The organism is Sodalis sp. dw_96 (assembly GCF_018449575.1).
GTDB lineage: Bacteria > Pseudomonadota > Gammaproteobacteria > Enterobacterales > Enterobacteriaceae > Acerihabitans.
In genome coordinates this window covers 57,672-115,342 of record NZ_JAAVUT010000011.1, presented here as the reverse complement: position 1 = coordinate 115,342, position 57,671 = coordinate 57,672, and the positions used below count along the sequence as shown (strand labels likewise).

The window sequence follows — 57,671 nt, the reverse complement described above, 5'->3', positions numbered from 1 at the left end:
TGCTGATCCTGGCGGCGCTGGCGGCTGTGTATATCGTGCTGGGCATACTGTATGAGAACACGGTACATCCCATCACTATCCTGTCCACCCTGCCGTCGGCCGGCATCGGCGCGACGCTGGCGCTGTTGATTTTTGGCACGCCGTTCTCGGTTATCGCCCTGATCGGCATCATTTTGCTGATTGGCATCGTGAAAAAGAATGCCATCATGATGATTGACGTCGCCATCCAGTTGCAGCGCGACCAGGGTTATACCCCGCGGGAAGCCATTCACGCGGCGGCGGTGGTGCGTTTGCGGCCGATCATGATGACCACCGCCGCCGCCGTGCTGGGAGCGGTACCGCTGGCTATCGGCATCGGCCAGGGCGCATCATTGCGACAACCCCTGGGCATTACCGTAATGGGCGGCCTGATTTTCAGCCAGGTCTTTACGTTATATACAACACCGGTGATTTATCTCTATCTCGACCGTTTGCGCGCCAGACTCGCCAAGTGGTCGGCCGGCCTGCCGTGGAATAAAACGAACGCGAGCCTATGAATATGAAAATGTCCCACTCCGCCCTGGTGATTTCCCTTGCGCTGTTGCTCGGTGGCTGTATGGTCGGCCCTGACTACCATCGCACGCAGGTTCCGGTACCGGCCCGATTTAAACCGCTGCCCGGCTGGACTTTGGCGGCGCCCTCCGCCGAAGCCCCCAAAGGCGACTGGTGGACGGTGTTTAACGACCCGCTGATTAATCGTCTGGAACCGTCGGTGTCGGTGTCTAACCAGACCGTGCGCCAGGACTATGCCAACTATCAGGCGGCGCTGGCCGACGTGGAAACCGCCCGCAGCAGTCTGTTTCCCACTATCGGCGTCACCAACTCCACGACGCGGCAGCGTACCGCCGGCGGTAGCAGTCTTGGCGGCGCCGGCGCCGTGACCAATTCGGGATCGCTTGAAGGCAGCGCCAGCTGGTCAATCGATCTGTGGGGCAAGGTTCGCCGCACCGTTGAGGAAAACAAGGCGACGGCCCAGGCCAGCGAAGCCACCCTGGCTAACGCCACCCTTTCCGAGCAAACGGCGCTGGCCGCCGCCATCATTGAACTGCGCACCAGCGACGCCAATATCGCGCTGCTGCAAAAAACCGTGGATGCCTATCAAGAATACCTGCGGGTATTGACCAATCAGGGCCAGTACGGCACCGCGAAGCCTTCCGATGTCATCACCGCGAAAACCCAGCTGGAGAACGCCCAGTCCAGCCTTATCGCCCTCGGCGTGGCGCGCGCCCAATACGCCCACGCCATTGCGGTGCTGGTGGGCAAGAATCCGGAAGACCTGACTATTGAACCGAGCACGGGGATGCCGGCGCTGCCCGTCATTCCGGTGGGGGTACCTTCGACGCTGCTGCAGCGGCGGCCGGACATCGCCGTGGCCGAACGGGAGATGGCGGCGCAAAACGCGGCGGTGGGCGTCGCCGAGGCGGCCTATTATCCCACCCTGTCCCTGTCGGCGTCGGATGGTTTTTCCCAAGCGCCGCTAAACGGTCTGCTGCACGCCGCAAACCACATCTGGTCCCTGGGGGCTGATGTGGATGATACCCTGTTCGATTTCGGCGCCCGCGAAGGCCAGGTAGCCGCCGCCAAGGCCGCTTACGACGGTGCGGTGGCCAACTATCGCGGTACCGTGCTGACGGCGTTCCAGAACGTGGAAGACGACTTATCCAATTTGCATATTCTCGCGCAGCAGGCCGGGGTGCTGGATAGCGCCGTCAGCGACGCCACCCGCGGCGCCCAAATCGCCTTTAACGAATATCAAGTGGGTACGGCGGATTACACCACCGCCGCCAGCGCCCAGGTGACGCAGCTGAGCGCCCAGCAAAACGCGCTGAGCGTGCAGGAGCAGCGCCTGCTGGATTCGGTATCGCTGATAGGAGATATGGGCGGCGGCTGGTCGGCGGATGCGCTTAACGATACGGCGCATACGCTGGCGAAACGCTGAGGCCTTCTACGGCTGAGCATGTTGACTAAGAGCCTGGTCGGGACAGGCTGCCAGATCGTAAACACGCCGTGAATCCTTCCATGGAGGCTCGATCCGCGCCATCCTTGGCGCGGACGGTTTACTCCTCTGGAAGCCTATCCCGCCTTAGTGACTCCGAGTACGATTGTCAGCAGTCTGAGCCCCTTAAGGCTGCACCTGGTCCATGGCCTGCCTGATGCGTTTTTCCGATATGGGGTACGGCGTGCCCAGCTGCTGGGCGAAATAGCTGACCCGCAGCTCCTCGATCATCCAGCGAATCTCTTTGACGTCTTCATCCTCGCGGCGCAGGGGCGGCAGCTTTTCCAGCCACTGCCGCCAGGTTTGCTGGATGTGTTCAATCTTCAGCATCTGTGCCCGATCCCGATGAACGTCAACGGTGAGTTTTTCCAGACGGCGCTCAATGGCGCGCAGATAACGCAAGGTATCCCCAAGTCGTTTCCAGCCGTTGCCGGTGACAAAACCGCGATAAATCAAGCCGCTCATCTGGCTTTTGACATCCGATAACGCCAGGGCCAGGGCGATATCCACCCGCCCCTTCAGCCGCTGGTTAATGGCGAACACCGCCGACAGTATCTGCTCCACCTGACTGGCGATAATCACCACTTCGGCGTTGAGACTGGCCCGTACGTGCTCCTCCAACGCGGCGTATTCCCGCTCGCCCCATACCACGCCGCCCTGCTCGGCCATCAGCTTATCGATGCCGCAGGTAATGCAATCGTCGATAAGATCCAGCACTTTACCGTAGGGATTAAAATAAAGTCCCAGTTTGGCTTTGTTGGGCAATTTTTCATGGAGATATTTAATCGGCGACGGGATATTGATCAGCAGCAGCCGCCGGACACCCAGCCACATGGCGCGGTGCTGGTCATGCTCGGTTTCGAACAGGCGGATGGCGACGCTCTGTTTCTCATCCACCAGCGCCGGGTAGGCTTTCAGGGAATAACCGCCCCGTTTTTGCTCGTAACGCTTAGGGAGATCACCAAAACTCCATACATGCAGATCCCGCTGCTCCAGGCCGTCGTCCGCCACCGCCGACAGGGTCTGCTGCACATTCGCTTTTAATTGCAATTTCAGTGCGTCCAAATCCTTGCCTTCCGCCAGGGTCTTTTGCCGGTCGTCGAGGACGCGGAAGGTCATTTTCAGATGGTCCGGCACCTGATCCCACTGCCAGGCGTCCCGTTCAACCGTTACTCCGCTCATGCGGCGCAGCTCGCGCTCCAGCGCGTCCAGCAGGCCGCCTTCCCCAGGCGTCACCCGCTGTAGGAAGGCATCGGCGTAATTCGGCGCCGGCACAAAGTTACGGCGTAACGTTTTCGGCAAGGATTTGATCAGGGCCATCACCAGCTCACGGCGCACGCCGGGGATCTGCCAGTCAAATCCCTGTACCGAGACCTGATTCAGCAGCGGCAGCGGAATATGCACCGTCACACCGTCGGCGTCGGCCCCCGGTTCAAACTGGTAGCTCAAGCGCAGTTTCAGATTACCCTGCCGCCAGACATTGGGATAATCCAGCGCGCTGATATCATCCGCGCCCTCTTTAATAAGCATGTGCTTTTCAAAATTGAGCCGATCGGGATCCTCACGGGACGCCTCTTTCCACCAACTGTCGAAATGCTGAGCCGATATCACCTCTTGGCCGATACGACCATCGTAGAACGCAAACAGCGTTTCATCGTCCACCAGAATATCCCGGCGCCGGGACTTATGTTCCAATTCTTCCACTTCACCCAGCAGTTTGCGGTTGGCGTGAAAGAACGGATGCCGGGTGAGCCAGTCCCCTTCCACCAGCGCGTGGCGTATAAACAGTTCGCGGCACAAGGCCGGATCGATCTGGCTGTACGTGACTTTGCGACCGGTGACGATGGGCAGGCCCAGCAGGGTCACCTTCTCCACCGCCATCACCGCACCGGCGGCTTTTTCCCAGTGCGGCTCGCTGTAGCTGCGCTTCACCAGATGCTGGGCCAGGGGCTCTATCCATTCCGGATCGATGCGGGCGGCAATGCGGCCCCACAGCCGGCTGGTTTCCACCAGCTCCGCCACCATGGTCCATTTGGGCGGTTTTTTAAACAGGCCTGAACCGGGATAAATGGCGAAGCGGGCATTGCGCGCGCCGGTGTATTCATGCTTATCCACGTCTTTCTGGCCGATGTGGGATAACAGGCCGGTCAACAGGGCGCAGTGCAGACCGCGATAGTCCGCCGGCTGGGTATTCACCGGCAGGCCGAGGGTTTTTACCGTCTGCCGCAGCTGGGTATAGACGTCCTGCCACTCCCTGACCCGCAAATAGCTGAGAAAATCCGTACGGCAAAGCCGGCGGAACTGGCTGGAGGGCAGCAGTTTTTGCTGCTCCTGCACATAATCCCATAAATTCACAAACGCCATGAAATCCGACTCTTTATCGGCGAAGCGCCGATGTTTTTCATCGGACGCCTGCTTTTTATCCATGGGACGCTCGCGGGGATCCTGGATTGACAGCGCGGCGGCAATCACCATGACCTCACGGACGCAGCCGTTGTTTCTGGCTTCCAGCACCATCCGCGCCAGACGCGGGTCCAGCGGCAACTGCGCCAATTGCAGCCCGAGGGGGCTAAGGCGATAGCCCCGGGTGGTTTCCGTCCCCAGTGCCCCAAGCTCTTCCAGCAACCGCACGCCGTCCTGGATCTGGCGCTTATCCGGGGCTTCCACGAAAGGAAACGCCGCGATATCCCCAAGGCCGAGGGAGGTCATTTGCAGAATAACCGACGCCAGGTTGGTGCGCAGAATCTCCGGATCGGTAAATTCCGGACGGGAAAGAAAATCCTCTTCGGCGTACAGCCGGATGCAGATACCGGCGGATACCCGCCCGCATCGGCCTTTGCGCTGATTGGCGGAGGCTTGGGAAATGGGTTCGATGGGCAGCCGCTGGACTTTGGTTCGAAAGCTGTAGCGGCTGATGCGCGCGGTGCCGGGATCAATGACGTATTTAATGCCCGGCACGGTCAGGGAGGTTTCCGCCACATTGGTGGCCAGCACGATACGGCGGCCGCTGTGGGATTGGAATACCCGGTTCTGCTCGCTGTTGGACAAGCGGGCATACAGCGGCAGCACTTCAGTGTGGGGCAAATCCAGCTTGTTCAGACCGTCGGCGGTATCGCGGATTTCACGCTCGCCGCTCATGAAAATCAGGATATCCCCCGGCGACTCCCGGCCCAGTTCGGCCACCGCGTCAAAGATGGCCTGGGACTGATCGCTGTCGCCCTCTCCCGCGCTGTCCGCCACCGGCCGGTATCGCACTTCCACCGGATACGTGCGTCCGGAGACTTCGATAATCGGCGCATGGTTGAAGTGACGGGAAAAACGCTCGGGATCGATGGTGGCCGAGGTGATAATGATTTTCAGATCGGGCCGTTTCGGCAACAGCTGATAAAGATAACCGAGGATGAAATCGATATTCAGGCTACGCTCATGAGCTTCATCGATAATCAGCGTGTCGTACTGGAGCAGCAGCCGGTCTTGCTGTATTTCCGCCAGCAGTATGCCGTCGGTCATGAGCTTCACCAGGGTGTTTTCGCCCACGCGATCGTTAAAGCGCACCTTGTAGCCCACCGCGTCTCCCAGCGGCGTCGCCAGTTCCTGGGCGATGCGGTCGGCGACGGTGCGCGCCGCCAGCCGCCGCGGCTGGGTATGGCCGATCAGGCCGGTGATGCCGCGCCCCAGCTCCAGGCAGATTTTCGGAATCTGGGTGGTTTTACCGGAGCCGGTTTCACCGGCGATAATCACTACCTGATTGTCGCGAATGGCCTGCAGGATATCGGCGCGCTTCTGGCTTACCGGTAGATCCTCGGCGTAGGAGATGTCCGGACGGGCCGCACGCCGGTTGGCCGCGCGCTGTGCGGAGAGCCGGATATCGGCGGCTATGCGTTCGGCAATGGCGGCTTGCGCCTCGGGGCTCTCTTTCATTGCGCCCTGCAAACGGCGGCGCAACCCGGTTTTATCGCGGAGCATGACCGACTCCAACGAAGCGGACAGCGCCGCCAGCGGTGACTTCACGTTATCTTTCCTTTACCTTGCCTGCCATCGGACCCATATTGATGTGTCGGGCCGAATGCTTTCATTTCGCCAGCTTATCATATCTGTCGCCAGGACTTTAATTGCCTCGGCCGGTTTGTTCAGTTAATTCGAACAAACAACTCGAAATATTGCGCTATCACTGACCGAATTTTGTGAATAGAGTGTTACTCATTGCCTAGAGGGTCAATTCCCATTGAAGAATAAGGAATGAGAGATGAGTAAGGTATTAATTATTAAATCAAGTATTTTGGCTACGTTTTCGCAATCCAATCAATTAGCCGATTTTTTCATCGAACAGTGGAAGCAAAACCACAGCGGCGATGAGATTACCGTGCGTGACCTTGCTGCACAACCAATACCTGTGCTGGACGGTGAATTGGTGGGCGCCCTGCGGCCGGCGGATGCCACGCTGACCCCGCGCCAGCAGGATGCCCTTACCCTGTCCGATGAGTTGATTAACGAACTGCAGGCCCATGATGTGATTGTCATTGCCGTGCCGATGTACAATTTTAATATTTCCACCCAGTTGAAGAATTATTTCGACCTGATTGCCCGTGCCGGCGTGACCTTTCGTTACAGCGAACAGGGTCCGGAAGGCCTGGTCAAGAATAAACGCGCGTTTATCCTCACCACCCGCGGCGGCATCCATAAAGATACCCCAAGCGATCTGGTGACCGCGTATCTGCGTCTATTCCTTGGATTTATCGGTATCACCGATATACAGTTCGCCTTTGCCGAAGGCATCGCCTACGGTCCGGAAGTTGCCGGCAAGGCACAGGACGACGCCAAGGCACAGATCAAACAGTTTGCCGCCTGAGTCGACCCTCCCTTTACCCCTTACTGCCATGAAGCCATATTGCGCATCTTCGGATGCGCTTTTTTTATTTGGCCGGCGGACAGTTTTTGGCGCCCGGACAGACCACCGGCTGCAGCAGGGTGACGCTTTGCTTGTCCGCCGTGATATTGATGTCATGTTCGATTCTGACATTCATATTGATGGTAATGGGCTCTTTGGGCATCGCCAGTTCGATACGCGGGACGCATGCGCTCACCGATAGCGCGGCCATTATGCCCATAAGCCTGAAGCCCGATGTCATTGCGTTCCCCTTTTAGTCACCGCAGGCTTTATTGCCTACTGAGCTTGCTGACAACGTGCCCGGTCAGGACAGGCTGCCAGATCGTAAACACGCCGTGAATCCATCCATGGAGGCTCGATCCGCGCCATCCCTGGCGCGGACGGTTTACTCTTTTGGCAGCCTGTCCTGCCTTATTGACTCCGAGTACGTTTGTCAACAGTCTGTACGGGCTGTATAGCCTGCTTTTCCAGCGCCTGTTCAACCTGCGTTCCGAAGCGCAGGCTTCGCCACAGCTGAAACAGATTCTCCTCCTGGCGGTAATTCAGCCGGACCTCTCGCTGCGCGTTGATTTGCGAATTGGTGCCGGTGATATGCGCCAGTAACTCGAGATTGCCCGACCGGTCGAGTTCCACGTCGGCGCGGGTGCGGGTAATTTCCATATAGCGCAGCCAGTCGATGGCCGCACGGGTAGCCAGATTGCCGGCGCCGACCTGGTCGGCGAACTGTTTATCCAAGCGCAGGGTCATATCATTGTCGTTGGCCAGCCAGCCGTGGCGGATATAGCCGGCCGGATCGTCGAAATTCAGCGGCAGTTCGCCACTGACCCGGCCAGAGACGGCAAATTGCCGGGTGTTAAGCACGGTGACCAGTTCGCTCATTTCAATGGATTTCAGGCTGAGCACCGCCGCTTGCCGCTGCGGCAGGCGTAGCGGCGACAGGCGAATGCTGCCCCCGAGGGTCTCCACCGCCGCCTGGGTCAGCGTCAGCGGCCGCTTTTCGTCGTAAGGATAATAGCCCTGCAATCCGAGCGCCAGGTGGTTAAGAATGACCGGCGTCACCACCTTGTCGATATTCAGGGTGACCGGCTGTTTCACCCCCAGCAGCCAGCGCTGGTCCTGCAAACGGTAGGAGAGGCCGAGAGCGATGCCCTGTAACCGGTTTTCCTGCATCCAGATATCGCCGTCGCTGACCACGGCATGGCCCCCCGCCAGAAAGCCTTGCCCCGGCGCGGCGGAAAAAGCGCTTTGCCCGTGAAATTCACCGTCACGCAGGGTCATTTTTAAATCCGGCGCCAGCAGGGTTTGAAACACCCGCAGCGGCTGCCGCGGCCACCAGGCCTGGCCGCGTAAGCGCTCGCCGTCCCAGCGCCCGTTCAAACTTACCGGACCGATGGCGCCGGACCGCAGCGTACCCCGCCATAAAAAATCCTGTGGGTCACGCCCCGACAGTTGCAGATTGAGGTGCGGTTGCGGCAGGTATCCGCCCCGTTTGATATCGATGCGCCGGGCGGCCAGGCTGACCGCGCCGCTAAAGGACGGCTGCGACGCCTTGCGCCGCCAGCGGAACGGGCTTATCAGCTTCAGGCGGGGGACATCCGCATGCACCAGTCCGTATTCCAACCCATCGAAGCCGCTGTTCATTTCGCTCAGTTCAATCATATCCCCCAGCCAACTGCCCCGTCCGTTGATATCCCAGCGGGCGCGAAACGGCGAGAGATAACCGTCGCCCCAATAGCGCCAGCGCCACTGCCCCTGGTCAGGCAAAAAGTCAGTGGCCCGTCCGTCAAGATGCAGGGCCAATCGGCCCAGATGCGCGGCATCCGCCAGCAGGATAGCCTGCAATCGGCCGCTCAGCCCGCGGGAGGAGAGCTGCATACCCGCCAGCGGTAAACGGGCGCTGGTAATATTCAGCACATTGAGCAGCGGCCCCGACACCCTGAGCAGCGCGCCGGGGGACATCACCAGGACAGGATCGCCGAGGGGACCGCGTAATTGGCCCGGAATCGACGCGTCCAGGGATAAATCTCCCTGATTGGCCAGACCGGTCAGGCGAAAGTCCAGCGCATTATCCGTCAGGCTGATTTTGCCCGGTCCCAGGTTCAGCACCGCGTTGGCTTTTCCCCGCAGTCCCTCGGTGAGAACATTCAGCCGGGCGATGATTTCCAGGTCGTCCGGCCCGGATTGCCCCTTTTTCAGGCTAAAACTGATATGGCCCGCCAGGGGTTGGTCGGCATAGGGCCAACGCCACTCCCCCTCCTTTATGACTATGGTATCGTCGTCCACCAGCCAGGGTAAACGCACCAGTTGTATTCCTGTTTGCCCATCCTTGATAATCAGCTCGCCGCTCCGCTGTTGCCAGTCAAGCCGGGCGCTCAACGGCGTACCCTCGGGGGAAACCCCGCTGGCCGTCAATTCCCCCTGCTCCGGCGGCAACAGTATGCGCGGAGATAAACCCAGGCTGCCCTGCAGCCGCACCCACTGTTTGCCCGCGGGGTCATACAGGGTTACCCCGTTTACCGTCAATTGCCGGTCCTCAAGGTGCAGATCCGCCGCCAGTGCGTCGCCGAGGTAGCGTAATTCGGTGTCGTTTCGCCGGTGAGCCAGCTGCAATTCACCGCCATAGGCTTGCCAGGGCGCCACCGACAGCCGTTGGATATGCAGCGAGAATAGCGGTAAGCCACCCAGCGCGTCCTGCCAGGTCAAAGGCGTCTCGCTTTCGGCGGACGATGCACAGGCGGAATCCGCCGTGATCTGCCGGGCCTCGAGACGCCAGACACCGCCGGCACGGCCAACGGACATGCCGCTGCCCTTTATCCAGCGGCAGTCCCCCCGATTCAACGTTATATCCGGCAACGCCACCCGGCCCTGCCGCCAAACGGGACGTCCGTCGAGGATCAATCGGGCATCGGCGGGCAAATAGCGCTGCGCCAGCGCCGGCAGCCAGGAGGGGGAAAAATACCAGGCAACGGACGCCAGCAATAGAACAACCACCAGCAGCGACAGCAGAAAAAGGCCAGATTTTAAAAATAAAGCCCCCCTGCGTCCCAAAGTGCCCGATACTGTGGTCATGCCATTCCTTTATTGTCTTGATGTCTGCAAGATATCATACTTGCGTTAGAATTTTTGCTTGCGAGAACAGTGTATGAAAATCGCCGTCTACAGTACTAAAAATTACGATCTGAAATATTTATCTAAAGTGAATGAAGAGTATGGTTACGAACTGGAATTTTATGAATTCCAGTTAACCCCCCGTACCGCCAAAACCGCCGAAGGATGCGATGCGGTATGCATTTTTGTCAATGACGACGGCGGCCATGACGTGCTGGAAATTTTGGCCGACCACGGCGTGAAGACGGTGGCGTTGCGCTGCGCCGGTTTTGATAACGTGGATTTGGAGACGGCGAAAAAGCTGGGTATCGCGGTGGTGCGCGTGCCGGCGTACTCGCCGGAAGCGGTGGCGGAACACGCCATCGGCTTGATGATGTGTTTAAACCGGCGTATTCATCGCGCCTATCAACGTACCCGCGACGCCAATTTCTCGCTGGAAGGACTGATAGGCTTTAATATGCATAACCGCACCGCCGGCGTAATCGGCACCGGTAAAATCGGCGTGGCCGCCATGCGGATCCTGAAAGGCTTCGGGATGCGGCTGCTGGCTTACGATCCCTACCCGAGCGCGCAGGCGCTGGAGCTGGGGGCTGAATACGTGGATCTGCCGACGCTGTTCGCCCAGTCAGACGTCATTACCCTGCACTGCCCGCTGACGCCGGAAAATCACCATCTGCTGGACCGTGAAGCCTTTGCCAAAATGAAAGACGGCGTGATGATCATCAATACCAGCCGCGGCGGGCTGATTGATTCCCAGGCGGCCATAGAGTCGCTGAAGTTGCAAAAGATCGGCGCGCTGGGGATGGACGTGTATGAGAATGAGCGGGATCTGTTCTTTGAGGATAATTCCAACGACGTGATTCAGGATGACGTTTTCCGCCGCCTGTCGGCCTGCCATAACGTGCTGTTCACCGGCCATCAGGCTTTTTTGACCGAAGAAGCGCTCACCAGCATCGGTGAAATTACCTTGCAAAACCTCAAGCAAATCAGCAGCGGGGAGCACTGCCCGAATCAGCTGAACGGCTGAGGGGCTAAAGGCGGCGGCGTAGTGTGATGTGAGATAGCCCGCTGGTTTGGCGGGTTATCGCTTGTTGACAAAGTGCCCGGTCGGGACAGGATGCCAGATCGTAAACACGCCGTGTTTAGCGGGCTATCACTATTGTCCGGTCTTGAATGAGGCGGCTGACCTTTTTCGCGGATCCCCGCAACTTTCATTAAAGTTTGCGACTACAGCGCATTGTGGGCCAGGCTTTCCATGGGTTTGCGCTTGCCGTTGGCCAACTGGCACATTTCCACCGAACTGCCGTCCAGCTGCTGCGCCGTGGTGGGACTGCCGCCGGCGTTGACACAACTGGCCTCAATCACCGTGAGCGCCCGCTGCTCGGGAGGCAAATGCGCCGACGTCCCCTGCTGCTCAGGTTCCTGATCGGAATGACTGCTGCAGGCGACCAAAAACAGCGCCGAGGTCGCCAATAACCACAGACTCACCTTCATCAACGTGCTCCGAAAATACGGTTTAGGAACAATCTTAAGAAAGTCAGTGTAGTCGCACGGAATGTAGGCGTCGAGACCCAATTGCGTTTTTAGATTATAAAATCATCAGACCGGCCCGGTTTCACCCTGTCCGCCCTGCTTTATTTGTCCGCCAGGCTAATTATCTCATCATAGGCAAGTACCGCATCCAAAGATGTTATCCGGTAATTCCCCGGTTTAGTGCCTGACGTTTTATCTTCAGTATTGCCGGACGTCACAAACGCCTCATCATCGGCGGAGCCATCATATTTCTCATCATCAGCGGGAACGTCTTTTAGAATGACCTGTTTTTTATCCATACATGCAGAAAATGTCTTCATGGCAGCAGACAAATTCTCATCTCGTATTCCATGCTTATCGGCGACGGTTTGCCATTTTTCTCCTTCCCTCAGCATCGCTCCCGCCGATCCGGGCATATTCGCCTTCAGTGAGGCAGCATGTATTTGATTCAGATAGCCCCTGTTTTTAATACAATATTTATCGACCGCGGTTTGGCAATTGCCACCGTTCGAAACCGCTTCCAGGGCGAGTTTTAGATAGCCTTTCTGAATCTCTTGTACTTCCATTAAAACTTTTTCGCTTAATTTGCTATGACTGGCGCGACGACCGATATTCGGACTGCAGTTTTCGTTATTGACCGACTTTAACGGCGGAACGTTTTTTAATGATTTCGACTGGGCTGCGGCGGCAGGCGGAAAACTTCCCGCCGGTGAAGGAGATGATTTCAGGGTCGTTATGTTATTCATCGTGAGGATACCATAGGGTTAGAGGAAGAGTAATATAGTGAATATTGTTCAAACGATGCTGCAACTGCTCACGGTTAATTCCTCTGTGTCGCACAAAAGCAAAAATACCCCGCGGTCGCTACTGTTATACTCAAGGTAAATTATGATAACCCGATGATTTCATGGTTATCATCCGTAGAGCAAATAAGGCAGAACATGATCACCACAGACGGTAATAACGCAGTCGCCTCGGTGGCCTACCGTGTTAACGAAGTTATCGCGATATATCCCATCACCCCCAGTTCCACCATGGCGGAGCTGGCCTCCGCCTGGTCTGAAGCCGGCACCGCCAATATCTGGGGCGACGTGCCGCGGGTGGTTGAAATGCAATCCGAAGGGGGTGCTATCGCCACCGTGCACGGCGCGTTGCAAACCGGCGCATTGTCCACCTCGTTCACCTCCTCCCAAGGGTTGTTATTGATGATCCCGACCCTGTACAAGCTGGCGGGACAATTGACGCCGTTTGTGCTGCATGTGGCGGCCCGCACGGTGGCCACCCACGCCCTGTCGATTTTCGGCGATCACTCCGACGTTATGGCGGTACGCCAGACCGGCTGCGCCATGCTGTGCGCCGGCAACGTGCAGGAAGCGCAGGATTTTGCGTTAATTTCCCATATCGCCAGCCTGAACAGCCGGCTGCCGTTTATCCATTTTTTCGACGGTTTCCGCACCTCCCATGAAATCAATAAAATCGCGCCGCTGTCGGACGATACGCTGAAAAACCTGCTGCCGCAGGCCGGCATCGACGCCCACCGGCGGCGGGCGCTGACGCCGGATAATCCGGTTATTCGCGGCACCTCCGCCAATCCGGATACCTATTTCCAATCACGGGAAGCCACCAATCCCTGGTACAACGGCGCTTTTGCCCATGTGGAACAGGCGATGGAGGCGTTTGCCGGCGCAACCGGCCGCCGTTATCAGCCGTTTGAGTATTACGGCCATCCCCAGGCCGAGCGGGTGATCATCCTGATGGGATCGGCCACCGGCACCTGTGAAGAGGTTATCGACAGCCTGCTGGCCCGGGGTGAAAAGGTCGGCATGGTGAAAGTCCGGCTCTATCGCCCGTTTTCCGCCGACCATCTGCTGGAGGCCATCCCGGCCAGCGTTCGCGCCATCGCGGTGCTGGATCGCACCAAAGAGCCGGGGGCGCTGGCGGAGCCGCTTTATCTGGACGTGATGACTACCCTGGCGGAGGCCTATAGCCATGGCCGGCGCGACAGTTTGCCCCGCACTATCGGCGGCCGTTACGGCCTGTCGTCGAAAGAGTTCGATCCGGCCTGCGTCCTGGCGATTTTTAATGAGCTGGCGTTGCCGCAGCCACGGCCGCGCTTCACCGTCGGTATCTTTGACGATATCACCCATTTATCCCTGCCGCTGCCGGAAGCGGATTTACCCCATCGCGCCAAATTGGAAGCCTTGTTCTACGGTTTGGGCAGCGATGGTTCGGTTTCCGCCACCAAGAACAATATCAAAATCATCGGCAACAGCACCCCGCTGTTCGCCCAGGGTTATTTTGTCTATGACTCGAAAAAGGCCGGCGGTCTGACGGTCTCGCACCTGCGGGTCAGCGAACACCCCATCAATTCGGCCTATCTCATCAGCCATGCCGATTTTATCGGTTGCCATCAGTCGCAGTTTATCGACAAGTACCAGATGGTGGAACGTCTGCGGCCGGGCGGTATTTTCCTGCTGAATACCCCCTATGGCGCCGATGAAATCTGGGCGCGGCTGCCGCAGGAAGTGCAGGCGCTGCTGATTCAACGCCAGGCGCATTTTTATATTATCAATGCGGCGCAAATTGCCCGTGAATGCCAGTTGGGGGCACGCATCAATACGGTGATGCAGATGGCCTTTTTCCAATTGACGGACGTGTTGCCGCAGGACGGCGCCCTCGCCGCCTTGCAGTCGGCCATCGCCCGCAGCTACAGCAGCAAGGGCCAGGAACTGGTGGAACGTAACTGGCAGGCTCTGGCGGCCACCCGGGAAGCGCTGCACGCCGTGCCGCTGCGGGAAGTGAATGAACACAGTCCGCTGCGTCCGCCGGTGGTTTCCGACGCCGCGCCGGATTTTGTCAAAACCGTCACCGCGGCGATGCTGGCGGGTCTCGGAGATGCCTTGCCGGTCTCCGCCCTGCCGCCGGACGGCACCTGGCCGGTGGGCACCACCCGCTGGGAAAAACGCAATATCGCCGAACGGATACCCCTGTGGAAACCGGATCTGTGCACCCAATGCAATCATTGCGTGGCGGCTTGCCCCCATTCGGCGATACGCGCCAAGGTGGTCTCCCCCGAATTTCTGAGCGCGGCCCCGGCCGGACTGGCGTCCCTTGAGGTCAAATCCCGCGATATGCGCGGCCAGAAATACGTCCTGCAGGTGGCGCCGGAAGATTGTACCGGCTGTAACCTGTGCGTCGAGGTCTGTCCGGCCAAGGACCGTCAAAATCCGGACATCAAAGCGATCAATATGGCCTCGCGTCTGGAGCATGTGGAAGAAGAAAAAATCCATTACGATTTCTTCCTGAACCTGCCTGAAATGAAGCCCGAGCAGTTGGAACGTATCGATATCCGCACCTCGCAGCTGATTACCCCGCTGTTCGAGTACTCCGGCGCCTGCTCCGGCTGCGGCGAGACCCCGTATATCAAACTGCTGACCCAGCTGTATGGCGACCGGCTGCTGATAGCCAACGCCACCGGCTGTTCTTCCATCTACGGCGGCAATCTGCCCACCACGCCTTATACCACCAACGCCGAAGGGCGCGGCCCGGCCTGGGCGAATTCGCTATTTGAGGATAACGCCGAGTTCGGGCTGGGGTTCCGCCTGACGGTGGATCAACACCGCCGCCGTGTCCTGCGTCTGCTAGAGCAGCACCAGGAACTGCTGCCGGAAAGTCTGCTGGCCGGGTTGCGGGCCGACGGGGTGCCGGTGGAGGAACGCCGTGGGCAGATTGAACAATTAAGAACCCTGTTGAAATCCCATACCGACGGCGATATCAGGCAACTGGCGACGGATGCCGATTATCTGGTGGATAAATCCATCTGGCTGATTGGCGGCGACGGCTGGGCGTATGATATTGGTTTCGGCGGCCTGGATCACGTGCTGAGCCTGTCGGAAAACGTCAATGTCCTGGTGCTGGACACCCAATGCTATTCCAATACCGGCGGCCAGCAATCCAAAGCCACCCCCCTCGGCGCGGTGACCAAATTCGGCGAACAGGGCAAGCGCAAAGTCCGCAAGGATTTGGGGGTAAGCATGATGATGTACGGTCATGTCTATGTAGCGCAAATCTCCCTCGGCGCCCAGCTCAACCAGACGGTGAAAGCCATCCAGGAAGCCGAGGCGTATCCCGGCCCGTCGCTGATTATTGCCTACAGTCCCTGCGAAGAGCACGGCTATGATTTGGCATTGAGCCACGACCAAATGCGTCAGCTAACCGCCACCGGCTTCTGGCCGCTTTATCGTTTCGACCCCCGTCGCGGCGATGAAGGCAAGCTGCCGCTGTCGCTGGATTCACGTCCCCCCAGCAGCGAATTAAGCGCCACCCTGCTCAACGAACAGCGCTTCCGGCGGCTCAACAGTCAGCAGCCCGAGGTGGCAGGCGCCCTCTATCAAGCGGCGGAAAAGGATTTAAAGGCAAAATATGATTTCCTGGCCCGAATGGCGGGCAAAGAAGAGTCGGCGGAATAAGCCGGCGATAATCATCGGCGGCGGATAGCCCTATGGCCGCCGTTTCGGTTGCCGAAATGCTTACCGCCGTCGTTTCGGCCGTCGGTATGGCCTTGGTCACCATTTCCGCGGTGGGGACGGCCGACGACTCCGGACTTTTCAGCCGACGGCAGAGGCGCTATTATGCCCGCGGCTGGATTGATACGGATGAAAAATGGATCAACACGACATCGTCGAATTACCTCGGCACGGCAGGTATTTTCTGTCCTGGGTTGCTTATTTACGCCCCTGGGTATTGTTTGTCATGCTGACCGCTATCGGCTTACTGGTATCCCAGTCCGCCAATGCGGCCAATATCATCCTGGCCGGTTACGTCATTCTGTTTATCGCCATCGTTAAACTGATTTATGATCTCGCCTGGCGCCGGCGCTTCCGGTTTTTTTATGACCAGGAAGGGGTCTGGCTGGTGCGCGGTTTGCTGCCCTGGAGCAGGGGCAGAAAAGGATTGTCCTGGCTGGAAATCGACGAAGCCGTCTGTGACGGCGGTCCGTTCAGCTGGTTGACAAAATCCTACGGCATCACTATCAGTCACCATTTTAGCGCCAACCGCCAATTGCGTATCACCCACATTAAACACGGCGACCAGGCGGCGGCGGTAATCAACGAAAGGCTGATGCAGGAAAGTCCTGACTAAAAACGGTCCGCGCCAACGGTACCGGCATCTGCCTGGTGCTGAAACGGCATGAAGCGCCGCTGTAATACACCGTCCCGTAACATAACACCTTAAGGCAGAACAACCGTGGTCGATCAAAAACAGATTTATAACCTTAACAAACTCCAGAAGCGCTTGCGACGCAATGTGGGCCAGGCCATTGCCGACTTCAATATGATTGAGGAAGGGGATCGCGTCATGGTCTGCCTGTCGGGTGGAAAAGACAGCTACACCATGCTGGATATCCTGCGCAGTCTGCAGCAAAACGCGCCGGTGGACTTTACGTTAATCGCGGTGAATCTGGATCAAAAACAGCCCGGTTTCCCCGGGGATGTGTTGCCCGCCTACCTTGATTCGTTGGGTATCGAGTATCGGATCGTTGAAGAAAACACCTATGCCATCGTTAAAGATAAAATTCCCGAGGGTAAAACCACCTGTTCCTTATGCTCCAGGCTGCGGCGGGGGATTCTTTACCGCATCGCCGGCGAACTGGGCGCCAATAAGATTGCCCTGGGCCACCATCGCGACGATATGCTGCAGACGCTGTTTCTGAATATGTTTTACGGCGGCAAATTAAAGGCCATGCCGCCCAAGCTGATGAGCGACGACGGTAAACATATCGTGATCCGCCCTCTGGCGTATTGCCGCGAAAAAGATATTGAACGTTATGCCGCCGTCCGTGAATTTCCCATTATTCCCTGTAATTTGTGCGGCTCCCAGCCCAACCTGCAGCGGCAGGTGATAGGTAATATGCTGAGGGACTGGGATAAGCTCTATCCGGGACGGCTTGAAACCATGTTCCGTGCCGTGCAAAATGTGGTGCCGTCCCATTTGGCGGATAGCAACCTTTTTGATTTCAAGCGGTTGAATACAGGCGACCCGCTGATAGAGGGCGGAGATGTGGCCTTTGACCGGGAAACACTGCCGGCGATACCGTCGGACTGGCACGATGAGCTGGATGAGCTACAGCAGCCCGTTGCCCATCAACGTTTACCGGTGACCGAAATTAAATAGTCCTCTGGCGCCAGGCATACCGGGGCCCGACGGTAACGCATACGGTCTTTCTTCAGTGGCAACGTTAGAAAAGATGCGGCGGCGGATCGTTGATGGGTTTGGGATCCGGATTATAAGGCGGCTCCAGTGGCGGCTCCGGCAGCGGACTGGGGATCGGCGGCGGATCGGTGGGAATGGGTTCATTGGGTATCGGTTCGGTGGGTATGCTTAACCGAGACCGGTATCTGAGAGTCATGCCAGCGGGCGTAATAGTCAACGACATAAAGTCCACCTCGTAGGAAAATACTAGAACTATTGCACAATTTACAACGTCCGCTCCTTGGGATGCCGTGATATCCCGCCATTGGCGTTGCGCTAAAATCATTTGAATATACCCTAAATAATTCGGGTTGCAGGAAGGCGGCAACGCAGCGAATCCCCAGGAACTTACACGAGTAAGTGACTGGGGTGAGCGAGGAAAGCCAACGTACCTGCAACTTGAAGTATGACGGGTATAAAGCTCTCTTTAAGAATAGCGGGGAAGAAGTAAAGCGCAAAAAAATGCCAGGTTAAAAAACCCGGCATTATATGAATTAAATATGCTATGCAATAATTCAAAAAAAAGGAAGTAAGACAATATGGAGCGCAACGCCCATCGCTTGACGTTGCATTCACCTGCAAGAGAGATAATGCCTGATTCCAAGTATCGGCTTTTTGATATAACTCAATTTTGCGGTGTTTTTTAGTCATTTTTGGGACAAAGCCGGCAATAAATTTCCTAAGCTATAACCATTTACGATGTTTTAACCACCATGCAACACCCAGAACCAATAAAATCAGCAGCAGACAAAACAGGCTGAAGCCATAACGCATATTGCCGCCGGGGATGCCGCCGAGGTTAACGCCGAACAGGCCGGTGAGAAAGGTGGTGGGCAGGAAGACCATGGCCATCAAAGACATGGTATAACTCCGGCGGTTGATGGCTTCCGCCGTCAGCGAGGTGATTTCATCGGCAATCACCGCCGTGCGGGCGATGCCGCCGTCAATATCCTCTATGCCCCTCCCCAGCCGGTCGGCGATATCCTGCATCCGGCGCCGGTCATCCTTGTCCATCCAGGCCAGATGCTCGCTGGCCAGCCGCGAGAACACGTCGCGCTGCGGCCCCATATAGCGGCGCAGCACTATCAGCTGCTTACGCAACTGCGCCAACTGACCGCGGGGCGGAATGCGCTGCTCCAGCAGGTCGTTTTCCAGGGCAATAATCCGATCGTGCATTTCATCAATGAAGTCACTGGTATGATCGGTCAGCGTATCGCTCATTTCCACCAGCCAGGTACCGCTGTTAACCGGACCCTGTTTTTTCCGCAATCCGCCAAGAATCTCTTCAACCGCCTGGATGGGCTGACGCCGGGTAGTCACAATCAGCTTATCGGTGATATAGATACGCAGCACAATCAGCTCTTCAGGGAACTCTTCAGTATGAAAATTGATGCTTCGTAAAATAATCAGCGCCCCTTCGGGCAGCCGGTTTATCCTGGGCCGTGCGCTGTTTCCCGCCAAAGGTTCACGTAAGGGATCGGGAATCAACGGTGTGTTATTCAACCATTCCATGCTGGCCTGATGGTCAATATCCAGATGCAGCCAGCATGGATGGTCGCAATGGGCAATGTCCGCCTCTCCGATAGGCCGGATCCCGCCGGCGCCGTCCAATTGCCCGGCATACGCCACGCCGCTGATTTGCAGCGCTTCTTGATCAATAACGTCCAACGTCTCACACCTTCTTCTCATTCGGGGAATTCAACTGCAAACCATCCGGCGGCACTATTTATTCACAGGATCTTTATTCACAGGATCTTTACTCACAGGATCCTCACTCACAGGCCCCACACGCAGGACACGCGCACAGACGGAACGGGACACTATGCACGGCGATTGATTATAACCATCCTGAACGTTTAAGCCTCAGATGGAGGACAATACAACCGGCAAGGGTCACCAGCAGCGTGACCGGATATCCCCACGTGGTTTTTAATTCCGGCATCCCGGTGAAATTCATGCCGTACAGACTGAAGATGACCGTGGGTACCGCCAGGATAGCGCCCCACCCGGCCAATTTTTTCACCACCTCGTTCTGCCGTACGGATACCATGGCCAGATTCACGTGCATCGCATTGGTTAACATTTCACGCATATCATCGGTCAGGGTTATCACCTGACGGGCATGATCCTGAACGTCACGAAGATAGGCCCGCAGCTCTTTCGGGATAAGGGTTTCATGCAGATTAATCAGTTGGTTGCATATATCGGCGATGGGCACGGCGGCATTGTGCATCGACAGCAGATCGCGGCGCAGGCGATAAACCTGTTCCACCGCCAGCGGATCGAAATCAGATTTGAACATCGCCGACTCGATGCCGTCAAATTGTGTCTCGTACTGGCCGATGATTTCCCGGTAATTATCCACCACAAAGTCCAGTATGGAATAGAGGGCGAATCCCGGCCCCTTGGCCAGCAGTTTGGGCGTTTCCTCGACGCGCGCCCGGATGGCGGCATAACCGGAGGACGCCCCGTGACGAACGGTAATCAGGAAATGCGCGCCAACGAAAAAATGGGTCTCGCCATACAGTATTTCATCATTGACCCGCTGAGCGGTTTTGACCACGATAAACAACGAGTCGCCGTAGGTTTCTAATTTAGGACGCTGATGTGCGGCCAGCGCATCTTCAATGGCCAAATCATGCAGATTGAACTCTTGTTGTATTTTTCGCATAAATGCGTCATCGGGCTGCCACAAACCTAACCAGACGAACGCGTCGGGCTGCTTTAATACCTCGCTGATGTCATCAATGGTGATTTCGCCTATCCGCCGGCCCGCTTGGTAAGCAACGCTGTTTATCACCTTATCCATTATTTATCCTGTACGTTTGGGTAGTACCGGGTGTTCAAGCTTTTCATCGGACAGTCCCGTCCATTTTTAACCTGAGCACCATCGGCTCTGTCCGCCGATGATGCGCGGATCACTTCCAGCTTAGCCTCTAACATATCCTTATGCTCAACGTGTCGCGCTATTGTCATCATTTCATTGTCTTCCGGCAAGTCCGCGCAGCATCTCTACCTGGCGGGAACATGACAAGCATCAATGATATACGCCGAGATAATCTACGGGACATAATCGACACGGATTTTGGCGGCACGCGGACACAATCGGCATGATTGCATGATTGCATGATTGCCATCTGACACAGCGGAGGGAAGGACATCGAGAGTTATCATCACGGCAAAAGCGAGTCTATGTGTTCAGCACCGCACAAGGTGCATGGGGGTACAGGACAATCCGGATGCTGACCAGCGTCAGCAATAACTCGCGATGGGAGGGAGCGGATTTGCGCACGGCGTTAAGCACGGCATCGATGTTTTCCCTCAGCCCCAAAGGCGGCCGCACATTCAGATCATGCGCCCTTACGCTGAGATAGTGCCCAATATCGGCGATAAGCGCATCCAGGCGGGACCCGGCCTCGGCATCGGATAAGGGAAGCTGCCGACGTTGCCTGCGCAAATCCAAGATGTTGGCGCCAAGCCGCAATTCTGCCAACAGGTTACCGTCCAGGGCGAGACCGGCCAGCGCGTTGGCCTTTACCCGCGGCATCAGGACATGAACACGTTCAAGCATGCGTCTGACAAAGGCCTGCCGTTGCAAACGAGGCCATCGCATAAGATCGGCCCTGAGGCAGCCTTGCACATCCCGCAGCCCCGCCCGCATGATCCGTAGCCCGCTCCAGGTAGGGGTGCGTGCGCGGAATACGCTCATGATCGCCATAGTGAGCACAATACCCACCAGCGTCGCCAGAGAATTGTTCAGTAATCCCGGAAAATCGCTGAGATAAATATTGTTTAAATTCAACAGCGTGGCGATATTGGTGGATAACACCATGCCGATAAAGCCGGTGGAGGGTGCCGCTATCAGCAGCCCTAAGGCAATAAAAGCGGGCGCCAGCATCAGGGCCGACATTTCCAGACCGTTCGCCAAAGGCAGCAATACAGACGAATAGACCATAGTGATAACAACCGATACCACAACATACTTGGCAAACACTTTCATGGAAGGCAGCGGACTGTCCAGCGTCGCGAAAAACGAACAGGCCACCGCCGCTATCATGGGAATCGATGAGCCGCTGGACCAGCCGGTGGCTATCCAGAACGCGCAGCCCGCGAGGATGGATATAAAGGCCGTGAACGCGGAGAGTGCCGCAAGTCCCTTATCAATGTGCGGAACCGCCGGCGATCGGCGGCGCGGCGCCCGGTATCGATCATCATTGATCATGCTTCTTAAATGTTCACAGGTTCGAACCACCTTCAGTAATTCCTGCAGCCGTACCATGACACCGGACCACAGCAGGGAATTCCAGCTCACGCCTTCGGCTGCGAGTAAATCGTCAATATCGCTGAATTCCTGGCGCAGCCTATCTGAGGTGGGGCGCGGGTCGGTCCGGTTCAACCAGCTGATAATGGCGGCAAACGCCAATTGAATTCTCTCAGGAACCGGGATCCCTTGTCCGGCGGCAATGGCCAGCCGTTCCTCGATGGAAGCAAGAATCGGCAGCAACAGTGCTAAATTTTCCTGCAGCTCTTTGATTATCTTGGCTGAGCGGCGTCCGCTCCGCCCCTCGTAAGCGATATGCGCGGTGAGCGCCTCCACGTTCAGCGGATAATCAGCCACCTTTGACAAAAACGTTGTGTCTTTTATCTGTGGAGAAAGGATCTGCGGCGGCGAAGAAGGCCCATAATTCAATAACTCTGAGCACCAAAGGCGTGTATCGCGAAGCCAATCGTCAATACGGTGTATCACGGCGCGGCGTACGCTGCTCGGAAAAATAACGCTATGGACCAGACTGCTGCAAACCACCCCCAGCGTAATTTCCTCCACTCTCGACACTGCCGTATCGAAAATGGCAAAGGGCGTATCCACGCTGGGGAAGCCGATGAATGCCGCGCTATAACCGGCCAGCATGAAAATGTAGCTGCGGGGTGAACGGTCCTGCAATGAGAGATACAGGCAAAGGGATACCCATGCCGCCATGGCCAGGCTCAGCATTTCCGGCGTTTGCACCAGGTTGGGCACCATTAACACCGTGGCGACGGCCCCAAGCAAAGTCCCAACGAATCGGTAGACGGATTTGGACAGGGTTGCGCCGGAAAAAGGCTGTGATGCGATGAACACGGTGGTCACCGCCCATCCCGGACGATCCAGATTTGCATACAGGGAAATAAACAGTGCCAGTATCGCGGCGGCACAGGTTTTGACAGAGAACAACCAGGCTTCGCGTCTTGGCCACCACGTTGGAAATATCACTATTCTGCGTCTCTGGTTTGCTCTACCCTGTAAATGAAACCACCCGAGGCTGGCCCTGCACTCCTCATCCACCACTGTCTTCCGCTATGCATTGAGGACGCCCCGGCTGTCCGTAAGATAGACATACTGTATGGTAGACATATTGTAAGATAGACTTACTGTTTTTTTTTATAGAATAAGGTAAATCAATGAGTATCGCAACGGTGGAAACGTCCCAAGACTCATTTGTCTTTATGTTGGTGACGGCCGCAAGGCTGATGGGAGATCTCATGGAAGCCGCACTGCGTAACACCGATCTCGGTATTACGCCGGGGGAAGCGCGAACCCTGGCGGTTGCGGACAGGCTCGGGGGTGTCAGGCAGGCGGAACTTGCCGCGGCAATGAGCATTGAGCCCATGACGTTGGTCAATCATCTGGATCGCCTTGAAAAGTTCGACCTGATCCAGCGCAAAACGGATCCCCATGACCGGCGTATCAAGCTGGTTTATCTCACCGCAAATGCAAAACCTAAACTCAGGCAAATCCGGCAAATCTTCGAAGAGACGCGCAAATCGGCAATGTACAACTTCTCGGAAACAGAGTTGGCGTCGTTCCAATTGCTGGTTAACCGCCTCTGCGAAGATCTTATGAAGCGAGATTAATCATAGACATTCAATTTCAGTCATTGAATGTCAATATTGATGAATACGTTTCAATATTAATCTTTAAATTTCAATGATATCTATTGCATTGCAATCACGTCAATGCTTGAGGATATACATGCTTTGGCTGTACGCCACGTCCTCAGGATTATTGATGGGATAACCCCGCACCCAGGGCTTGATGAGCCGGCCATTGGTGTATTGGTAAATCGGCGCGATAGGCGACTGTTCGGTGATAATATCTTCCGCCTTATTGTAATCCGCCGCCAGCAGTTTGGCATTGGTTTGCCGGCTGGCCCGTTCAAGCAGCCGATCGTATTGGGGATCGTTGAATTTGGCGATATTGCCGCTGTGCGCGGTGGTCAATAATGATAAAAAGGTGGAGGGTTCATTATAGTCCCCTACCCATGACGAGCGGACCACATCAAAATTACCGGTATTTCGGCTGTCGATATAGCTCTTCCACTCCTGGTTAACCAGTTTCACGTTCACACCGAGTTTTTTCTTCCACATTGAGGCGACGGCAATGGCGATTTTTTCGTTGCCCTCAGATGTATTATACAGCAAATTCAGGCTCATAGGCTTATCCGGGCCGTAACCCGCCGCGGTCATCAGGACCTTGGCTTCGGCATCCAGCTCTTCCTGGGAATGCTGTTGCAGGTAATTCGGCCTGGGATCGTAACCGGCGGTCACATCGGGCGTCAGATGAAAGGCGGGTTTTTCGCCGCTGCCCAGCACTTTTCCCGCGATAATCCGGCGGTCAATGGCATAAGACAGGGCTTTACGCACCCGCAGGTCGCTGGTGGGCGCGCGTCGGGTATTAAAGGCGTAATAATAGGTCCCGAGCTGGGGCGGCGTATACACCTGCCCGGGAATATCTTTCAATAATTGCTGGTAGCGGGGTTTTGGAAAGGATTCGGTAATATCAATATCATTGGCGAGATAGCGATTCAGCGCCGATGACTCCTGATTAATGGGAATAAACGTCACCTCCGTTAACACCGTATGCCGGTGATCCCAGTAGTACGGGTTGGGCGTCAGCACCAGTTTTTCATTCACCACCCGCTGCTGTAATTGAAAGGCGCCGTTGCCCACCAGGTTGCCGACTTTTGTCCAGTCATTGCCATATTTCTCAACCGTGGCGCGGTGAACCGGGAACAAACTGAAGTTGGCGGTCAGGCTGGCGAAATAAGGCACCGGTTTGTCCAGTTCCACCTTCAAGGTGTAATCGTCCGGCGCGCTGACCCCCAGCCGCTCGGGCGGCAGTTTGCCGGCGATGATGTCGCCGGCGTTGGCCAATCCCGCCAGTTGGGTAAACCAGGCGAAAGTGGATAAGCTTTTCGGATCCGCCAGCCGCCGCCAGCTGTAGACAAAATCACTGGCGGTGACAGGGTCACCATTAGACCAGCGGGCATCATGGCGCAGATGAAAAACAAAGGTGCGGTTATCGTTGGTCTGCCAACTGGCGGCGACTCCCGGAACAAGGTGCCCATTGGCATCCTGGTTCACCAATCCCTCGAACAAATCGCGCGTCACCTCCGCTTCCGTCAGGCCGACGCCTTTAATGGGGTCCAAAGAGGCCGGTTCGTCTTTGATGTGCCGGACGAGATGCTGTATCGGGTCCAGCTGAACGCCGGAAGGAACCGTGGCTGAGCGGGCAATGCCGCAGCAGGCGATGATTAACGAGGCACAGAGGGCAAATTTGGAAGCAGGCATAAGCTTTTCCTTAAGGTCATCATCGGCGCATCCCCCTGACAAAAAGTCGAAAGGCACCGGCCTTTTGCGATAAAGTAAAACAGGTCAATGTAACCCATTATTTTATGGCGGCAAACCCCATGACGTTATTCCATCCCCGCCCGCAGAGGGGCAAGCTGATTTTTCCCGGCATCCCCTTCGGCAAATCGGTATTGGGCGCGCCCATGCTGTTTTTTCGCGCCGCCGACGCCGGTCAGGATACCGGCCTGATCATCGCCGGTACCCATGGCGATGAAACCGCAAGCGTGGTGGCGTTGTCCTGCGCGCTGCGCACCCTGGGGACGGCGCCGCCGCGCCATCATGTCATATTGGCGGTGAATCCGGACGGCTGCCAGCTGGGGCTGCGCGCCAACGCCAACGGCGTCGATCTGAACCGAAATTTCCCCGCCGCCAACTGGCGGCCCGAGGAGACCGTCTACCGCTGGACCAGCGCAAGCGACGCGCGGGACGTGGCGCTGTCCCCCGGCATAGCACCCGGGTCGGAGCCGGAAACCCGTGCGCTGTGTCAACTGATCGCGCAATTGAAACCGGCCTGGGTGGTTTCTTTCCATGAGCCGCTGGCCTGTATCGAGCAACAGGCCTGTTCGCCCCTGGCGTTATGGCTGGCGGAAAGGCTGTCGCTGCCGCTGGCGGACAGCGTCGGTTATCCTACCCCCGGCTCCTTCGGCAGCTGGTGCGGGGAGCTCGCCTTACCCTGCATCACCGCCGAACTGCCCGCCGTGTCGGCGGATGCCGCCACCACCCGTTATCTGGACGCGCTGGTGGCCCTGTTACGCTATCGGCCTCGATAACCCTAGCCCAGCGCGATGGATCCGCAGCCGAACGCCAGGCGGGGTTCGGCATCCATGGACAACCAGGTCGGCCCGTCCAGGTCGATAAAACGCGCCGCCGGGGTCAGCGGCAGGGCGGCGGCGATGGCCCTGGAGGTGCATAACATGCAGCCAAGCATAATGCCGAATCCCTGATCTCTTGCCTGCTGCGCCAGCAGCAGCGCTTCGGTCAGGCCGCCGGTTTTGTCCAGTTTGATATTCACCATCTCATAGTTGTCTTTCAGCGCCGGCAGTTGCTGGCGGGTGTGGCAACTTTCATCGGCGCAAATCGGCAACGGATGGATAAAATGCTGTAACGCGGCATCCTGCTCGGCGGGAAGCGGCTGCTCAAGCATCGCCACACCCAGATCGGCCAATAGTTGGCAGCGGGAGGCCAGTCCTTCGGGATGCCAGGCTTCATTGGCATCGACAATCAGGGTAGCCTCGGGAACGGCGGCACGTATAGCCACCACACGCTCGGTGATCAGACGATCGTCGAGCTTGATTTTCAGCAGCCGGGCGCCCTTTTGCCAATAGGCCAGCGCGGCTTCGGCCATCGCCCGGGGTTCACCGATACTCAATGTCTGCGCCATGGCGATGGTGGCCGGCAGCTGGATGCCGGCATACTGCGCCAGCGTCTGTCCTTTCAATTGGCGCTCCACATCCCACAGGGCGCAATCCACCGCATTACGCGCCGCGCCGGCCGGGAGCAATTGCTGCAGTATTTCCCGCGTAACGCCCTGTTCGATGGGATGCAGCACTGAGGTCAACTGCTCCATCACCGATTGTTCGCTCTCGCCGTAACGGGGGTATGGGGTACACTCGCCGATACCCTTCACACCGTCCTGCTCCACTTCCACCACCACCACTTTTGCTTCGGTACGGCTACCGCGTGAAATCACAAAAGGCGTATGAAGCGGCCATGCTTCGGGATAAAAACGCATTACTCTCATCGTCAGTCCTCGGAGTGAGGGTTGCCATAGCATCCGCCTGGCACATATGCCCCTTATACTTCAACCTGCAGGTCCGCTGACTTTCCCGCAACTCGAACTATTCAGGATATAAACCCTGTTAATTTAGAAAGTTATTATTGTAAAATTCCGGCTATCATCGTTTTTCGTCATCTTTTAGACTGGATTTGGTGTTAATGCGGCGCCAATGACAACAAGCAATGCACAACAAGGAATCCAGTATGGCAGAAACTGTCTATTTTCAGGGTAATCCGGTTAAGGTAGCGGATGCGTTACCGCGGCCCGGTGATAGGGCCCAGGACTTTTCGCTGGTGGCCAAAGATCTCTCAGACATAACGTTAAACAACCATACCGGCAAACGCAAGGTGCTGAGTATCTTCCCCAGTATCGATACCTGCGTTTGCGCCGCCTCGGTGCGCCGCTTCAACCACATGGCCGACGACCTGGAGAATACCGTGGTGCTGTGTATTTCCGCCGATTTACCGTTCGCCCAGTCACGCTTTTGCGGTACGGAAGGATTGCACCGCGTCATCACCTTATCTACCCTGCGGGATGGGCAATTCATGCGCCGCTACGGGGTGGAAATTACCGACGGTCCGCTGAAAGGGCTTACCGCACGGGCGGTAATGGTGCTGGATGAGCATAATAAGGTGCTGTACAGCCAACTGGTGGAGGAAATCACCCATGAACCGGATTACCCGCGGGCGCTGGCGGCACTGAAGGAGACCCCGGCCAATTATTGATGGTCCTGTCCAGTGGGATACAGTGTGTAAAAGGTTTCCGGCTTTGATAACCGGGCTTGAGCGCGCGAGCTTTCTGAGGTCATAGGGGAACGACCTTACCGGCGTCATGTTAAGCGTCTTCGTCCTCGTCGGTTTTTTTGCCGCTCAGACCGTACTCGCGCAATTTGTTGGCGATGGCGGTGTGGGATACCCCCAGTCGTTTCGCCAGCTTACGGGTACTGGGATAGGTACGATAAAGCCTGGTGAGCACCGTACGTTCGAACCTTTTACTGATATCGTCCAGAGAACCGTCCATCACCTCTTCGGACATCGGCAGCGACAGGGCGAAATCCGGCAGGTCGATATCATCGACGCCCATTATCGGGCCCTCCAATTGCGCCATGGCGCGATAAAGTACATTTTTCAGCTGCCGGACGTTGCCCGGCCAGGGGTATTGCCTCAGCATGGCGATTAATTCAGGGGCCGGCTTCGGCCGCGGAACCCCCTGCTCGTCGCAAAAACGGGCGATAAACAACGACGTGAGAGGCGTGATATCGTCCGGTCGCTCCCGCAGCGGCGGCAGATTAAGGGTCAATACGTTCAGGCGGTAATAAAGATCCTCGCGAAACTGCCCTTGGTGCACCAGCTCCAGCAGATTTTTCTGGGTGGCGCAGATGACCCGGACATCCACATGCATTTCCTGATCTTCCCCCACCCGGCGAAAGGTTCCGTCATTCAGGAAACGCAGCAACTTGCTTTGCATCCTGGGGGACATCTCGCCAATCTCATCCAATAGCACCGAACCGCCGCCGGCCTGTTCGAAAAAGCCCTTTTTGCTTTCCAACGCGTTGGGATAGGCGCCGGCGGCATGGCCGAACAATTCGCTTTCCGCCACATCATCCGGCAGCGCGGCGCAGTTCAGGGCCAGAAACGGCTGTCTACCGCGCGCGCTGCGCAAATGGCAGGCGTGGGCCACCAGGTCTTTACCGGTGCCGGTCTCGCCGACGATCAGCAGCGGCGCATCCAGCATGGCCAGTTTGCGCGCATGGTCCACCACCTGGCGCATTTTGCCGCTGGCGGCGATGATATGGCCGAATTCGCTGTCGTCGCCGGGACCGGTTTCCTGCAATTGTCGTCCCATGCGTACCGCGGATTTAAGCAGTATTACCGCCCCGCCCGCCGCCGGTTTGCCGTTATCGTCCGCCAGCCGCACGGGGGTGATTTCCATTAGAAAATCCTGCCCCGCCAACACCACCCGCCGGCTTTCGGGGGCGGGCCGCTCATTCTCCAGCCAGCGGGTAAAATTAAACCCGCCGATAAAACCGCCGATGGGCTGGTGACGCATTTTTTCCGCCGTCAGGTTGAACAGCGCCAGGGCCGCCGGATTAGTCAGCTCCACTTTGCCTTTGAGGTCCATGGACAACACCGGTTCGGGCATCGCGGCCAGTAATGCCTCCAGGGCGAGGTGCTCCCGCTCGGAAGGCATGAATGCCAGGGTGCGCACATCGGTGACGCCTTTGATGCGGCGAATCTCCGCCATCAGCGTGGGAAAGGTGTCCAGCTCCAACAGTGCGACATTTACATAAATTCTGCCGGCGGGATCGATTTCGATGCCGCGCAAATCGATATTGCGCGTGGCCAGCAGGTCCAGCAGTTCCCGGGCCAAGCCAAGGCGATCTTCACAAAAAACCTCTAAACGCATGCCGCGCCTCTTCACGAAAGGTGGACCCATCATGGCGCTATCATACGTGGCGGCGCGGCCGGGAAGAAGTCATCTGTCACAAAAAGTTGACAGATGGAAAGAAAATCAGCCATCGAAGGCCCGCCTATCAGGATGGACTTTTTCGCTCCAGCAGCGATTTTAACTGGCCGATGAGTTCACGGCGGTAATCTCCCAGGCGCGGCTTGTCGCCGTCTATCCAGGGCAAAGGGCGGCAAAGCTCCATTGCCTTGATGCCCAGACGCGCGGTGAGCAGCCCGGCCCCCATGCCCTGTGCGGCGCGGGCCGAAAGCCGGGCGGCCAGATCCTGCGACATCCAGTCCATGCCCACTTCGCGGACCCATTCGCTGACGCCGGCAAAGGCGATATTCAGCAATACCAGGCGGAATAGCCGGAGGCGGCTGTAATACCCCACTTCGATACCGTATATCGCCGCGATTCGATTGATTAATCTCAGATTGCGCCAGGCGATAAATCCCATATCCACCACCGCCAGGGGACTGACCGCAATCATCAGGGCGGATTCGGCGGCTGAGCGGCTGATTTCGCGCCGGGCGCGGCGGTCGATAACCGGCTGCACCATGCGGGCATACAGCCCTACCACCTCCCGGTCGCTGTGGGTATCTTGCAGCGCGGCGAGCCACTGACGCAAGGCTGGATGACCCTGTTCGATACCGGCCCGGCCGGCCAGGCGCAGGCAAAATTCCCGACCCTGGCCGATAGCGTGGCTGCGCAGCAGCTCGCCGGCGAGATCTCGCTGTTCGGCCCGTTGCCGCAAACGATAGAGCTGTCGCCACTCCGCGGCCAGAGAACCGGCTCCCGCCAGCAGCACCAGCGTTCCCGCCCCCAGGGTGCCCAGGGCAAACCAATCCTGCTGCTGCCAGGCCCGCTCAAACCAAGATCCCATTTGTGCCAGTCCGCTTAACACGAACAATCCGATGCCGGCCATCACCATGCGGCGCCAGATACTGCGTTTGGGTTTTAACGCCGCCTCCATCCAGTTTTCCGGCAGCGCCTCTTCGGCCTCAGGGTCGGCGGACAGCGGCTCGAATGAGGTTTCCTGCCGCGCGTCAAAAACCTGCGCTGCCCGCAGTGAAAGTTCCACGGGGTCCGCAACCGGCTGATCGAAATCAATGCGGGGTTTAAGGCTATCTGCACCCGGCGCATGGGCGCCCATGCCGGGTTTATTGGACTCCGCACCCGTTCGGTGGGCATCCATGCCGGGTTTATTGGCTTCAGTCATCGCAGTTTATCCCCCAGTAGAAACTCCATCACCGTATCCAGGCGAATATGGGGCAACGGGATATCCGGGTCCATCTCCCGCGGCCGGAAATTTTCGAATTGAAAGCCCTGCTTATGCCAGAACGCGGCGCCGGGCAGGCGCGGGGGAACTTCACCGGGATAGACGGTTAACGGCTGATTGTCGCTCAGTCTGAACCCCTGCAGCGCAGGGATGTTTTTGCCCTGGAACGCCACCATGCCGCCCTGAGTCGCCTGCACCGAGGCCAACCCGGCGCAGTCCATGGCGATGCCTTCGAAGGCGGCATTCTGCCAGGCATCCTGAATAAGCTGCTGCAGGAGAGATACCAGATTGACCTGCTGATCGGCGGTAATATGATCCGCTTTGCTGGCGGCAAACATCAGCTTATCGATACAAGGTGAAAACAGCCGTCGGTAAAGCGTGCGTTTGCCGTAATGGAAACTGCGCATCAGTTGGCTCAGCGCCAGGCGCATATCGTTAAACGCGTGGGGGCCGCTGTTCAAAGACTGCAGGCAGTCCACCAGCACGATCTGGCGATCAAAACCGGTGAAATGATCTTTATAAAACCCCTTCACCACGGTCTGGCAATAATAGTGATAACGCTCCCTCAGCATGCCGAGGTTGGTGGTTTTCGCCGCCTGGACCAGTTGGCTTTCCGACAGGGTTCCCCCCGCCGGCCAGGGGAAAAATTGCAGCGCCGGCGCATCCGCCATGTCGCCGGGCAGCACAAAGCGTCCCGGCTGGATAAAATGCAGGCCCTGCTGTTTGCAGTGCAGTAAATAACGGGTGTATTCAGCGGCAATCTCACCCAGCGCCCGTTCATCCGCGGGCGCCAGGGGGTCGAGGCCGGCGCATTTTTTCAGCCAGGGGTCGGCCCATAAAGCGCGATCTCCCTGCAATAATCCGGCCATCTGGCCGGACCAGCCCAGGTAATCCTGTTCCAGCATCGGTAAATCCAGCAGCCACTCGCCGGGATAGTCGACGATTTCGAGATACAGGGTGCCGGTATCCTTCAGATGGCGCCACAGCGCATCGCGGGAGCGATAACGCAGCGCCAGCCGAATTTCACTGACGCCGCGGGTCGGCTGGGGCCAGGCGGGGGGCAGGCCGTACAGCGCGGCGAGGCCTTCGTCATAGGCGAAACGGGAAATACCCAGGTGGCGCTGCGGCACCCGTTTGGCCCCCAGCAGGCGGCCGTCCCGCGCCGCCGAAAACATCGGCAGGCGCGCGCCGTTGTTCACCATCAGCAGTTGATTGACGAGAGAAGTAATAAAGGCGGTTTTGCCGCTGCGGCTCAATCCGGTGACCGCCAGGCGCAGACGGCGATCGATGCCGCGATTCACCCATTGATTCAGAGCATCCATTTCTGTCATCCCATAAAGCAAAGATAGATGATGCCGCGCATTTCATCGTCAGGCAAATTTGCCGCCCGGCGCTTTTGTCCAAAACCGGCGCTCTGATTTGCTCAATTCAGTGACCGGATGACAAAACCGGCGCTCTGGTTTGCTCAATACGGTGACCGGATGACAAATCCGGCGACTGCCTTTGTTATAATTACTTGCTATAACTGACGGAATTTGTTACGCAGGCCGAAGGCTTCTGAGGTCACATACCGCTCAACTCCGCGCAAATGCTGCTCGCTGTCCTTAAACTGCATCTCCAGCAGATCCAACTGGCGGCCGGGGGGTATGGAGGCCGAATCATTGCCGTCCGCCGGCGCCGGCTCCAGCCAAAAGGCGAGGATGACGTATGCGATAAGGGTCAGCATAAACAAACCGAAAAATATCGACAGCACGGCAATTATGCGCACCAGCCGCACCGGTATATCAAAATAGTGGGCCACACCGGCGCAAACTCCCTTAATCATGCCCTCGTCGGGCCGGCGATACAGCCGTTTTTTGGATATTCCGTTCATTTTATTGCTGCCTCCAGTCGGGGTATTCCGCATCCAGAATATCCTCCAGCGCCCGGATACGCGTCTGCATCCGCCGCGCCTCTTCCTGGAGCTGCGTCAATCGCCGGGCATCCTGCGTCTGAAATAGCGACCCCTGCCGACGGCGATTGCCATAATGCAACCACAGCCATACCGGGGCCACAAACAGCAAAAACACGGTCAAGGGTATGGAGAGCACAATCAACACTGCAGTCATGATGACTCCTTATCATCGGTAAATCCGGCACCGGACCCGGTCAATGCCTGCACCAATTATACCCGTCATACTTCAAGATGCAGGTGCGTTGGCTTTCCTCGCTCACCCCAGTCACTTACCTGAGTAAGCTCCTGGGGATTCACTGCGTTGCCGCCTTCCTGCAACTCGAATTACTTAGGGTATATGCTCATTATTCGATTTTATTCATTTGCGCTTTCAGGGCCGCCAGCTGCTGGCTGATTTCATCATCCGCCTTCAGCTCGGCGAACTGCTGGTCCAGAGATTTCTCCTTGCCGAAACCAACGCTTTCGGCTTCCGCCTCCATACTATCGATACGGCGTTCGAACTGTTCGAACCTGGCCATGGCTTCATCGATTTTTCCGCTATCCAGCTGACGGCGGATATCCCGGGTAGACGCGGCGGCCTGATGACGCAGCGCCAGGGTTTTCTGGCGGGCGCGGGTTTCCGCCAGCTTATTCTCCAATTCGCCTATTTCGCGTTTCATGCGATCCAGGGTTTCTTCAATGACCGACACGTCCTGGCGCAGAGCGGCGACAATTTTGGTCAGTCGCTGTTTTTCCATCAGCGCGGCGCGCGCCAGGTCCTCTTTGTTTTTATTTAGGGCCAGTTCGGCTTTTGCCTGCCAGTCGGCCTGCTGGGTTTCCCCCTGGTCGATGCGTCGCAACAGCTGTTTCTTTTCCGCCAATGCCTGGGCGGAGGTGGTACGCACCTCAACCAGGGTATCCTCCATTTCCTGGATCATCAGGCGGACCAATTTTTCCGGATCTTCCGCCTTATCCAGCAATGCATTGATATTGGCGTTCACGATATCGGTGAAACGAGAAAAAATACCCATTGCAGATCCCCTTTATACATAGCCGGTTAACGTCTGAAAAAGTGTTCGTTATGAACATGCCTTACAGAAGTCCATTACAAGTAACATGCCAAGATAATGGACATTTTAATACATTGATTTTTAAACTATTTCATAATTACTCTTCTGTTGCTCTTCCTGATACTTCCGCTATAGTGATTATATAGACTAACTGTTGGCGAAATTAACCATGGCCGATCACCACGAAAACCTGCTGGGCCAATCCAATAATTTTCTGGAAGTGCTGGAGCAGGTCTCCAAGTTGGCGCGACTGAATAAACCGGTATTGGTTATCGGCGAACGGGGCACCGGCAAAGAACTGATAGCCCGGCGGCTCCATTACCTCTCCCCGCGCTGGCAGGGTCCTTTCATTTCCCTTAACTGCGCCGCCCTGAATGAAAACCTGCTGGATTCGGAACTGTTCGGCCACGAGGCGGGGGCTTTTACCGGCGCGCAAAAACGGCACCAGGGGCGGTTCGAGCGGGCGGACGGCGGTACGCTGTTTCTGGATGAGCTGGCCACCGCGCCGATGATGGTGCAGGAAAAATTATTGCGGGTCATTGAATACGGCGAACTCGAGCGGGTGGGAGGCAGCCAGCCGTTGCAGGTGGATGTACGGCTGGTCTGCGCCACCCATGCCGATTTGCCCCGCCTGGCCAAAGCCGGCGACTTCCGCGCCGATCTGCTGGACCGGCTGGCGTTTGATGTGGTGGCGCTGCCGCCGCTGCGGGAAAGGCAGCAGGATATTATGGTGATGGCGGAGCATTTCGCCATCCAGATGTGCCGGGAAATCGATATGCTGCTGTTTCCCGGCTTTACGCCGACGGCGCGTCAAACGCTGCTGGATTATGGCTGGCCCGGCAATGTCAGGGAGCTGAAAAACGTGGTGGAGAGGTCAATTTACCGTCACGGCAGCAGCGAGCGGCCGTTGGATGTGATTCTGCTCGATCCTTTCGCCGCGGTGAAAACCGCCGTCGAGGACGATCTCCCCGCCGGCGCCACGGCGGCGCTGCCACTGGATTTGAAATCCTGGCTCGAACAGCAGGAAAAGCGGTGGATTGAACGGGCGCTGGCGCAGGCGCGGTATAATCAGCGCCAGGCCGCCGACCTGTTGTCATTGAGCTATCATCAGCTGCGCGGGATAATGAAGAAGCACGCCATCAAGGTGAGTACTCAGTGATGGAAAAACACGACATCATCGTATGCAGGCAGTGATGGAAAAACACGCCATCATCGTATGCATACGGTGATGGAAGTAACACGTCTGCACGATAAGCATTCAGTGATGATCGTCATAACCCCGGCCACCATGGCAAAAAAAAACCAGCCCGTAGGCTGGCGGAAATGATATTGGAAGCAATGTGAGCAATGTCGTACCAACAAACGGAAAGAACTTTTCCGCTCATCAGTGGTGACATGATAATAGTTCTCACTATCACATGTAAAGCCTTTTGATGATAATTGTTCTCATTAACCCTCTCAATCTAAGGGGCTTTTAGACCGATTCACGTCGATTGCCGCTTTTACCGGCTATCCCGCCGGTTTATTGACGGCATAAATTGGGTGTCGCGCCAGAGTAAGGTAAACTGGAACCATTATCCGGTCGGATCCAAGTGGTTATGGGAATAAAACGTTTTTCAATACTGGCGCTCTTGTGGGCGACCATCACGGCGTTAACCGGCCTGCGCGTTATGGCGGCCGAGACCTCCCCGCCTCCCGATATTCGGCAAAGCGGCTTTGTTTATTGCGTGAATGGCTTACTGAATACCTTCAACCCGCAAATGGCCAGCAGCGGGCTGACGGTGGATACCCTGTCGGCGCAAATCTACGATCGCCTGCTGGATGTGGATCCCTATACCTATCGGCTGATTCCCGAGCTGGCGCAGAGCTGGGAAGTGCTGGACAACGGCGCGACCTACCGTTTCCATTTGCGAAAAAATGTCCCCTTTCAGCATACCGCCTGGTTTACCCCCACCCGCGACCTCAATGCGGATGACGTGGTGTTCAGCTTTGCGCGCATGTTCGATACCCATCACCCTTACCACGAGGTAAACGGCGGCGACTATCCCTATTTCGACAGCCTGCAGTTCCCCGACTCGGTGCAAAGCGTGCGCAAGCTGGACAACGACACGGTGGAATTTCGTCTCAACAGCCCGGACGCCTCCTTTCTCTGGCATATCGCCACCCATTACGCGCCGGTGCTGTCCGAGGAGTACGCCGAGCAGCTCACCGCCGCCGGCCGGCAGGAACAGATCGATCGCCAACCGGTGGGCACCGGGCCTTTTATGCTTAACGAATACCGTGCCGGCCAGTTTATCCGCCTGCTGCGCCATGACAATTACTGGCGGGGCCGGCCGCGGATGGCCCAGGTGGTTATCGATCTGGGGGCCGGCGGCATCGGTCGTTTGTCCAAATTATTGACCGGGGAGTGCGATGTACTGGCCTATCCTGCCGCCAGCCAGCTGCCGATTCTGCGCGACGATCCGCGCCTGCGACTGACGCTGCGCCCGGGGATGAACATCGCCTATCTGGCGTTCAATACCGCCAAGCCGCCGCTGGACGATGTGCGGGTGCGGCAGGCCATCGCCCTGTCCATCAACAATCAGCGCCTGATGCAGTCCATTTATTACGGCACCGCCGAGACCGCCGCCTCGATCCTGCCGCGCGCCTCCTGGGCCTATGACAACGATGCCAAGGTCAGCGAATATAACCCCGATAAGGCGCGGGCGCTCCTGCACTCCATCGGTAAAGACAAGTTGGAATTGCGTTTATGGGTGCCCACCGCGTCGCAATCCTATAACCCCAGCCCGCTGAAAACCGCCGAATTGATCCAGGCGGATTTGGCCCAGGTGGGCATCAAGGTGATTATCGTCCCGGTGGAGGGCCGTTTCCAGGAAGCCAGGCTGATGACCATGAACCACGACCTGACGCTGGCGGGCTGGTCCACGGACAGTAACGACCCGGACAGTTTTTTCCGGCCGTTGCTCAGCTGCGCCGCGATCCGCTCGCAAACCAATTATGCTCATTGGTGCCAGCCCCAGTTCGATCAATTGCTGCACTCGGCGCTGCTGTCGCAACAGCTTTCCGGACGGATGGAGACTTACCGCGACGCCCAACATATGCTTGAAGAGCAGTTGCCGGTGCTGCCCCTGGCGTCGTCGCTGCGCCTGCAGGCCTATCGTTACGATATCAAGGGATTGGTGCTCAGCCCCTTCGGCAATGCCTCCTTTGCCGGGGTTTACCGGGAAGATTCCCAGGAACCGAAACCATGATTATATTTATTCTGCGCCGGCTGTTGCTGCTGCTGATTACGCTGTTTTTCCTGTCGCTGGTGGGCTTTAGCCTCAGTTATTTCACGCCCAGCGCACCGTTGAGCGGCGCGGCGATTACCGATGCCTACTTCTATTATTTCAACAGTCTGCTGCATCTGAATTTCGGCGTGTCCAGCATTAACGGCCAGGCCATCGGCCAGCAGCTGCGCGAGGTGTTTCCCGCCACGCTGGAACTCTGCATACTGGCCTTCCTGCTGGCGCTGATAATCGGTATTCCCCTGGGCGTTATCGCCGGGGTGACGCGCAACAGATGGCAGGATATCGGCATCAGCATCTTCGCCTTGCTGGGCCTGTCAATGCCGGTTTTCTGGCTGGCATTGCTGCTGACGCTGTTTTTCGCGCTGCATCTCGGCTGGTTTCCGGTCTCCGGACGTTATGACCTGCTCTATCAGATTAAACCGGTTACCGGCTTCGCCCTGCTGGATGCATGGATCTCCGATTCACCTTACCGCCATGAGATGATCACCAGCACCCTGCGGCATATGGTGCTGCCCATCATCGCCCTGGCGGTGGCCCCCACCACCGAGGTGATCCGGTTGATGCGCATCAGCACCGACCAGGTCTTCGCCCAGAATTACATCAAGGCGGCGGCCACCCGCGGTTTGACGCTGTTCACCATTATCCGCCGGCATGTTTTACATAACGCCTTGCCCCCCATTATTCCCAAGCTGGGACTGCAATTTTCCACCATGCTGACGCTGGCCATGATTACCGAGGTGGTGTTCAGCTGGCCGGGGGTGGGTCGCTGGTTGATTAACGCCATACGCCAGCAGGATTACGCCGCCATTTCCGCCGGCGTGATGGTGGTGGGGTCGCTGGTGATTGCCGTCAATGTGCTGGCGGATGTGGTTGGCGCGCTGGCCAATCCGCTACGTCATAAGGAGTGGTATGCTCTCCGATAACATTTATCGCGAAAAACGCATGCCCAGCCCGCTGCGTTATATCTGGCGCATTTTTTACCATGACGCCATGTCGATGATCGGCCTGTACGGTTTTATCCTGCTGATCCTGCTGTGCGTGTTCGGTTCGCTGGTAGCGCCCTATGCACTGGATCAACAGTTTCTCGGCTATCAGCTCCTGCCGCCCTCGTGGTCGCGCTACGGCGATGTCTCGTTCTTTCTGGGCACCGACGATCTGGGCCGCGATGTGCTCAGCCGCCTAATCACCGGCACCGCCCCCACCTTCGGCGCGGCGCTGCTGTTGACCATCCTGGCCTCGGTCTTCGGCCTGCTGCTGGGGGTGCTGGCGGGCATCAGCCACGGCCTGCGCTCGGCGGCCCTCAACCATGTGCTGGACACCCTGCTCTCCATTCCGTCGCTGCTGCTGGCCATCGTGGTGGTGGCGTTTACCGGCCCCTCCCTCGGCCACGCCATGCTGGCGGTGGGGCTGGCTATTTTACCGCGCATCGTGCGCACGGTGTACGACGCGGTACATGACGAATTGGAGAAGGAGTATGTGCTGGCGGTGCGCATTGACGGCGCATCGATGCCGCATATCCTGCGCTATGCGGTATTGCCTAATATCGCCAGCGTACTGGTCTCCGATTTCACCCGCGCCCTGTCCATGGCGATTCTGGATATCGCCGCCCTCGGTTTTCTCGATCTCGGGGCGCAGTTGCCGTCGCCGGAATGGGGCGCCATGATGGGGGATACGCTGGAATTGGTCTATGCCGCGCCCTGGACCGTGATGCTGCCGGGAGGCGCCATTATGTTAAGTGTGCTGATCGTGAATATTTTGGGCGACGGCATCCGTCGCGCCATGATTGCGGAGGTGGAATAATGCCGTTAATGGACATCCGTAATCTCACGATTGAATTCATGACCGCCGAAGGACCGGTGAAAGCGGTGGATCGGGTCAGTTTTACCCTGGTGGAAGGGGAAGTACGCGGCCTGGTGGGGGAATCCGGCTCCGGCAAAAGCCTGATAGCCAAGGCCATCTGCGGCGTCACCAAAGATAACTGGCGGGTCACGGCGGACCGGTTCCGCTTCGACGATATCGATTTATTGCAGCTGACCCCGCGCCAGCGGCGCCGGTTGGTGGGCCACAATGTCTCGATGATTTTCCAGGAGCCGCAGTCCTGTCTCGATCCTTCGGAAACCATCGGCCGCCAGTTGATCCAGGTGATCCCGGGCTGGACTTACAAAGGCCTGTGGTGGCAGCGGTTCGGCTGGCGTAAACGCCGGGCCATCGAGCTGCTGCACCGGGTGGGCATCAAGGATCATAAAAATATCATGGGCAGTTACCCTTACGAGCTCACCGAGGGGGAGTGTCAAAAGGTGATGATCGCCATCGCCCTGGCCAATCAGCCCAGGCTGCTGATTGCCGACGAGCCCACCAACGCCATGGAACCCACCACCCAGGCGCAGATATTCCGGCTGCTGGCGGGGCTGAACCAGAACAACAACACCACTATTTTGCTTATCAGCCACGATATCCAGATGATGAGCAAATGGGCCGACCGTATCAATGTGCTCTATTGCGGCCAGACGGTGGAGAGCGCCTCATGCGAGGAGCTGATCGCCACTCCGCATCATCCCTATACCCAGGCGCTGATCCGCGCCATTCCGGATTTCGGCCGCTCCATGCCGCCCAAAAGCCGGCTCAATACCCTGCCCGGCGGCATCCCATCCCTGGAACACCTGCCCATCGGCTGCCGCCTGGGGCCGCGCTGCCCTTACGCGCAGAAAACCTGTATTGAAATGCCGCCCCTGGAGCCGATAAAAACCCATTGGTTCGCCTGTCATTTTCCGCTCAATATGGAGGGACAATAAGCATGGAAACCTTATTGGAAGCGCGCAACCTGACCAAAACCTTCCGTTATCGCACCGGCTTGTTCCATAAGCATCAGGTGGAGGCGGTCAAGCCCCTGAGTTTTATTCTGCGGGAGGGACAAACCCTGGCGATTATCGGTGAGAACGGTTCGGGTAAATCCACCCTGGCGAAAATGCTGGCCGGCACGGTGGAGCCCAGCGGCGGCGAACTCCTTATCGACGACCATCCGCTGGCCTTCGGGGATTACCGCTATCGCAGCCAGCGCATCCGTATGATTTTCCAGGATGCCGGCAACGCCCTGAATCCCCGCCAGCGCATCGGCCAACTGTTGGACGTGCCGCTGCGGCTGAATACCGATATGACGGCGCCGGAGCGGGAACAGGCCATCAACCTGACCCTGCGGCAGGTGGGACTGAGGCCGGATCACGCCTTTTATTATCCCCATATGCTGGCGCCGGGACAAAAACAGCGCGTGGGCCTGGCCAGGGCGCTGATCCTCCGTCCCAAGGTCATTGTGGCCGACGAGGCGCTGGCGGCGCTGGATATGTCGATGCGTTCGCAAATCATCAATTTAATGCTCGAGCTGCAGGCCAAACAGGGTATAGCCTATATTTATGTCACCCAGCACTTGGGCATGATGAAACATATCAGCGACCAGATTATGGTGATGCAGGACGGCGAGGTAGTGGAGCGCGGCAATACCGCCGACGTGCTGGCCGCCCCGCTGCACGATCTTACCAAACGGCTGATAACCAGTCACTTCGGCGAGGCCCTCACCGCGGACGCCTGGCGCCGCGATGCCGCCATGCCGTAATAATCCGCCGGATGTCTCATAGAGGCGGGGTATACACCTGGTGCGGTTTTTCATGGTACACTCCGCCGGTTTGTAAACGTCGAATGTCGCGTCGCTGACGCCACGATCGCTGTAAAAATGATCACAAGGATTAATGCTATGGGTTTTCTTACCGGTAAGCGCATTCTGGTCACTGGCGTAGCCAGCACTCGCTCCATCGCCTTCGGTATCGCACAGGCGATGCATCGCGAAGGTGCCGAACTGGCATTTACTTACCAGAACGATAAACTGAAATCACGGGTTGAAGAATTCGCCGGTGAATTGGGTTCCAGCATCGTATTGCCCTGCGATGTCGCCGAAGACGCCAGCATCGAAGCGATGTATGCCGAACTGGCCAAGGTATGGCCGAATTACGACGGTTTCGTGCATGCCGTTGCCTTTGCGCCCGGCGACCAGCTGGACGGCGATTATGTGAACGCCGTGACACGTGAAGGCTTTGCCATCGCCCACGATATCAGCTCCTACAGTTTTGTCGCCATGGCGAAAGCCGGCCGCCATATGCTGAATCCGAACTCGGCTCTGGTGACCCTCACCTACCTGGGAGCCGAACGCGCCATTCCCAACTATAACGTCATGGGACTGGCCAAGGCGTCGCTGGAAGCCAATACCCGTTACATGGCCAACGCCATGGGCCCGCAGGGGATACGCGTCAACGCCATCTCCGCCGGCCCGATCCGCACCCTGGCGGCTTCCGGTATCAAGAACTTCAAGAAAATGCTGTCTTATTGCGAATCGGTGACCCCGCTGCGCCGCGTGGTGACCATTGAGGATGTGGGCAATACCGCCGCGTTCCTGTGTTCCGATCTGGCTTCCGGCATCACCGGCGAAGTGATTCATGTGGACGGCGGCTTTAATATCGCCTCCATGAACGATCTGGAACAGAATTAATTTCCCGCCAGCCAGGCGGCGGCAAAGGTAAACAGGGTTTTCGCCAGCGGCGTCGACCGGTGAGGCTCGGCAATCACCACGGCGCCCTGGCGTTTCATGGCGGGCAGCAGGATAGCCGCGCTCTGCAAATCCGGCGTCATTCCCGGCAGCAAATGGCCGCGGGGCATGATGCCGCAGCCCAAGCCGACAAACACCCCCTGCAGTAAATGGAAAATCGAGGCGCTTTCCAAGGTGATATGGGGGTGCAGCCCGGCGGCGCGGAAATGTTCGTCCAGATAACGTCGAAAGTAGCGGCTCGGTTCCGCCAGGCACAGAGGCAAGGCCGCCACCTGGGCCAACGTCAGTTCGGCTTGCGATGAAAGCCCGCTGAAATGCGCGGGATGAAACACCAGATCCACCCCCCGGTCCGGCAGCGGCGCCACCTGGAAATGCAGCTCCTGCAAAAGGTTCAGCTCAAAAAATCCCACGCCTATATCCACACTGTGATTAATCAGCGCTTCAAGCAGTTGATCGGCGCTGAGCACGTTAACCTGATACTCGAGATCGGGAAATTCCAGCCGGGCATCGACTAGCAGCTGCGCCAGCGGAATACCGCATTGCGGCACGATGCCGATGCGCAAGGTACCCGCCAGTCCCTGCTTAAGAGACTCCACTTCCAGCTTCAGCCCCTGGTAGACCGAGACTATCTCCCGCGCCCAGGACAATACCCGTTCCCCTTCGGCGGTAAACCCCTGAAAACTGTTGCCCCGGTGGATTAACGCCACCCCGAGCTCCCGTTCCAGATTTTTCAGCCGTGCGGAGAGGGTCGGCTGGCTGACGAAGCTCGCCTCGGCGGCCCGGCCAAAATGACGCTCCCGCTCAAGATTGCATAAGTAGATAAGCTGTTTGATATCCATCGGTTCCTTCCGGCCAAAGGCAATAAACGTGGTGATTGCTGACAAGGTGACCGGTCGGGACAGGATGCTAGATCGTCGCAATATAATAAACCTGCCGTGAATCCGTCCATGGAGGCTCGATCCGCGCGATTACGGCTATCCTCCCTGGTGGTCGCCCTGCGGGCCAACGCCTGACGGCGTTTTGGTCCATGGCGCGGACGGTTTACTCTTCCATCATCCTGTCCCGCCTCATTGACTCCGCGCGGGTTTGTCAGCAGTCTGATTATTATACATCGGGAGCCTTGCGATTACCCTCTTATCAGGTGCTGACCCCGAGAGTGACCTTGACATCCTGGGCGATTTTTTCCACCTGCGGGCCGTAGATCACCTGGACATCATTGTCGCTGACCCGCTTGACCCCGCTGGCGCCGGTGAGCATCAGGGTCCTGTCGATCACCTGTTTCATGTCCTTGACCCGGACCCGCAACCGGGTAAAACAGCAATCCACGTCGGCGATATTCTGCTGGCCGCCGAGACCGGTAATGATATTTTCCGCCCGCTCGTTGGCCGAAAGGGGTTTACGCTCCACGGCTTCCTCCTCCTGGGTCTCGCGGCCGGGGGTTTCAATCCGCAGCCGGGTAATAATCAGCCGGAAACCGAAATAATAGACCGGGAAATAAATTACCCCCAGCAACACCGCATACCACCAGTGGGTTTTGTTGCCGCCGAGCACGCCGAACACCACCAGATCAATGGCGCCGCCCTGCACATTGCCAATCATCAAATGGAAGACGTCCATCAGCATAAACGACAGGCCGCACAGCACCGCGTGAAACAGATACAACACCGGTGACACAAACACGAAACAGAATTCCAGCGGTTCGGTAATCCCGGTGGTGAAGGACGCCAGCGCGCCGGCCATCATTAGGGCCTTAACCCGTTTTTTATGCTCGGGGCGGGCGCAATGGTACATGGCCAGCGCCGCGCCGGGGAGCCCGAACATCATCACCGGGATTTTACCCTGCGCCAGGAATCGTGTGGACGCACGCACCTGCTCGTCGCTCAACAGCCCCGGATGGGTCAGCGTCGTATTAAAGATATTCAGCGCGCCGACGATGGTATGATTATCCACCGTCACCATGCCGCCGATGGGGGTGAAGCGCACGGTCTCATTAAGGATATGATGCAGGCCGGTGGGAATCAGCAGCCGTTCGAAAAAACCCAGCAAAAAGGCGCCGTACTGGCCGCTTTGCCCAATCAAACTCCCCACCCAGGCGATGGCGGCGCCGATGGTGGGCCAGATAAGCGACAGGACCACCCCCAGCAGCGGCAGCACCACCACCGTGATGATCGGGACGAACCGCCGACCGCCGAAAAAGCTGACCGCCGTGGGCAGCACCACGGTATAAAAACGGTTATGCAGCGCCACCACCGTCAGGCCGGAAATCACCCCGCCCAGCACGCTCATATTGAAGGTGAATATCCCCAGCATCGGCGTGAATTGAGCGGAAAACATCTGCGCCGCGGTGGGCGTCATGCCTTTGGCTATCAAGGCCGGCACGGTGGTGGTGGCGGCGGTGAGATTCTGCGCCGCCAGACTGGCGCTGACGCCCACGTGCATGGCGATGAAACCGATGACCGCGGCGAATGCCGCGGTGGGTTTTTCCGCCTTAGCCAATCCGATGGCGCTGGCCACGGCAAAAAACAGCGGCAGGTTGGCAAACAGCGCGCCGGCCACCTGCCGGATAAAACCGATCACCAGTTGGGGATATTTCAGGTTGGCAAACGCGTCGCCGGTCACCGCCGGATTCTGCAGAGCCGCCGCCAGCCCGAGAAAGATACCGGCGGCGGCAATCACCGAAATCGGCATCATTAACGCTTTGCCGAATCCATGCACCTTGCTGCTCAGATCGTTCATCCGCATTGCTCTCTTCCTCATAATTAATCAGGTAAGTATGAGTCAGTATTAGCCGCGTTCGATCCCGCGGCGGCGGCAATGGCTGAAAATATGAACGCTATCACAAAAGCTTAACCGCACTTTAGAGCGGTTTACAGAGTGGGAAACTAAAAGATGCAAGGATTTTAGGCAATAGTCACCGTCTATGTTGCGATTAGGTTATTCAATTAGACGATGCCATACAAACTGCCTATTATTAATTGCATTAACCTTATTGAACCAAATAGCTAAAATAAATTTAACAATTATTCATCTTCATTCACCTGCGAAGCAAACTCATGAAATTTAAACCTGCGATTAAACCTTATACCGGCGCGGCGGGTGGCTGGGGTTCCCTTGAAGCTACCACCCGTTATGTGCGGGACAGTAAGCAAACCTTCAAAAATATTCGCAATTTAATGCGGGTAAATAAATCAAAAGGGTTCGATTGTCCCGGCTGCGCCTGGGGTGATGACAATACCAGCACCTTCAGCTTTTGCGAAAACGGCGCCAAGGCGGTGAGCTGGGAGGCCACCCGCAAGGAATTGGAGGCGGATTTTTTCGCCCGCAACACCGTCAGCAAACTCTATGAGCAAAGCGATTATTTTCTAGAATATCAAGGACGACTGACTCAGCCGCTGCGCTACAACCGGGAAACCGATCGCTATTACCCCGTAAGCTGGCAAGAGGCGTTCGACCTGATCGCCAGCCATCTGCGCGGGCTGGACAGTCCGAATCAGGCGGAGTTCTATACCTCCGGTCGCGCCAGCAATGAATCTTCCTACCTTTACCAATTATTCGGCCGGATGTTCGGCACCAACAACTTCCCCGACTGTTCGAATATGTGCCATGAAGCCAGCGGCAGCGGCCTCAAGCAAAGCATCGGCGTCGGTAAAGGCACCATTCATCTGAATGATTTCGAACAGGCGGACGCGATTTTCGTTTTCGGCCAGAATCCGGGAACCAATCACCCGCGCATGCTCCATAGCCTGCGCCATGCCGCCGATCGCGGCGCCCGGATTGTCACCTTCAATACCCTGCGCGAACGCGGACTGGAACGTTTTGCCGATCCGCAGAATCCGCTGGAGCTGCTGACGCCAAAATCCGGCCGAATCAGTTCCAGCTATCTGCAGCCCAATCTCGGCGGCGACATGGCGGCGGTGCGCGGCATGGTCAAGGCACTGTTGGAAATCCATCGCCGGCAGTTGGCGGAAGCGCGGACAGGTCTTTTTGACCAGGGGTTTATCCATAACCACACCCGGGGTATGGAGGCTTATCTGGCGGCGGTGGATGCCACCCCCTGGCAGCACATTATCCGGCAATCAGGTTTGAGCGAGCAGCAATTGCGGGATGCGGCGGATATCTACCGCAACGCCGAACGGGTGATTTGCACCTGGGCCATGGGAATTACGCAACATAAACATTCGGTTCCCACCGTACGGGAAATCGTCAATCTGCAACTGCTGTTCGGACAGCTGGGCAAACCGGGGGCCGGTCTTTGCCCGGTGCGCGGCCACAGCAACGTTCAGGGCAACCGCACCATGGGTATCGACGAGAAGCCGCCGGCGGCAATGCTGGATAGTCTGGCAGCCCATTTTGGCTTTACGCCCCCGCGCGCGCCCGGCCATAGCACCGTTGAAGCCCTGGAGGCCATGCTGCGCGGCGAAATCAAGGTATTGATTGCCCTGGGAGGCAACCTGGCGGCGGCGGCGCCGGATACCGCCCGCACCGAGCAGGCATTGCGCCGTTGTGAACTGACGGTGCACATCAGCACCAAGCTTAACCGCAGCCATCTGGTGACCGGCGGCGATGCGCTGATCCTGCCGACCCTAGGCCGCACCGAGCGCGATATTCAGTCTACCGGCAGCCAGTATGTGACGGTGGAAGACTCATTCAGCATGGTGCATGCCTCGGAAGGAGTGAATCCGCCGCTGTCCCCCTTGCAGCGTTCGGAAACCGCCATCGTCGCCGGCATTGCCGAAGCGGTGCTGGGTAACGAAAAATTGGACTGGTCCGCCCTGGCGGGTGATTACAATCTCATCCGCGATCATATTGCCGCCACCCTGCCCGGTTTCACCGATTTTAATCTTCGCTGCGAACAGCCGGGGGGATTTTACCTCGGTAACGCCGCGGCGGAACTGCGCTTCAATACGCCCAGCGGCAAAGCGGAATTCAGCGACGCCCCCCTTCCGGACACCCTGTTCCCGCAAATCGCCGGCCGGACGGTGCCGTTTACCCTGCAAACCCTGCGCTCCCACGATCAGTACAACACCACCATTTACGGACTGGACGATCGCTATCGCGGCGTTTACGGCCAGCGGGAAGTGGTGTTTGTCCACCCGGAGGATTTGGCGTCCCTGGGGCTGAACGACGGCGATCGGGTGGACATCGAAACCCTGTGGCACGACGGCGTCAGCCGAAAAGTCAGCGGTTTTAAGGTGATAAGCTATGATATCCCCCGCGGCAACCTGGCGGCCTATTATCCGGAAACCAACCCGCTGGTGCCGCTGTCCAGCTTCGGCGACGGCACCCATACCCCGACGTCCAAATCCATTCCGGTGCGTTTGTTGGTGAGCAAAGCAACGGATCCGGCGCGAATTCTGTAGGCCGGCGTCACTGATTCTTTATGCCGACGTCGCGAGTTCGTCAAGCCGACGCATCGCCGCCACCCTGCCCGCATCCGGGCCGGGTGGCTTTTTTATGGCTTTAATGGCGGGTTACACTTGCCGCCAACCGTCGATTCGCGTAAAACTGTCTGCCGTTATTGAAGCCTTTTTACACTCTCCTGGACATTATGTTTCAAGATAACCCGCTGCTCGCGCAGCTAAAACAGCAACTTCACTCTCAGACGCCGCGTGTCGAAGGCGTGGTCAAAGGTACTGAGAAAGGGTTTGGCTTCCTTGAAGTCGATGCTCAAAAAAGCTATTTCATCCCGCCGCCTTTTATGAAAAAAGTGATGCATGGCGACAAGATCTCCGCCGTCGTGCGCACGGAAAAAGAGCGGGAGATAGCCGAGCCGGAAAACCTCATAGAGCCTTTCCTGTCGCGCTTTGTCGGCCGGGTGCAGTTCAAGGACGACCGTTTGTCCATCGTGCCCGATCATCCGCTGATTAAAGAAGTGATCCCTTGCCGGCCGGTGCGCAATGTAGAGCATGAATTCAAAACCGGGGATTGGGCGGTGGCGGAAATGCGCCGCCATCCGTTAAGAGGCGATCGGCATTTTTATGCTGAAATCATCCATCTGGTCACCACCGGCGACAATCAATTCGCCCCCTGGTGGGTAACGCTGGCCCGCCACAATCTCGAACGCGAAGCGCCGGCCATGGTGGACGGGCTGACCTTGCAGGATGATAATCTGGTGCGCGAGGATTTAACCGCGCTTGATTTCATCACTATCGACAGCGCCAGCACCGAAGATATGGACGACGCCCTGCATGTGGCGGCCGGTGAAGGAGATTCGCTGGTGCTGACCATCGCCATCGCCGATCCCACCGCCTATGTCCAGGCAGGCAGCCCGCTGGATAACATTGCCCGGGATCGCGCGTTTACCAATTATCTGCCGGGCTTCAATATCCCGATGCTGCCCCGTGTCCTCTCCGACGACATTTGCTCGCTGCACGCCCATGAGCGCCGCCCGGCCCTGGTATGCCGCGTCACGGTCAATGCCGACGGCTCGCTGGCAGAAAAACCGAACTTTTTCGCCGCCTGGATTGAGTCCAAAGCCAAACTGGTTTACGACCAGGTCTCCGACTGGCTGGAAGGCACCGGTGATTGGCGGCCGGAAGTCGAGGCCGTGGCCCAACAGATTCGCCTGTTGCAGCGTCTGAGCCTATCCCGTGCCGCGTGGCGCCAGTCCAATGCGCTGGTGTTCAAGGATCGTCCCGACTACCGCTTTGTGCTGGACGATAAAGGCGATGTGCTGGAAATTCAAATAGAACCGCGCCGTATCGCCAACCGCATGGTGGAAGAAGCCATGATTACGGCGAATATTTGCGCGGCGCGGGTCTTGCGTGACGGCCTGGGCTACGGCGTCTATAACGTGCACCACGGTTTTGATGAAACCCTGGTGGACCAGGCGGTCACCGTCCTCGCCAACAATAATATCCAAACCGACGCCGCCACGTTGATGACCCTTGAAGGCTTTTGCGACCTGCGGCGCCGTCTGGACGCCCTGCCGACCTCCTATCTCGACAGCCGCATCCGCCGTTTTCAGACCTTCGCTGAAATAAGCGTCGAGCCGGGACCGCACTTCGGCCTGGGCCTGGATGCCTATGCCACCTGGACCTCGCCTATCCGCAAGTACGGCGACATGGTCAATCATCGCCTGCTGAAGGGACTGCTGGGCCAGGGCACCCCCGCCCGCCCGACGGAAGACGTCATGCTGCGACTGGCGGAACGTCGCCGGTTGAACCGCATGGCGGAACGGGATGTCGGCGATTGGCTCTATGCCCGTTATCTCAAGGACAAAGCCGGCAGCGGTACGCGCTATGCGGCGGAAATCATTGATATCTCACGCGGCGGCATGCGGGTCCGCCTGCTGGAAAACGGCGCGGTGGCCTTTATCCCGGCGCCCTTTATCCACAGCGTGCGCGATGAACTGGTGTGCAGCCAGGATACCGGCACCGTGCAGGTGAAAGGCGAAGAGCGCTACCGCCAGGGTGACAGCATCGAGGTCACCCTGGAGGAAGTGCGCCAAGAAACACGGTCGGTCATAGCGCGGCCAGTGTAGAAATGTCAAACAGAGGGAATGATATGAAAGTATCATTCGCTCTTTTAACATCTGTAAACCTTGACTGCGCCTTTATCAGCGTTCTGTTAAAACAATTATCCCATGCTGGCCATCCAATTAAATTTCCGCCGGGCGACGATTTTCAGGCAGGTCTCTCCATTTTACTTCATTATCAAACCATTGAGTCCATTTAAAACCGGCGCGTGTCCGGCTGAACATACCGAATTTTTTGATATTTTTGAAGATTATTTGACCAAGAGATTTACTGAAGGTAAGTTTGTCATCTGACCTGTTTTCATTTATGATGGTTACACCAAAGTTCAAATCTTCTATACGTTCAATCATCTCACATAATAAACCTGGCCCTGCAATTTTAAGCGTGAGATCAAATCTTGCTTAGGGAAGAGATCTTTTACCCTCCCACATTACATCGATAAAGTTCTGTTTTCTATGAATATCATCAGATAAGATCTCCGCTGTTTTTTCAGGAACAATCTTTTTTTGAAACTTTTCTGCTAACTTTATGATTGAAGCAGTGTTATTGTACATTCCACTGTCTGGGTTATCTTTCGTTTCCAGATAAGGATAAATTGCTTCATCCAGCATTTTACTAATGAACAGCGAATTTTTTACCGAGGCAAAAAAATCATTGTTAGTAAAGTTGAGAGCTTTTCCATCGACAATGTCATATATAAAGTGATAAAGAAAATCTGCCTTAAACTCTTTATCTTCGCTATGCGAAACTATATTTCCCAAAGGTTCTTTTAATACCACATCCACATCCATTTAAAGTCCGCCAAACGTTTTTAATAGGTATAACCGGAGTATATCGGCTGCTGCCGGGAAGTTAGCATAGCGAGTCTCGACGCTCTCTCTGGCTATGGCCGATTGTATATGATAGGGCGGTTCAGGCTTCAAAAAATTTATCTTTGCAATGATGGCCTTTGAATAACCAATATTTATTAATTCCCTGATAGTTTTGACCGGATGATCTACCCATACTCTTACTTCAAAATCAGGGTTTAGACCAACACTATTTATTATGCCACTCATCGCATAATCAGGCAGTTTTTAATTCCCCAGCCAAATATAATGAATGATTTTAGGTATCTTACAATCAAGCGGGTTATTACTGATATCTACTCTCTGTAAAGCATGATCAATGATAGGGAGCGTCTCAAATTTATTATGAGCAATATTCAATTCCTGTAGAGTCGACGGGATGGAAGGAAGATATTCAAGCAAATTATGGCTGACATCCAAACACTCCAAGCCGGTTGGAATGGTAAACAACGCTGTCAACTCATTATGGCTTGCATTTAACCCTTCAATGCCAGGCGGCAATTCAGGAAGCTCAGTCAAATTGAGTCCACTGAGGTCTAAAACCGATGCGCTCCTTTCAAGGCAATCCAACAATCTAATGAGAGCTAAATCCCTGCCCTCACCCGGTCCATGAGCTCGTTTCGCCCATGTATGCCATTTTTGGATAAGATTCGTATTATTGGTACTATCGATATGGCCCTCAAGGGGTTTTTTGTAATCTGGATAAACAAAATCAGGTGCTACAAACATAATAGTCCTATTATAGTAGTTAATCTTTAATTGCTGGTAAATATAGGTGTTATCGGGGCGGTTTCGGTCTGTGATTGCGCGTTCGGTATAAGCGTAATGACGCACCAGGGGGAGAAGTATCAATATCTCTCCCGTCGTAGAGCCTTGTCTATCACGCCACCTAAGAGATATCCATTTTATTGAATTAATTATTTTTTTATTCAGACTTCCGAGAATTCTTTTTTGAGTTTATCAAGATATACCCATCTCCCCTCGGCATCAACGTCTTTGACCCAGACATACTTTGGATTGTTCTGATCTGATTGACCAAAAATTTCGCTATTGCTCAAGGTTATGGAACTAAGTGATTTGTTTAATGAATAAAAATCACTTTTATCAGTTCGAATATGATGGCTCAATTCAATTTTAATGCCTTTGGACTCAAAGTATCTTCCGATAAGATGTGGCCCCGTAAGAAGCGTTGTGAGATTGATTCTATATAGCGAATTGGTCTTCTTAAGATCCCACATAACATCGTTATATTCCAGACTTTTGTTCAGCATTTCAGGTGTGAATCCTCGCGAATGTCGGTTCGTTTTTGGCAAGTTAACACCCACATTTAAAATCTCTTTTGAAAAATTCATTATTAAAGCTATGCTGTTCAAGGAACCTAATGATGTGCTATCATTTGTTGCCTTATAAGGTGATATCGCCTCATATAACAATTCACCAGCGGAGAACGAGTTTTCAACCGATGCTAACACAGCATTTCCATAAGTGATAACATTTCTATTATCTACATATTTACACGTTATTTGCCACAAAAAATCAGACATAGGCGCTCTCTCATGACTTTGAGATTTTATTTCGCCCAATGGTTTTTCCATAGCCACGTCGACATCCAAGTATAATCCGCCTTCGCTAGACATAATATATAAACGTAAGATATCGGATGCTGCCGCATAATTTGCAAATTGCGTTTTATCGCCCTCTCTACCTATAATCGCTTGGATGATAAAGGGAGGATTAGGTTCAATAAACTTGACTTTAGAAAATATTGCCTTGGAGTATCCGGCGTTGACGAGCTGTGACTTCATTTTTGCCGTATTTTCAACCCACACCTTAACTTCATAATCCGGGTTTATTGCAGCACTGTTAATTATATTAGATACAGCAAAAGCAGGTAATGGTGATGTTCCCAACCAAACATAATGGATAATTTTCGGGATTTTAAATATAAGAGGATTGTCACTAAAATCCAGTTTACGCAATGGATGGCCAATGTAGGGTAATTCAATGAACTCATTATTTGCCAAATTCAACTCTTCCAAAGTCGACGGCATAGTAGGGAGTTGCGCCAGCCGATTATGGCTTGCGTCTATTTTTTTTACACCCAACGGTATTTCAGGCAGATCTGTCAACGCGTTATCGCTGACATTTAATTCTGCTATACCAGGTGGCAAAACAGGGATCTCTGCCAGATTTAACCCGCTGAGATTTAAAATCGCATCACCTTTAAGCACAAACTCCTTCAATATTGTTACCGCTTGGTCTCTGCGCTCCCCTGCTCCCCCCGAGGAATTACGTTGCCAACTATCCCATATATCAGTGAGTCCTCTGATATGGATAATATCGGTAGGCTGAGCATTGGCAGGACTAAAAAAATTCAAACCTGAAATTATTGAAAACATTAAAACATCCTAGCAATATTGAATGAGAGCATTACTCTATCCAAAAATGGTGAAACTCTACTGTGTCGGATAAGTTAAGTACACAAATTTTTCTTCATGAACTTACCGCAGGCAGATCTCGATATTTCAAAAACTACGTTGTCTTGATTATGAGTACCATCGATATTATGGCTTCCAGTCAACGCCATGGTACCAGAATAGAATCCTACAACCCAAGAAAGGTCCCCTCAGTTTAAGTTGCATTGAATGTTATACGTAAATATAGAACATTTTCGGGAGTCTTACGCTATATTGAACCAAGATTTTCACTGGTAAACTATTCACGTTTCATATCCAGGAGCGAAATTTGAAACAAAAATATAACTACATCAATGTTCATAACAAACAACAGATACGCATCTCTTTCCACTCATATTCATGATGGTTGTGGTTACACAGTAACACTTAATCTAACAACTCAATTGACAAGCCGTGAACAAAAATACGCACGCCAATGGGCACTGTAAAATGAGGTGTGGATGAACATCACTCCTGTGGATTGGCTCGATTAACAATCTCAGGGGCCTGGTTTAACGCGGAGGTATCCGGACGTGTTTACAGCCTGCTGACACACGTACTCGGAGTCAATAAAGCGGGACGGGCTGCCAGAAGAGTAAAACGTCCGCGCCAGGGACCAATGCGTATGGAACGCATTGGAACAATGCCGCCAGGCGTTGGCCCGAAGGGCGGCTATCAGGGAGGGTAGCCGTAATTGCGCGGACCATCGAGCCTACAAAGGGATGTATTCACGGCAGGCTTACGATATATAGCTACGATTTGGCAGTCTGTCCCGACCGGACACTTTGTCAACAAGCGCGTATTTATCTTTTTATGGCGCTTGAATCATACTCGTCCTGTTCTTCATGGATAATTTCAGCTATCTGCCCTTTTCTGACCCGCTTGGAGTACAGCGCGGTAATAATCGGCACCAGGATGGACGTAACGATAACCGACGTCGCCACCAGCGCGGTTGCCGCCGGCGCCATGGGTTTGAACGCCGGGATCATTTCCGCTATCAGCACCGGCGTGGCCACCGCGGCGCCGGCTGAGCTGGAGGCTGCAATGCCCGCCGTTCCGTCGCCGCCGCCAAGGTATTTATCCGCGAGGATTAGCGGGATACCGGTAACGATAATCACGCCGATTCCCAGTAAAATCCCCAGCAGTCCGGTTTGCGCGATGACGTTGAGATTAATGGTATTGCCCAGCGCGAAGGCGAAAAAAGGAATCAGGGTCTGCACCGCCTTACTGAAAAAGTCCCGTAGCTCGGGGTCCAGATTGCCTAGGGCAAATCCAATCAGAAACGGCAGCACCGCACCGACGAACACATGAGGTTCAAACGAGGCGATACCGGCGGTGCCCAAAATGATCATGGTCATTAGCGGGCCGGACTCCAGCGACATCAAGACAAACGCGCCGGATTCCTCCTTGCTGCCGTATTGCTGCATGATGGACGCGTACAGGCCGCCGTTGGTCATATCCATGGAGGCCACCAGCGCCAGCGTGGACAATCCGGCAAAAAAACCGATTTCAACACCGTTGGCCGGCAAAAGCCGTGACGCCACCGCGGCCACTACCCAGGCAACGGCGATTTTGGTCACCACCAGGGTACCGGATTTACGCAATACCATGCCGGTGGCGCTGAGTTTGATGGAGGCCCCCATGCAGAAAAACCAGACGGCCAGAATAGGCACGGTACCGGAAATCAAACCATTGGTGAAAGAACCGAAATATTTACCCGAGTCGGGTGCGAATGTATGACAAAGGGCGCCGATAAAGAGAGGCACCAGCATCATACCACCGGGGATTTTGTCAATTGCGCGTTTAATGTGCATTCTGAGTCCGCCTAAGTTCAAAGTATTACGCATGTACTGCCGAGAACCGTTCCGTGGCCAGGCCACATTCATCGGCGAGGTCGGCTGAGGGCTACGTTAACCGGTTACATCTTGTCATACAGTGATCTGAAGCAAAATAAATGAAACGATGTTTCTTTTTTAAAAGAAGATCATTTTAGCTGGATAGATATGGCATTTTAAATTGCGACTCAGGTCACATTTTATGTGGCAGATCGTCGACACAGCGCGGCGGCAAGGACTCTTACCTATGGGGAGTAAGTAACCTGTCTTTCATGGGACGTTCATCTCATGGATCTTTCCCTTCATTGAAATAGCGCCTTCCGGCCGCGTGCTGACGAGGGTTAAAGCCGAACCGGCTCCAAAATAAAGGGATACAGACGGCAAAATGACAGGATTATTCAGGGAATAAATAAGGAAATAGCAGACAGGGAAAGGGATAACAGAGAAAGATAGGCCTCTGACCGTGCCTGCGTTTCCGTTAAACGGAAACCGTTATTATGCCCTCTGACATCGGGATATTTACCCGACATCAAAGGTGCCAGCATTGGCGATCATTGATTGGCCATGACTGATTGGCGGCTACTGGCCGTAATAAGCGTTTTTACCATGTTTACGCAAATAATGCTTATCCAGTAATTCCGTTTGCATCGGCGGTAAATCCGGCGTCAATTGACGGGAGAAAATCCCCATATACGCCAGTTCTTCCAACACCACCGCGTTATGAACCGCGTTATCGGCATCAGTGCCCCAGGCGAAGGGACCGTGGGAATTCACCAGCACCGCCGGTACCGCAGTGGGATCGATGGCGCGAGAGACAAAGGTATCCACAATGACCTTGCCGGTTTCCCATTCATAGCGGCCCTCGATTTCCACCGGCGTCATCAGCCGGGTGCAGGGGATGGCGCCATAAAAATAATCCGCATGGGTGGTGCCCCAGGCAGGGATATCCCGTCCGGCCTGCGCCCAGATAGTGGCATGGCGCGAATGGGTATGGACGATACCGCCGATGCCGGCAAAATCGAGATACAGCACCCGATGGGTGTCGGTGTCCGAAGAGGGCTTTTTCTGCCCCTCCACCACCCGTCCGGTTTCCAGCTCCACCACCACCATATCTTCCCGGGTCATCTCTTCGTAACTGACGCCGGAAGGTTTAATCACCATCAACCCCTGTGCGCGGTCCACCGCACTGACATTTCCCCACGTAAACGTCACCAGGTGATGGCGCGGCAAGGCAAGATTGGCCGCCAGGACCTGTTCTTTCAACTCATTAAGCATCATTAAGTCCTCTTGAACGCTAGAGGACATTGTCCCGGCAGCCAGAGGCATCCGCTATGGTGTAAACAGCTAAAGATCCGTCCTGCTTCTGCTATTGACCGTTTTTCGCGACCGCCGGCATATCCTTGGTCCGCAGGCGCTAGTCGTCAGATATTTCTGACAATCCGAGCTAAACAAGCGAGGCGTACTATAATTATTATCTAGCAATAAATAACAACAGCTAGCTATGGAGAAATTGATGATGATGAAATGTTCTACAAAACGAATTACCGCCGCCGCCGTGGCGATTGCGCTGGTTGTCACCCTGAGTGCCTGTGAGACAAGACGCGGCCGGAATACCGCCATCGGCGCCGGCGTCGGCGCAGTGGGCGGTGCGGTTCTTACCAATGGCAGCGCCCTGGGTACCTTGGGCGGCGCGGCGGTTGGCGGCGTGGTCGGCCATCAGGTACACTAAGCCCTTTGGCACCGATATAACGTAGTTATCCCAGTGATAATATGTTTGGTGACTGTATTATCGTCAATGCAATTGCCCCAGTCGGCGTTAACCTGGAAGGTTAACCGCCGGCCAGTTTGACTTTCAATCCCTTGGCTTCCAGTAGCTGTTTTAACAGGTCCCGCTTATCACCCTGAATTTCAATCACGCCTTCCTTCACCGACCCGCCGCAGCCGCATTTTTTCTTCAGTTCCGCCGCTAACGCCGTCAATGCCGTGTCGTCCACATCCAGGCCAGTAATCAGACAGACGCCTTTACCCTTGCGTCCGCTGGTTTGGCGTTGAATCCGCACCACGCCGTCACCCTTGGGACGAGAAACCGCCTTGGGCGGCTCGGTTATCCGCCCGCTCTCGGTGGAATAGACCAACCGGCTATTATTGTCCACCGTTTCCTCCGACATCGCGCAATGATCGCAATATGCCTTGCAACGTTGCGGCCGGGTCCGGCGAGCGGGTAATAGGACGTCCGATCACCATATAATCCACTCCGGCGCACCGGGCTTCCACCGGCGTCATTACCCGACGCTGATCGTCGGCGTCGCTGCCGTCAGGGCGAATACCCGGCGTGACCAGGAGAAAACCCGTGCCGAACCGTTGTTTGAACGCCCCGGCTTCCCGTGCGGAACAGACCACGCCGTCCAGCCCGCAGCGCCGGGCCAAATCCGCCAATCGTCCGGCATACTCCGAGGCGCCATACGGGATGCCCAGGGCGGCTAAATCTTCGTCCGCCATGCTGGTGAGCAGCGTAACGGCGATAAGCTTCGGCGCATCGGCGCCGAACGGGGCAAGGGCGCTTTTCGCCGCCGCCATCATCCGCTCTCCGCCCCCGGCGTGCACATTCACCATCCAAACCCCCAGCTCCGCCGCCGCGCTCACGGCTTTGGCGACGGTATTGGGAATATCGTGAAACTTCAGATCGAGAAAAATCTCAAAGCCCCGCTGCCGCAGCTCGCGAACGAGATCCGGGCCAAAACGGGTAAACATCTCTTTACCGATTTTCAATCGGCAATCGCCGGGCGAAACCCGATCGGCGAAGCTCAGGGCCTCGGTTCGAGAGGCATAATCCAACGCCACGATAATCGGCGAGGAAAATCCCGGCGGCTGAGACGACTGAAGGTCGCGAGTCATGAGAATACCTTTTGTTGGGAAGGCTGGCCGTGCCGGCGCGGCAGATAATATTCGCTGCCGATAAAACAACCTACGCACAATGTCAGTTTAATGGATGAAGGGTATTTTACCCGCCGGCAATGGAAAAGCCCAGAGCCGGCAGGTGTGACACTTGATGCGAATAATTATTCATTATCTTCAAAACGCCGGACGGCAGTAACCCATACCCGCCTCACGGATTACTGTTCGTCAAGGACACGAAGGGATTTTTGTCCAGCCATCACGAATTACTGCTCGTCGAGGCCGCG

The 57,671-nt window shown here is 56.1% G+C and carries 48 protein-coding genes (2 of these 48 cut by a window edge); 20 read left to right on the top strand and 28 right to left on the bottom strand.

What is annotated here, in order from left to right; all coding sequences use genetic code 11:
- A protein-coding gene (locus HB631_RS27090) for an efflux RND transporter permease subunit (RefSeq protein WP_345945719.1) crosses the window boundary here: on the top strand, positions 1–536 show its 3' portion. It extends 2,779 nt beyond the left edge of the window; 536 of the gene's 3,315 nt are visible here — the last part of the coding sequence; the start codon falls outside the window, past its left edge; its stop codon occupies positions 534–536.
- Positions 533–1,978 carry an efflux transporter outer membrane subunit gene (locus tag HB631_RS17055; protein WP_213992370.1) on the top strand — a complete coding sequence of 482 codons (1,446 nt, stop codon included), beginning with the start codon at positions 533–535 and terminating at the stop codon, positions 1,976–1,978. Before HB631_RS27090 ends, HB631_RS17055 begins: the two co-directional genes overlap by 4 nt.
- A gap of 183 nt (positions 1,979–2,161) precedes the next feature.
- Here HB631_RS17055 and hrpA read toward each other — a convergent pair whose 3' ends face one another.
- Positions 2,162–6,046 carry an ATP-dependent RNA helicase HrpA gene (hrpA, locus tag HB631_RS17050; protein WP_213992369.1) on the bottom strand — a complete coding sequence of 1,295 codons (3,885 nt, stop codon included), beginning with the start codon at positions 6,044–6,046 and terminating at the stop codon, positions 2,162–2,164.
- Positions 6,047–6,281: 235 nt separating this feature from the next.
- On the opposite strand from hrpA, the gene HB631_RS17045 reads away from it, so the two are divergent.
- Positions 6,282–6,884 carry an FMN-dependent NADH-azoreductase gene (locus tag HB631_RS17045; RefSeq protein WP_213992368.1) on the top strand — a complete coding sequence of 201 codons (603 nt, stop codon included), beginning with the start codon at positions 6,282–6,284 and terminating at the stop codon, positions 6,882–6,884.
- A gap of 64 nt (positions 6,885–6,948) precedes the next feature.
- On the opposite strand, the gene HB631_RS17040 is transcribed toward HB631_RS17045, so the two are convergent.
- Together HB631_RS17040 and HB631_RS17035 are read right to left on the bottom strand one after the other, a co-directional pair.
- Positions 6,949–7,164 carry a YnbE family lipoprotein gene (locus tag HB631_RS17040; protein WP_213992367.1) on the bottom strand — a complete coding sequence of 72 codons (216 nt, stop codon included), beginning with the start codon at positions 7,162–7,164 and terminating at the stop codon, positions 6,949–6,951.
- A 170-nt stretch (positions 7,165–7,334) separates the two neighbouring features.
- Positions 7,335–9,992: a YdbH family protein gene (locus HB631_RS17035; RefSeq protein ID WP_213992366.1), complete on the bottom strand. Its 2,658-nt coding sequence runs from the start codon at positions 9,990–9,992 to the stop codon at positions 7,335–7,337.
- Positions 9,993–10,065: 73 nt separating this feature from the next.
- Here HB631_RS17035 and HB631_RS17030 point away from each other — a divergent pair, with 73 nt between their 5' ends.
- Positions 10,066–11,058: a 2-hydroxyacid dehydrogenase gene (locus HB631_RS17030; RefSeq protein ID WP_213992365.1), complete on the top strand. Its 993-nt coding sequence runs from the start codon at positions 10,066–10,068 to the stop codon at positions 11,056–11,058.
- A 200-nt stretch (positions 11,059–11,258) separates the two neighbouring features.
- On the opposite strand, the gene HB631_RS17025 is transcribed toward HB631_RS17030, so the two are convergent.
- Together HB631_RS17025 and HB631_RS17020 are read right to left on the bottom strand one after the other, a co-directional pair.
- Entirely contained in the window at positions 11,259–11,525 is a 267-nt protein-coding gene (locus HB631_RS17025) for a DUF333 domain-containing protein (protein ID WP_213992364.1), read from the bottom strand.
- Between the two features lie 140 nt (positions 11,526–11,665).
- A complete protein-coding gene (locus HB631_RS17020; RefSeq protein WP_213992363.1) occupies positions 11,666–12,310 on the bottom strand; it encodes a hypothetical protein in 645 nt (214 codons plus the stop codon).
- Positions 12,311–12,505: 195 nt separating this feature from the next.
- On the opposite strand from HB631_RS17020, the gene nifJ reads away from it, so the two are divergent.
- The 3 genes from nifJ to ttcA all read left to right on the top strand — a co-directional run bounded on the left by nifJ (position 12,506) and on the right by ttcA (position 17,738).
- Complete coding sequence (gene nifJ / locus HB631_RS17015; protein ID WP_213992362.1) at positions 12,506–16,033, top strand: pyruvate:ferredoxin (flavodoxin) oxidoreductase; 3,528 nt, start codon at positions 12,506–12,508, stop codon at positions 16,031–16,033.
- Positions 16,034–16,226: 193 nt separating this feature from the next.
- Positions 16,227–16,706 carry a hypothetical protein gene (locus tag HB631_RS17010; RefSeq protein WP_213992361.1) on the top strand — a complete coding sequence of 160 codons (480 nt, stop codon included), beginning with the start codon at positions 16,227–16,229 and terminating at the stop codon, positions 16,704–16,706.
- 105 nt (positions 16,707–16,811) lie between these two features.
- A complete protein-coding gene (gene ttcA, locus HB631_RS17005; RefSeq protein WP_213992360.1) occupies positions 16,812–17,738 on the top strand; it encodes a tRNA 2-thiocytidine(32) synthetase TtcA in 927 nt (308 codons plus the stop codon).
- A gap of 64 nt (positions 17,739–17,802) precedes the next feature.
- Here the strand turns inward: ttcA and HB631_RS17000 are convergent, their stop codons facing one another.
- The 4 genes from HB631_RS17000 to HB631_RS16985 all read right to left on the bottom strand — a co-directional run bounded on the left by HB631_RS17000 (position 17,803) and on the right by HB631_RS16985 (position 23,028).
- Positions 17,803–18,000, bottom strand: a complete 198-nt coding sequence (locus tag HB631_RS17000) for a hypothetical protein (RefSeq protein WP_213992427.1) — start codon at positions 17,998–18,000, stop codon at positions 17,803–17,805.
- Between the two features lie 500 nt (positions 18,001–18,500).
- Positions 18,501–19,484 (bottom strand): zinc transporter ZntB, encoded by a 984-nt coding sequence (zntB, locus tag HB631_RS16995; protein ID WP_213992359.1) that lies wholly within the window; start codon positions 19,482–19,484, stop codon positions 18,501–18,503.
- A gap of 169 nt (positions 19,485–19,653) precedes the next feature.
- Positions 19,654–20,625: a magnesium/cobalt transporter CorA gene (gene corA, locus HB631_RS16990; RefSeq protein WP_213992358.1), complete on the bottom strand. Its 972-nt coding sequence runs from the start codon at positions 20,623–20,625 to the stop codon at positions 19,654–19,656.
- A gap of 381 nt (positions 20,626–21,006) precedes the next feature.
- Positions 21,007–23,028, bottom strand: coding sequence for an FUSC family protein (locus HB631_RS16985; protein WP_213992357.1), 2,022 nt, complete (start codon positions 23,026–23,028; stop codon positions 21,007–21,009).
- 227 nt (positions 23,029–23,255) lie between these two features.
- Here HB631_RS16985 and HB631_RS16980 point away from each other — a divergent pair, with 227 nt between their 5' ends.
- Entirely contained in the window at positions 23,256–23,708 is a 453-nt protein-coding gene (locus tag HB631_RS16980) for a MarR family transcriptional regulator (protein WP_213992356.1), read from the top strand.
- Positions 23,709–23,807: 99 nt separating this feature from the next.
- On the opposite strand, the gene HB631_RS16975 is transcribed toward HB631_RS16980, so the two are convergent.
- Positions 23,808–25,424, bottom strand: a complete 1,617-nt coding sequence (locus HB631_RS16975; protein ID WP_213992355.1) for a peptide ABC transporter substrate-binding protein — start codon at positions 25,422–25,424, stop codon at positions 23,808–23,810.
- 119 nt (positions 25,425–25,543) lie between these two features.
- On the opposite strand from HB631_RS16975, the gene mpaA reads away from it, so the two are divergent.
- Complete coding sequence (gene mpaA / locus HB631_RS16970) at positions 25,544–26,254, top strand: murein tripeptide amidase MpaA (RefSeq protein WP_213992354.1); 711 nt, start codon at positions 25,544–25,546, stop codon at positions 26,252–26,254.
- 2 nt (positions 26,255–26,256) lie between these two features.
- Here the strand turns inward: mpaA and ycjG are convergent, their stop codons facing one another.
- A complete protein-coding gene (gene ycjG, locus HB631_RS16965) occupies positions 26,257–27,225 on the bottom strand; it encodes an L-Ala-D/L-Glu epimerase (RefSeq protein WP_213992353.1) in 969 nt (322 codons plus the stop codon).
- A gap of 239 nt (positions 27,226–27,464) precedes the next feature.
- On the opposite strand from ycjG, the gene tpx reads away from it, so the two are divergent.
- Entirely contained in the window at positions 27,465–27,986 is a 522-nt protein-coding gene (gene tpx, locus HB631_RS16960) for a thiol peroxidase (RefSeq protein WP_213992352.1), read from the top strand.
- Positions 27,987–28,095: 109 nt separating this feature from the next.
- Here the strand turns inward: tpx and tyrR are convergent, their stop codons facing one another.
- From tyrR to pspA, 6 genes are all read right to left on the bottom strand, one after another.
- Positions 28,096–29,667 carry a transcriptional regulator TyrR gene (gene tyrR, locus HB631_RS16955; RefSeq protein ID WP_213992351.1) on the bottom strand — a complete coding sequence of 524 codons (1,572 nt, stop codon included), beginning with the start codon at positions 29,665–29,667 and terminating at the stop codon, positions 28,096–28,098.
- Positions 29,668–29,794: 127 nt separating this feature from the next.
- Positions 29,795–30,862, bottom strand: coding sequence for a TIGR01620 family protein (locus tag HB631_RS16950; RefSeq protein ID WP_213992424.1), 1,068 nt, complete (start codon positions 30,860–30,862; stop codon positions 29,795–29,797).
- Positions 30,863–30,924: 62 nt separating this feature from the next.
- Entirely contained in the window at positions 30,925–32,319 is a 1,395-nt protein-coding gene (locus HB631_RS16945) for a YcjX family protein (RefSeq protein ID WP_213992350.1), read from the bottom strand.
- A gap of 188 nt (positions 32,320–32,507) precedes the next feature.
- Positions 32,508–32,861, bottom strand: a complete 354-nt coding sequence (gene pspC / locus HB631_RS16940; protein WP_213992349.1) for an envelope stress response membrane protein PspC — start codon at positions 32,859–32,861, stop codon at positions 32,508–32,510.
- A 1-nt stretch (position 32,862) separates the two neighbouring features.
- Entirely contained in the window at positions 32,863–33,096 is a 234-nt protein-coding gene (gene pspB / locus HB631_RS16935) for an envelope stress response membrane protein PspB (RefSeq protein ID WP_213992348.1), read from the bottom strand.
- Between the two features lie 190 nt (positions 33,097–33,286).
- Positions 33,287–33,952, bottom strand: a complete 666-nt coding sequence (gene pspA, locus HB631_RS16930; RefSeq protein WP_213992347.1) for a phage shock protein PspA — start codon at positions 33,950–33,952, stop codon at positions 33,287–33,289.
- 208 nt (positions 33,953–34,160) lie between these two features.
- Here pspA and pspF point away from each other — a divergent pair, with 208 nt between their 5' ends.
- From pspF to fabI, 7 genes are all read left to right on the top strand, one after another.
- The gene (gene pspF / locus HB631_RS16925) at positions 34,161–35,150 is read left to right on the top strand and encodes a phage shock protein operon transcriptional activator (protein ID WP_213992346.1); all 990 of its coding nucleotides are present in this window, start codon (positions 34,161–34,163) and stop codon (positions 35,148–35,150) included.
- Between the two features lie 439 nt (positions 35,151–35,589).
- On the top strand, positions 35,590–37,242 hold the full coding sequence (gene sapA / locus HB631_RS16920) for an ABC transporter substrate-binding protein SapA (RefSeq protein ID WP_213992345.1): 1,653 nt from the start codon (positions 35,590–35,592) through the stop codon (positions 37,240–37,242).
- A complete protein-coding gene (gene sapB / locus HB631_RS16915) occupies positions 37,239–38,204 on the top strand; it encodes a putrescine export ABC transporter permease SapB (RefSeq protein ID WP_213992344.1) in 966 nt (321 codons plus the stop codon). Before sapA ends, sapB begins: the two co-directional genes overlap by 4 nt.
- Complete coding sequence (sapC, locus tag HB631_RS16910) at positions 38,191–39,081, top strand: putrescine export ABC transporter permease SapC (protein WP_213992343.1); 891 nt, start codon at positions 38,191–38,193, stop codon at positions 39,079–39,081. The genes sapB and sapC overlap by 14 nt, the downstream gene beginning before the upstream one ends.
- Complete coding sequence (gene sapD / locus HB631_RS16905) at positions 39,081–40,073, top strand: putrescine export ABC transporter ATP-binding protein SapD (protein WP_213992342.1); 993 nt, start codon at positions 39,081–39,083, stop codon at positions 40,071–40,073. Before sapC ends, sapD begins: the two co-directional genes overlap by 1 nt.
- Before the next feature lie 2 nt (positions 40,074–40,075).
- A complete protein-coding gene (gene sapF, locus HB631_RS16900; protein ID WP_213992341.1) occupies positions 40,076–40,888 on the top strand; it encodes a putrescine export ABC transporter ATP-binding protein SapF in 813 nt (270 codons plus the stop codon).
- A gap of 138 nt (positions 40,889–41,026) precedes the next feature.
- The gene (gene fabI, locus HB631_RS16895; protein WP_213992340.1) at positions 41,027–41,815 is read left to right on the top strand and encodes an enoyl-ACP reductase FabI; all 789 of its coding nucleotides are present in this window, start codon (positions 41,027–41,029) and stop codon (positions 41,813–41,815) included.
- Here the strand turns inward: fabI and HB631_RS16890 are convergent.
- Together HB631_RS16890 and HB631_RS16885 are read right to left on the bottom strand one after the other, a co-directional pair.
- Positions 41,812–42,711 (bottom strand): LysR family transcriptional regulator, encoded by a 900-nt coding sequence (locus HB631_RS16890; RefSeq protein WP_213992423.1) that lies wholly within the window; start codon positions 42,709–42,711, stop codon positions 41,812–41,814. The two genes, fabI and HB631_RS16890, sit on opposite strands and share 4 nt — an antisense overlap.
- A 298-nt stretch (positions 42,712–43,009) precedes the next feature.
- On the bottom strand, positions 43,010–44,608 hold the full coding sequence (locus HB631_RS16885; protein WP_213992422.1) for a PTS transporter subunit EIIC: 1,599 nt from the start codon (positions 44,606–44,608) through the stop codon (positions 43,010–43,012).
- Between the two features lie 317 nt (positions 44,609–44,925).
- Here HB631_RS16885 and HB631_RS16880 point away from each other — a divergent pair, with 317 nt between their 5' ends.
- On the top strand, positions 44,926–47,232 hold the full coding sequence (locus tag HB631_RS16880) for an FdhF/YdeP family oxidoreductase (RefSeq protein WP_213992339.1): 2,307 nt from the start codon (positions 44,926–44,928) through the stop codon (positions 47,230–47,232).
- Between the two features lie 188 nt (positions 47,233–47,420).
- The gene (locus HB631_RS16875; protein ID WP_213992338.1) at positions 47,421–49,355 is read left to right on the top strand and encodes an exoribonuclease II; all 1,935 of its coding nucleotides are present in this window, start codon (positions 47,421–47,423) and stop codon (positions 49,353–49,355) included.
- Positions 49,356–49,472: 117 nt separating this feature from the next.
- Here HB631_RS16875 and HB631_RS16870 read toward each other — a convergent pair whose 3' ends face one another.
- The 6 genes from HB631_RS16870 to araD form a co-directional block, all read right to left on the bottom strand.
- Positions 49,473–49,700, bottom strand: coding sequence for a hypothetical protein (locus HB631_RS16870; protein ID WP_213992337.1), 228 nt, complete (start codon positions 49,698–49,700; stop codon positions 49,473–49,475).
- Between the two features lie 51 nt (positions 49,701–49,751).
- Positions 49,752–50,141 carry a hypothetical protein gene (locus HB631_RS16865; protein WP_213992336.1) on the bottom strand — a complete coding sequence of 130 codons (390 nt, stop codon included), beginning with the start codon at positions 50,139–50,141 and terminating at the stop codon, positions 49,752–49,754.
- Between the two features lie 285 nt (positions 50,142–50,426).
- A complete protein-coding gene (locus HB631_RS16855) occupies positions 50,427–50,927 on the bottom strand; it encodes a hypothetical protein (RefSeq protein WP_213992334.1) in 501 nt (166 codons plus the stop codon).
- Between the two features lie 200 nt (positions 50,928–51,127).
- Entirely contained in the window at positions 51,128–52,597 is a 1,470-nt protein-coding gene (locus HB631_RS16850; protein WP_213992333.1) for a TcdA/TcdB catalytic glycosyltransferase domain-containing protein, read from the bottom strand.
- A gap of 860 nt (positions 52,598–53,457) precedes the next feature.
- Positions 53,458–54,468 carry a 2-keto-3-deoxygluconate transporter gene (kdgT, locus tag HB631_RS16845; RefSeq protein ID WP_213992332.1) on the bottom strand — a complete coding sequence of 337 codons (1,011 nt, stop codon included), beginning with the start codon at positions 54,466–54,468 and terminating at the stop codon, positions 53,458–53,460.
- A gap of 600 nt (positions 54,469–55,068) precedes the next feature.
- Positions 55,069–55,764: an L-ribulose-5-phosphate 4-epimerase gene (gene araD, locus HB631_RS16840; protein ID WP_213992421.1), complete on the bottom strand. Its 696-nt coding sequence runs from the start codon at positions 55,762–55,764 to the stop codon at positions 55,069–55,071.
- 244 nt (positions 55,765–56,008) lie between these two features.
- Here araD and HB631_RS16835 point away from each other — a divergent pair, with 244 nt between their 5' ends.
- The gene (locus tag HB631_RS16835) at positions 56,009–56,218 is read left to right on the top strand and encodes a glycine zipper 2TM domain-containing protein (protein ID WP_213992420.1); all 210 of its coding nucleotides are present in this window, start codon (positions 56,009–56,011) and stop codon (positions 56,216–56,218) included.
- Between the two features lie 100 nt (positions 56,219–56,318).
- Here the strand turns inward: HB631_RS16835 and yciH are convergent, their stop codons facing one another.
- From yciH to lapB, 3 genes are all read right to left on the bottom strand, one after another.
- Positions 56,319–56,657 (bottom strand): stress response translation initiation inhibitor YciH, encoded by a 339-nt coding sequence (gene yciH / locus HB631_RS16830; protein ID WP_213992331.1) that lies wholly within the window; start codon positions 56,655–56,657, stop codon positions 56,319–56,321.
- Positions 56,632–57,384 carry an orotidine-5'-phosphate decarboxylase gene (gene pyrF / locus HB631_RS16825; protein ID WP_213992330.1) on the bottom strand — a complete coding sequence of 251 codons (753 nt, stop codon included), beginning with the start codon at positions 57,382–57,384 and terminating at the stop codon, positions 56,632–56,634. Before pyrF ends, yciH begins: the two co-directional genes overlap by 26 nt.
- A gap of 266 nt (positions 57,385–57,650) precedes the next feature.
- Positions 57,651–57,671, bottom strand: the final stretch of a protein-coding gene (lapB, locus tag HB631_RS16820) for a lipopolysaccharide assembly protein LapB (protein WP_213992329.1). Its footprint extends 1,149 nt past the window's final position; the window shows 21 of its 1,170 coding nt (coding positions 1,150–1,170); its start codon lies off the right edge, out of view — the gene reads right to left on this strand; it ends in the stop codon at positions 57,651–57,653.

What these genes read in the sequence shown, in the direction of transcription:
- HB631_RS16975 (WP_213992355.1), bottom strand. Translation starts at nt 25,424, where the DNA reads ATGCCTGCTTCCAAATTTGCCCTCTGTGCCTCGTTAATCATCGCCTGC.
- HB631_RS17010 (WP_213992361.1), top strand. Translation starts at nt 16,227, where the DNA reads ATGGATCAACACGACATCGTCGAATTACCTCGGCACGGCAGGTATTTT.
- pyrF (WP_213992330.1), bottom strand. Translation starts at nt 57,384, where the DNA reads ATGACTCGCGACCTTCAGTCGTCTCAGCCGCCGGGATTTTCCTCGCCG.
- HB631_RS17055 (WP_213992370.1), top strand. Translation starts at nt 533, where the DNA reads ATGAATATGAAAATGTCCCACTCCGCCCTGGTGATTTCCCTTGCGCTG.
- sapF (WP_213992341.1), top strand. Translation starts at nt 40,076, where the DNA reads ATGGAAACCTTATTGGAAGCGCGCAACCTGACCAAAACCTTCCGTTAT.
- HB631_RS16850 (WP_213992333.1), bottom strand. Translation starts at nt 52,597, where the DNA reads ATGTTTTCAATAATTTCAGGTTTGAATTTTTTTAGTCCTGCCAATGCT.
- HB631_RS16835 (WP_213992420.1), top strand. Translation starts at nt 56,009, where the DNA reads ATGAAATGTTCTACAAAACGAATTACCGCCGCCGCCGTGGCGATTGCG.
- fabI (WP_213992340.1), top strand. Translation starts at nt 41,027, where the DNA reads ATGGGTTTTCTTACCGGTAAGCGCATTCTGGTCACTGGCGTAGCCAGC.
- mpaA (WP_213992354.1), top strand. Translation starts at nt 25,544, where the DNA reads ATGACGTTATTCCATCCCCGCCCGCAGAGGGGCAAGCTGATTTTTCCC.
- HB631_RS17035 (WP_213992366.1), bottom strand. Translation starts at nt 9,992, where the DNA reads ATGACCACAGTATCGGGCACTTTGGGACGCAGGGGGGCTTTATTTTTA.
- HB631_RS16865 (WP_213992336.1), bottom strand. Translation starts at nt 50,141, where the DNA reads ATGGATGTGGATGTGGTATTAAAAGAACCTTTGGGAAATATAGTTTCG.
- tyrR (WP_213992351.1), bottom strand. Translation starts at nt 29,667, where the DNA reads ATGCGTTTAGAGGTTTTTTGTGAAGATCGCCTTGGCTTGGCCCGGGAA.
- nifJ (WP_213992362.1), top strand. Translation starts at nt 12,506, where the DNA reads ATGATCACCACAGACGGTAATAACGCAGTCGCCTCGGTGGCCTACCGT.
- pspB (WP_213992348.1), bottom strand. Translation starts at nt 33,096, where the DNA reads ATGACTGCAGTGTTGATTGTGCTCTCCATACCCTTGACCGTGTTTTTG.
- HB631_RS17040 (WP_213992367.1), bottom strand. Translation starts at nt 7,164, where the DNA reads ATGACATCGGGCTTCAGGCTTATGGGCATAATGGCCGCGCTATCGGTG.
- sapA (WP_213992345.1), top strand. Translation starts at nt 35,590, where the DNA reads ATGGGAATAAAACGTTTTTCAATACTGGCGCTCTTGTGGGCGACCATC.
- corA (WP_213992358.1), bottom strand. Translation starts at nt 20,625, where the DNA reads ATGGATAAGGTGATAAACAGCGTTGCTTACCAAGCGGGCCGGCGGATA.
- HB631_RS16875 (WP_213992338.1), top strand. Translation starts at nt 47,421, where the DNA reads ATGTTTCAAGATAACCCGCTGCTCGCGCAGCTAAAACAGCAACTTCAC.
- sapD (WP_213992342.1), top strand. Translation starts at nt 39,081, where the DNA reads ATGCCGTTAATGGACATCCGTAATCTCACGATTGAATTCATGACCGCC.
- HB631_RS16890 (WP_213992423.1), bottom strand. Translation starts at nt 42,711, where the DNA reads ATGGATATCAAACAGCTTATCTACTTATGCAATCTTGAGCGGGAGCGT.
- HB631_RS17000 (WP_213992427.1), bottom strand. Translation starts at nt 18,000, where the DNA reads ATGTCGTTGACTATTACGCCCGCTGGCATGACTCTCAGATACCGGTCT.
- pspF (WP_213992346.1), top strand. Translation starts at nt 34,161, where the DNA reads ATGGCCGATCACCACGAAAACCTGCTGGGCCAATCCAATAATTTTCTG.
- kdgT (WP_213992332.1), bottom strand. Translation starts at nt 54,468, where the DNA reads ATGCACATTAAACGCGCAATTGACAAAATCCCCGGTGGTATGATGCTG.
- HB631_RS16950 (WP_213992424.1), bottom strand. Translation starts at nt 30,862, where the DNA reads ATGGGCGCCCATGCGCCGGGTGCAGATAGCCTTAAACCCCGCATTGAT.
- HB631_RS17025 (WP_213992364.1), bottom strand. Translation starts at nt 11,525, where the DNA reads ATGAAGGTGAGTCTGTGGTTATTGGCGACCTCGGCGCTGTTTTTGGTC.
- HB631_RS17045 (WP_213992368.1), top strand. Translation starts at nt 6,282, where the DNA reads ATGAGTAAGGTATTAATTATTAAATCAAGTATTTTGGCTACGTTTTCG.
- yciH (WP_213992331.1), bottom strand. Translation starts at nt 56,657, where the DNA reads ATGTCGGAGGAAACGGTGGACAATAATAGCCGGTTGGTCTATTCCACC.
- HB631_RS16945 (WP_213992350.1), bottom strand. Translation starts at nt 32,319, where the DNA reads ATGACAGAAATGGATGCTCTGAATCAATGGGTGAATCGCGGCATCGAT.
- araD (WP_213992421.1), bottom strand. Translation starts at nt 55,764, where the DNA reads ATGCTTAATGAGTTGAAAGAACAGGTCCTGGCGGCCAATCTTGCCTTG.
- sapC (WP_213992343.1), top strand. Translation starts at nt 38,191, where the DNA reads ATGCTCTCCGATAACATTTATCGCGAAAAACGCATGCCCAGCCCGCTG.
- ycjG (WP_213992353.1), bottom strand. Translation starts at nt 27,225, where the DNA reads ATGAGAGTAATGCGTTTTTATCCCGAAGCATGGCCGCTTCATACGCCT.
- sapB (WP_213992344.1), top strand. Translation starts at nt 37,239, where the DNA reads ATGATTATATTTATTCTGCGCCGGCTGTTGCTGCTGCTGATTACGCTG.
- HB631_RS17030 (WP_213992365.1), top strand. Translation starts at nt 10,066, where the DNA reads ATGAAAATCGCCGTCTACAGTACTAAAAATTACGATCTGAAATATTTA.
- HB631_RS17020 (WP_213992363.1), bottom strand. Translation starts at nt 12,310, where the DNA reads ATGAATAACATAACGACCCTGAAATCATCTCCTTCACCGGCGGGAAGT.
- pspA (WP_213992347.1), bottom strand. Translation starts at nt 33,952, where the DNA reads ATGGGTATTTTTTCTCGTTTCACCGATATCGTGAACGCCAATATCAAT.
- HB631_RS16855 (WP_213992334.1), bottom strand. Translation starts at nt 50,927, where the DNA reads ATGTTTGTAGCACCTGATTTTGTTTATCCAGATTACAAAAAACCCCTT.
- HB631_RS16870 (WP_213992337.1), bottom strand. Translation starts at nt 49,700, where the DNA reads ATGATTGAACGTATAGAAGATTTGAACTTTGGTGTAACCATCATAAAT.
- HB631_RS16880 (WP_213992339.1), top strand. Translation starts at nt 44,926, where the DNA reads ATGAAATTTAAACCTGCGATTAAACCTTATACCGGCGCGGCGGGTGGC.
- pspC (WP_213992349.1), bottom strand. Translation starts at nt 32,861, where the DNA reads ATGAACGGAATATCCAAAAAACGGCTGTATCGCCGGCCCGACGAGGGC.
- HB631_RS16885 (WP_213992422.1), bottom strand. Translation starts at nt 44,608, where the DNA reads ATGAACGATCTGAGCAGCAAGGTGCATGGATTCGGCAAAGCGTTAATG.
- tpx (WP_213992352.1), top strand. Translation starts at nt 27,465, where the DNA reads ATGGCAGAAACTGTCTATTTTCAGGGTAATCCGGTTAAGGTAGCGGAT.
- HB631_RS16980 (WP_213992356.1), top strand. Translation starts at nt 23,256, where the DNA reads ATGAGTATCGCAACGGTGGAAACGTCCCAAGACTCATTTGTCTTTATG.